The organism is Sphingomonas sp. OTU376 (assembly GCF_038440415.1).
Classification (GTDB): Bacteria; Pseudomonadota; Alphaproteobacteria; order Sphingomonadales; family Sphingomonadaceae; genus Sphingomonas; species Sphingomonas kyeonggiensis_A.
In genome coordinates this window covers 1-52907 of sequence record NZ_JASATQ010000024.1, presented here as the reverse complement: position 1 = coordinate 52907, position 52907 = coordinate 1, and the positions used below count along the sequence as shown (strand labels likewise).

Sequence of the window (52907 nt, the reverse complement as noted above, 5' to 3'; positions counted from 1 at the left end):
CGTATCGCCGCGGCGCAGGATCAGTGTCGAACCGCGCTTGCGCAGGCTGAGGTCGAGCGCCTTGAGGCTATGGTGCAACCACCAGCGCTGGGCGCCCCCCATCGACCAGGCGTCGGACCCGTCCTCGTCGAGGACATAGACGGGCAGGACCGATCCAGCTGCCAATGCCGCGGCGAGGGCGGGCTGGTCCGTCAGGCGAAGATCCTGGCGCAGCCAGAGCAGCGAAATCGACACCGTACGAGCGCCTCCGTTGGTCAGGCATCCAGCTAGCCCGCGCCGCCGGGCGCGGACATCCTCCCTTAAGGACAGGTCGCCTGGCTGTTGCCTATGCCGCAGTGCGAAAGAGTGCCACCGGCAGGCTTAGCCGCCGCCGCGGCGCGCCCGGGCCGCCAGAATAGGTCTAACCGGAAAAGCCTGGCTTCCCTGTACCTCCGCATGTCTTTTAGCCCGAAAGCCGATCCCCATGCTCGGTACGCCTGCTCTGGATGGCTATCGCCGCCCGCTCCGACGACGACCGGAACCAACACTCGTCCCACATCGTTGAAAGTGGACGGCATCCAATATGGGGATCCGGTCACCACCGTCCCCATATCCGGACAGGACGTGTAGTTTGCCCTCGCGTCCTGTCCGGCTTTCTCACTGCCCTGCGCCTTTTCAGCCCTTTCGTCTGCGAGGCGAGGCAGCTGCTCCTTCCCCCCTTTTTGCATACACGCCCTATCTGCGTGGACGATCACATTTGAAGGAGGTGGCTGGACACAGTGTTGGGGCCGTTTGCGGCAAGCAACCAAAAGGGCCCGGCTGGATGGCCGGGCCCAGGCGCTCAATAGTCCATCGCCGGCATCGCTGCGGGCTTGTCTTCCTTGGGCAGCTCAGCCACGAGCGCCTCGGTGGTGATCAGGAGCGACGCCACCGACGCCGCATCCTGAAGCGCGGTACGTACCACCTTGGCCGGGTCGATGACGCCCGCCTTGACCAAGTCCTCATAGGTGCCGGTCGCAGCATTGAAGCCCTGGTTGTAGTCGTCACTCTCGAGCAGCTTGCCGACGATCCAGGCACCGTCCTCGCCGGCATTGTCGGCGATCTGGCGCGCAGGCGCGCGCAGCGCCCGGCGCACGATGTCGATGCCGGACTGCTGGTCGTCGTTCGCCGCCTTGAGGCCGTCGAGTGCCTTCAACGCACGCAGCAGCGCGACGCCGCCACCCGGCAAAATGCCTTCCTCGACTGCCGCACGGGTCGCATGCAGCGCGTCGTCGACCCGGTCCTTCTTCTCCTTAACCTCGACCTCGGTCGCACCTCCGACGCGGATCACGGCAACGCCCCCGGCGAGCTTGGCGAGCCGCTCCTGGAGTTTCTCGCGGTCATATTCGCTGGTGGTGACGTCGATCTGCTGGCGGATCTGCGTGACGCGTGCGTCGATATCGCCCTTGGTGCCCACCCCGTCGATGATCGTGGTGTTGTCCTTGTCGATCGTGACCTTCTTCGCGCGGCCGAGCATCCCGACCGTGACATTTTCCAGCTTTATGCCAAGGTCCTCGCTCACGAGGTTGCCGCCCGTCAGGACGGCGATGTCCTCGAGCATCGCCTTGCGGCGATCACCGAAGCCCGGCGCCTTGACCGCGGCAACCTTGAGACCGCCGCGCAGCTTGTTGACGACGAGCGTCGCGAGCGCCTCGCCCTCCACGTCCTCGGCGATGATCAGCAGCGGACGGCCCGCCTGCACCACCTGCTCGAGCACCGGCACCAGTGCCTGCAGGTTGGAGAGCTTCTTCTCGTGGATCAGGATATAGGGGTCGTCGAGCTCGACCTTCAGCTTCTCGGCATTGGTGACGAAATAAGGCGAGAGATAGCCGCGGTCGAACTGCATGCCCTCGACGGTTTCGAGCTCAGTCTGCAGGCTCTTGGCCTCCTCGACCGTGATCACGCCTTCGTTGCCGACCTTCTCCATCGCCTCGGCAAGGATACGGCCGACTTCGGCATCGCCATTGGCGGATATGGTCGCGACCTGGGCGATCTCGCTATTGGCGCTGACCTTTCTCGCATGCGCCTCGAGATCCTTGACCACGGCGCCCACCGCCAGGTCGATGCCGCGCTTGACGTCCATCGGGTTCATGCCGGCAGCGACGGCCTTGGAGCCCTCCCGGACGACCGCCTGGGCCAGCACGGTTGCGGTGGTGGTGCCGTCGCCGGCCTTGTCGTTCTGCTTGCTGGCGACCTCGCGCAGCATCTGCGCGCCCATATTCTCGAACTTGTCGGCGAGCTCGATCTCCTTGGCGACGGTGACGCCGTCCTTGGTGATACGCGGCGCGCCGAAGCTCTTTTCGATCACGACGTTGCGGCCCTTGGGCCCCAGCGTGACCTTCACTGCATTCGCAAGCGTATCCACGCCGCGCAGCATGCGATCACGCGCGTCCGACGCAAATTTCACTTCCTTGGCAGCCATATCGGCTAACTCCTTTCTCGTGTCCTTCCTGACGGTTTGAGGGAAGCGGGCGCTTACGCCGCCTGCTTGAGTTCGGCCATGGTCTCGATCACGCCGAGGATGTCGCTCTCCTTCATGATGAGAAGGTCCTCGCCGTCGATCCTGACCTCGGTACCCGACCATTTGCCGAACAGGATGCGGTCACCGGCGCTCACCGCCAGTTCGACCAGCGTTCCGTTCTCATTGCGCACGCCCGGGCCGACGGCGACGACCTCGCCTTCCTGCGGCTTTTCCTTGGCGGTGTCGGGGATGATGATGCCGCCCGAGGTTTTCTCCTCGGCTTCGATGCGGCGGACGACCACACGGTCGTGCAAGGGGCGGAAATGCATGCATAACCTCCGGTTGCAAAAGCATGATGTCAATGTGCCCGGCACTTCCTGGCAGCGACGGGCGGCGGCGAATTAGGTGCCTCGATTTTTCGGTTCAAGACCCTTTGGGCAAATTTTTTTACCGCTTGGGAACGCGGTATAAAATCCCCCGATCCGTGATGCTTGGCACGGCCCCGGCCCTTGACGAGAGGCAGCCCAAACACCAAAATTTTGGGCTGGCCGAACGGCCAAGAGAAGGAGCGACCGCAGGAAAGGAGGACGACTATGTCGCAACCCGTCTCCCGATTTCTTCACCCCTTCGAGATAGCGCATCACCCCAGCCCGGAGCCTGAAGTGAAACGCGCGATCCTGGCGCGTTGGGCCTCGGACCGCCCCGCGGTCCCTTTCGGGCCGGAGCCGCGCAAAACGCCATGCGCGGAAAGAAGGGTCCGTTTCGATAAGGCCGCATCGCCTCCGACGATCCTCGATACCCCGAACCGTCAGGCGGGCACCGCACCGCGATGACCGACAGCGCCTTCATTGCACAGCTGGACGGCTATGGGCTCACCACCGCCGAGATCCATTACCATCGTCCCGACGCGCCCTCGCTGCTCCAGCTGTTCGTCTGGCAGCAGTACGATCTGGCACCAGGCTTTCCGGCGCTGTTCGACTTTCTCGATCATTGGCGCCGCGAGATCCGGGCGGCAGTTCATTCCGTCCGGATAATGCACGACCGGCTCCTCCGCCCGGCGGAGTGGTGCGCGGTGGATGGGGTGTTCAAAATTCGATGAGGTCGAATCTGATCCGGCGCTGGCAAGAGCGCGGGGGCCGCACAGCGCGCCTGACGCTGCCGTTCGACGACATCATGGAGTTCGCGCTCGCGCTGCTGTCGGTTTCCCCCGACGAGCTTCGTGGGCTGGGGTGGACCTTCGCTGACCGCAAGCGCCTGCTCGACCACTTCCTCGCCAGCGGGAAAGCAGCCCAGGCAGCGGATCCGAAGGCACTGGGAAGACTGGCGATCGAAATAGCCTTGCCGCAGCGCGACGTCGACCGGCTGCAGCGGTTCGCGCGAAAGGAACTGCCCAAGGCTGCCAGCAACGCAGCAATGCTCGATCGCGTAATGAAGTCACTCGAGGCCGCCTCCCATAGGCCCGGAGGCGATCATGTCATGCGCTAGGCGCGCAAGAAAGGAACTTGCTCCAGGCCGTCGAACCCAAACGGGGCAGCGAGGCGCGCCAGCAGGATACCCGAACCCGGATGACGATGATCTGGGGATCCAGCCGATACGCCGGCCAGCACTTCCTCTCGCCGGCTTGCCAGCCGCTTGAGAGTCGCGCGAATGGCCGCGACTAGAAATTCGCCGTTAGATTGAGAGAGCCATAGAGCGTGGTACCACCCTGAGGAGCGTTGGGTGCGACCTCCAGGAAGTGTCCCTTCGAGAGCATCACCGCGTTCGCCTCGAAGCGCAGCGCGGCAGGGCGCACCCACCAGCGCAACCTTGCATCCAGTTGATGCCCGGCGAAGTTCCCGGACCGACCCGTCGCATCGCGAATACCGGTGGTGGAGAAGCTGTCCCGCCGCTCGGCCAGCCAGAGCGCGTGATAGCTGACAAAGCCATCCAGCCGCTTCGATGGCGTTACTTCCAGGCGCGCTCCCGCCGCCGAGATATTGGCCCGTCCTACGGCATTGTAGAGTCCCGCGGGTGCCAGATCTGCGCGACGCATGCCGAACAGCGTATCGAAACGCCCGTATCGGTTACCTGGGCGGTCGCCGCTGGCGCGGTCATATTCGACCGAGAGGCGAGGCCTCCATCCCTTGGTGAATGTGTATCCGGTGTCACCATGGAAGAACCAGGCCGATACCGGAACCGTAGCCGCGGTTACTGCGGCCGAGGCGCTGATCGTACCGGACTGGTAATAGGCTTCAACCTCGAGATCGAGCTTTCCCGGAGAGGAGTCGCGCAGAAGGCGCCCGCCATAGGTATTCAGGGAGCGGTCGCGTGTTGGCCGGCTTGGCCGGTCGCGCTCTCCGAGATGATAGAAGCTGCCCTCCAGCATGAAGGGACCGAGCGCGCGGGACTTCGCTACCGTTCCGCCCCACAACACCAGATCGAAGCCTTCTCTGTCCAGCTCGATCGCGTTCCGCCGCAGTGATGCGGGATCGTCGGGGCGCCGTTGCTGCGGCAGAACATAGATCAGGCTTGCCGTAACGCGTCCCTTGGCAGCGATCTCCGCATGCAGACCGGTATAGCCATTGGTGGTGTTCCTATAGTCGTCGGCCGCGACTAGGCGGCGAGAGCCGATGTTCAAGGTGAAGCGCCCACCGCGTAGCGTCGCCCGGGCGCCATCGACCAGAGAGAATTCACGCGAGGCATAGGCCTGCACCAGCTCGAGCGCATTCGATTCGCCAGTTGTCACTGGAGTACCGGCATCCTCGCCATAGATCCGGCTGTCCCAGACCTCGGCTGCCAGGACGGTAGCGCCGCTCTTATATTTCGCGAGCAGGGTCGTACGCAGATTGACCAGGTCGTCGTCAAGATTGAAGCCGGTACGGGGCTGGTTCGCAATCGCTTCGTAGCGCACACGAACGGTGCCGGAAATGTCGAGATCCTGCGCGCACGCGACATTTGGGCAAAAGGCCAGGGCAAACAGATATCGGGAAAGATGCATGGCATGCGTCCGCTTTTTGATAGGTGGACGCGATACTTTGGCTGACGCCTCATGGGGGGACCGCAGCCCCCATAGACCTTAAATCCCTTCGTCCCTGGAGCAAGTCAAGCTCGGCCGTGCCCGGTACCCGCGACCATGGCTCTTCGATATATGCCCGGATGGCGCACGCGCTCGCCAGGACGTCGCACTCCATTGCTTGAAGACTGGAGCAACCCGACAGGACGCTGGTGACCCCAGTGGATGCCGATGCGGAGCGGTGGATGGCAGAGACCGGTCGGACGCAAGCACTGGACGAGCGGCCTGCGGGGTGCACGCGGGCCGCTATCCGGATCATCGAGAGCCAGGGCGATCGGGGTTCAGCGTGCGGCGGCGATGCCCGCGGCGAACGCCCGGTAGGAATGGAGCGGACGCCCGAGCATGGCGACGAGGCGTTCGCCATCGCCGGCCTCGGGGATCATGCCGTCGCTGACATAGCGCTCGGCCATCAGCCGCATCTCATAGGCCATCCATTTCGGCATGAAGGTGCCGAGGTTCTGCTCGAAGCCGCTCGGGTCGTCGCCGCCATAGACGATCGGGCGGCCGAGGACTTCGGACCAGATCGTCGCCACGCCCTCGCCGGTCAGCGTTTCGGGGCCGACCAGGTTGATCGTCTCGATCGGCTGCCTGCCCGGCGCCCGGTCGCGGCGGATCAGCTCGATCGCGGCGACCTCGGCGATGTCGCGGGCATCCACCATGGCGACGCCCTTGCCGCCGATCGGCATCGGATAGACGCCGTGGTCGAGAACGACGTCCGTGATCATATGCTCGTTGTCGATGAAGTAGGCGGGCCGCAGGATCGTGGCATCGAAGCCCATCTGCTCGATCATCCGCTCGGCGCCCGATTTCACGGCGAAGTGGGGCACGTTCACGAAGCGGTCGGCGTGGAGCACCGAGAGGTAGACGAGCCGCTCGATCCCGGATTCGCGCGCGATGTTCAGCGCGATCAGCGCCTGAGTGAATTCGTCGCCCGACACCGCATTGAGCAGGAAGAAGGTGCGTACGCCCTGGAAGGCGGCGCGCAGCGCGTCGATGTCGAGCAGATCGCCCCGCGCGACCTCGACACCGGCCGGAAAGCTGGCCTTGGCCGGGTCGCGGGTGAGCACGCGGACCTTAGCGCCGCGCTGGACGAGCTGGTCGACGACGTGGCGGCCGACGCGGCCGGTGGCGCCGATAACGAGAATGGTCATTGGGGTTCTCCTTGGATGTCGTGAGCGACGCCCCTGAATTTAGAGTTCCAATTAATGACCAATAGCTCTTATATATGGACGCATCGTCTCACTGGCGGAACAGATGGACCTGCTCGCGCTCGCCGATTTCAACCTGGTCGCCCGGCACGGCGGCTTCGGCCGCGCCGCACGTGCCACCGGACGACCCAAGGCGACCTTGTCGCGCCGTGTCTCGGAGCTGGAGGCGGCGCTCGGCGTCCGCCTGTTCGAGCGTGGCGCGCGGGACCTCAAGCTCAGCGAGGAAGGCAGGGCGCTGCATGCACGGTCGGCAGCGCTGCTCACCGAACTCGAAGAGACCGCCACGGCGATTGCCTCGGGCGCCGAGCGTCCGCGCGGCACGCTGCGGATCAGCGCGCCCCTGCTTTTTTCCCAGATGGCGATGGGCAGGATCGCGGCGGGCTTCGTGCGCGACTATCCCGAGGTGCGTCTCGAAGTGACTACCGACGACCGCGCGGTCGATATGATCGAGGAGGGCTTCGACCTGGTCATACGGGTCAATCCACGGCCGGACGAGAGCCTGGTCGGCCGGGCCTTTATTCGCGACCGGCTGGTGGTGGTGGCGCCGCCTTCGTTCGAACGGCCCGCGGACGGCGGGGCCGTGCCGGCGGTGGTGCGCGGCGCGGCGGATCCTCAATCCGTGTGGAAGCTGAAGGCAGCGGGCGAAGCGCAGGCCCTGTCGGTCGAGCCGGTGCTGTCGCTCGCCTCGATGGTCATGGTCCGGGACGCAGTCCGGCTCGGCGCCGGCGCCGGGCGGCTGCCCCTGTCGCTGGTCGGCCGCGACCTGGCGGCCGGACGGCTGATATGCTGGGGCGATTCCGACGCACCGGAGACCGAGTTGTGGGCACTTTATCCGTCGCGGCGGCTGCTCAGCGCCCGGGTCTCGGCATTCCTCGCCCATCTGGCCAGGCTGTTTCCGACCGGCTCGCCCGAGGAACTGGCTGCGCTGATCGACGGCGGGAGCGGCACCGGCTGAGCCTGAGCGCCGCCGCTTCAGCCAGGCGCGAAATCCGCCGTCCCCCGCGGCCGCCGCACTCGAAACAGCCGTGGCTCGCCTGCGAATATGGGCCGGTCGCGCGTTCCTTCATGCTTCGCCTGGCTCCATCGTCAGTTCGGAAACCAAGCCAGGCAGTTCGAGTACCGTGAAGACGACCCGCAGGTTTGAGAATGGTCTTCCAGCCCCTGGTCCCGATGCTCCGCACCCGCCGCGGGGATCGTCCGGAAGCCATGGTGTCGGCGGGCTGCCAAATCGCACCTTAGAACCGCAAGAGCAATGCGGCGCGGGCGCCGTGGTCGGTCGCGCGCGCGCCAGAGTTGCCAGTGTAGGAGATGCCGAGCGTGACATGCTCGCCCAGGTCGAGCTCGAGTCCGGCATCCACCACCGCGCTGTCCCGGTCGAGTGCGTTGCCCGCAGTGGTGAAACTGGGCCCGGTGGCAAAGCCGAGATCGACCTTCGGCAGCGCGTCGCCAAAGGCATGACGGAGCGCCACAGAGACCTTGAAGCGCAGCACCGTACCGCCGAGGTCGAGTCCAGTGTTCGCTCGCAGGCCGAAGGTGCCATAGGTCATGCGCTCGTCCTGCGTGCCGCCGCGAAGCGCCGCGCTGCCGCCATGCTCGGCAATGTCCGAGCCCCGGAGCCGGACATGGGCGAGCCCGGCAAAAGGCTGGAGGGTAACGCCGCTCAGGTCCCGCTTCACCGCGACTTCGCCGAACAACTGGAGGGTATCGGCGCGGTAGCGGCCGCCGAGCCCCTGGGTGAGACCGCCGAACGCGATGCGGCGCTGCGAGCGGACATCGTTCCAGGCATAGGCCGCGCCCAGCTGGACCGAGGCAATGCCGTAGCTGCCGGCGAGATAGCCGCCCGCATGATAGCTGTTCGCCTTGTGCGTGGCACTGCCAGTTCGCAGATCCGTGCTGCTGTAGCCTGTGGCGAGGCCGGCGCGCCAATGGCTTCCGAGCGCGCTATCGAAGCCGGCGAGCAGCCCCTTGAGATCGCGATCATAGGCTTGCGCCAGCGCCCCGCCCTGCATCGAGCCCCAGTTACCGAGCGCGGTGCCCCAGACCGAGAGCCCCTCCTCGCCCGCCAGGCTGCCGCGGGCGAGCATCGCGTCGCGGACGAAACGACTGTCCTCGATCAGCCGGCCCCGCATGCTGGCATAGTCCGAGCCCGAGAGCTGATCGAAGGCGGCACGCGCCTCGGTGGCGGTGAGCGAGACGACGGCGTCGTGCACGCCATTGCCGTTGCCCAGCGCCTCGACCGCCGGCGCCACGCCCTGCTGGTTGCCGGTCTGCGCCACCGCGGCGAAGTCGATCGTGTTGCGCTTGAGGTTCAGCGTTACCGCCGTTGCGCCATAGGTCAGGCTCGGCGTGAGGAAGGCGAGGTTCGACGTGACGTTCGAGAAGGTCCCGCTGATACCTCCCACCGCGGTCAGGATGGTGTAGCTGGTGTCGAGCGCATAATTGCCGTCCGCCGCCAGCACGCTGACTACCGCGCCGCTCTGGATCGAGGCGCTGCCTCCTACGACGATCCGGTCGCTCTGCCCCGCCGCATTGGCTTCGACCTCATAGGTGCTGCCCGCAAGGAAGCTGAGATTGCCGGTGACGTTGAGCGTGCCGATCGAATTGCCCGGCGCGACCGTGCCGGCGATCCGTCCCGAGCCGATCGTGCCACTGCCCTGGAGACGACCGCCGGCTAGCAGGTCGAGCGCGCCGCCCAGCGTACCGTTGACCGAGACCAGGCTGGCGACAGTCGTGGTCCCCTGGAAGCCCGGGGAATTGCCGGTGAGGGATACCGCGCCGCCGCCGCGGAAGACCATGCTGCCGGTGCCGGTAAGCGTACCGGCATAGCTTCCCGCCGCCGACTGGTCGAAGACGAAGCTCGTGCCGGCCGCCAGGTCGACATCGCCGGTGAACAGGGCGGTGGCGGTGACGAGGCTGCCGCCGGTGACGCGCCAGCCGCCGGCATTGACGCCGGTGAGGGTCAGCGTCCCCTGCCCTGCCTTTGTCGTCACGCCGGTGCCGGTGACGCTGCCGCCATAACTGCCGGCATTGGCCAGGTCGAACACCAGGCTGGCATTGTTGGTGACATTTCCCTGGATCGAGCGGGTGTCGCCGACCAGCGTGCCCGCCTCGACCACGGTTCCGCCGGTATAGCGGTTGGCGCCGGTCAGGACGAGCGTGCCCAGGTCGGTCTTGACCAGGGCGGCGCTGCCGGTGAGGGCCGAGCCGATCGTGGCCGTGAAGCCGGCGCCCGCCGCGCTGCCATCGCCGACCCGGACCATCGCGCGGTCGCCGGACAGCGCGATGGTGCCGCCGGTGACCGTATAGCCATTGGCGGCGAACTGCAGTCCGGTGGCCGAGACCTGGCCCTCGACCGTCACAGTGCCGGCCGCGCCGCCGAACACCGCAAAGCTCGGCACCGGCTGCATCGGGCCATTGAGCGTGCCGCCGGTATCGGTCCAGTTGCGGCCACCGGCGTCCCAGGTGCCGGAGCCGCCATTGATCGCGCCATTGTCGTGGAGCGCGCTATTGCCGCCGTCCCAGAAGGCCAGCGTCGCACCGGCGCTGTTGAGCAGATTGACCTGGCCCGCCAGCGCGGTCTGGATCGTCAGCGCGTCGGCCGACGCACCGGCGACCGTGCCGAGTGCCAGGCCATTGTCGGTGAGCGTGCCGCCATAGTCGAACAGCCGGTAGATCCCCGCGCCGAACCCCGGAGCGGCCGTGACATTGAGCGTGCCGTCGAGCGTGAGGTTGCCCGCCACATCGAACAGCGCGCTATCCGATGCATGGGACAACGCCACGTCAACGATCGCACCCGAGCCGAGCGTCAGCGCACCGAGCGATAGCGTTCCACCCTGGCTGCCGGCGAGATGCGCGCCATCGGCAATGGCCACCGCCCCGCCGATCGTGCCGGTGCCCGCCAGCGTGCCGCTCGCGACCGCCACGGTCGAGCTGGCCGAACCGAGCGTGCCGGTCACGGTGAGGCCGCCGCTGGCGACGGTCACGGCACCCTCGAACGCCGCGCTGTCGCCGCTAAGAGTGAGCAGCGCGCCCGTCTTGGTCAGCGTGCCGGCGCCGGAGAGGCTTCCGGCGAAGGTGCCGGCTGCCGCCTGGTCGAAGGTGAGGCCGGCCCCCGCCGCCAGCGCCACGTCGCCGGCGAGCGAGGCGCTGCTCGCCACCAGCCTGCCGCCCAAGACCGTCCAGTCGGTCGTGCTGGTGCCCGTGACGGTCAGAATGCCCTGCCCGGCCTTGGTCGTCATGCCGGTGCCGGTGAGCGCACCGGCATAGCTGCCGTCCTGACCCATATCGAACACCAGCGCAGCATTGTTGGCGATGGCGCCCAGAAGCGACCGCGTGTCGCCGACCAGCGTGCCGGCCGATACCAGGGTTCCACCGGAATAGCTGTTGGCGCCCGCCAGCACGAGCGTACCGAGATCGTCTTTCACCAGCATCGAATTGCCAGTGAGCGCAGCCGCGATCGTGGCGGTAATGCCCGCCCCCGCCGCGCTTCCGTCGCCGACGCGGATCGTCGCGCTCGGTCCCGACAAGGCGATCGCGCCGCCGGCCAGCATATAGCCGCCGGAGGCGAACTGCATGCCGAGGACCGAGACCTGGCCAGCACCATTATCGACCGTCACCGTGCCGCCAATGCCCTGAAACACGGCAAAGCTCGGTTGAGGCATCATCGCGCCGTTCACGCTGCCATTGGCGTCGGTCCAGTTGCGTCCGCCCAGGCTCCAGGTCCCGGCACCGCCCTCCACGATGCCGTTGTCATGCTGCGCGGCGATGCCGCCGTCCCAGAAGGCGAGCGCGACGCCGGCATTATTGACCAGGTTGACCCGGCCGGCGGCGCCGGTCTGGATAGAGAGCCCGTCGGCAGACGAACCGGCTACCACCCCGAGCGCCAGGCCATTGTCGGTGAGCGTGCCGCCATAGTCGAACAGCCGGTAGACGCCGGCCCCGAAGCCCGGCGCGGCGGTGACGTTGAGCGTGCCGTCGAGCGTCAGGTTGCCCGCCACGTCGAACAGCGCGCTCGTCGATGCCTGGGCCAGCGTCACGTCGACGATCGACCCCGCGCCCAGCGTCAGCGCACCGAGCGACAGGGTGCTGCCCTGCGTGCCGACCAGATGCGCACCATCCGCCAGCGCGACCGCGCCGCCGATGCGTCCGGTTCCCGACAGGCTGCCGCTATCGATGCGGAGGGTCGAGCCCGTACCGCCGAAGCTTCCGGTTACGGCCAACCCGCCCGAGACGGTCATCGTGCCGGTAAAGTCCCTGCTGTTCCCGCCCAGCGTCAGCAAACCGCCCGCCTGAGTGATCGCACCCGCACCGGACAGGCTACCGGCATAGGTCGCTGCGTCAGCGCGATTGAATGCCAGAATGCCGCCATCGACCGCGATGTCGCCCACCAGCGCGCCGGTCGTTCCGCCATCGCCGATTCGGAGCGTGCCGCCCTCGATCCGAGCCGAACCGGAGGCCTGGCCGAGCAGGGTCGATACACCCGAGTGCTGCACCACTTCCCCAGCGCCCAGATTGGCGAGGATCGTCGCGCCGTCGAACGTGTAGCTGCCCGCGGTCAGCGTGCCGCTACCGGCGAGCGTGCCGGCGATCCAGGCCGTGCCGACCGTCTCGTCGAACGCGTCCAGGTCCAGCGTCCCGCCCGACCGGATCAGCAGCGCCGCGGTGTCGGCGAGCCGCTCATGGGCCCCCAGCCGCAGCGTGCCGCCATTGACGCGCACGTCGAGCGCCCCCGCCGGACCGGTCAGCAGGGTCGTGCCGCTGCGCTGGTCGAGCAGGCCACGGCCCAGCGCATGATCGATGATGCCGCCGTCGAGGACATATTCATTGGCGCGCAGCGTGCCGCCGCCGATCAGATTGCCCTGGATCACGAAGCGCGCAACGACCTCGTCATAGCCATTGAGGTCGAGCGTCGCCCCGTCGCGCACCTCGAGCAGCGAGTCGTCGGCGAGCACATTCACTCCGCCGATACGCAGCGTGCCCGCGCTGACCAGGGTGAGGCCGGTATAGAGATTGGCCCCAGACAGCGTCAGCGTGCCCGTGCCGGTCTTGGTGAGGCCGCCGGTGCCCGAGATCACCCCGGCGAAGGCGCTGTCGCCGCTCTCGCCCCCCAGCACCAGCGCATGGCTGCCCAGCAGCACCGAGCCGCTGCCGCCCAGCGCGATCGCCATGTCGCCGCCTGCGCCGCGCAGGTCCAGCGTGCCGCCGAGCAGCACGGGCGCACCGTTAACCGCCGCCGATCCGGTCAGCGCCAGCGTGGCGCCGCCCAGCACCGAGATCGTGTCGCTACCCGAGAGCGTGCCGCCGAAGCTGCTCGTCCCGGTAAGCGTCAGCGCATGCGCGCCGAGCTGCACCGAACCCGTGCCGCCCAGGCTGGCGAGCGTCAGCGCAGCGCCCGCGCCGGTAGCATCGAAGACGCCATTGGCGACGACCGTATCGCTGGCGATGGTGCCGCCGTTCAGGCGCAGGGTCGCGCCGGCATCGACGGTGGTGGCGCCGGTATAGAAGGTCGCGCCGGTGAGCGTGACCACGCCCGCCTGTGCGCGCAGCCCGCCCAGCCCGTCGATCGTGCCGTCGAAGGTTCCGCCGCCGCTCAGCAGGTCATGCTCGCCAAGCCATACCGAGCCGGCACCGGTCAGTCCGGCGAAGCCAATATCGCCGTCCATCATGCCGAGGTCGAGCGAGCCCCGCACGACGAGCTGCGTGCCGTCCGAAGATGCCCCGCCCCCCAGATGGAGCGTGGCGCCCGAGGCGATGGCGAGCGTGCCGCCCGAGATCGTGCCCGAATACTCGCCGTCGCCGCGAAGCGTCAGTTGGCCGTTGCCGAGCGCCAGCGTGCCGCTGCCGTACAGGCCCGCGACCGACACGGGCGCGGTCGCGGCGCTGATGTCGAAGGTGCCGCTCATGTCGAGCGTGGCGTTCTCCATCGATCCGCTGCCAATCAGCGCGATCGTCGCGCCCTGCGCGATGCCCGCGCTGCCGCCGAAATAGTTGGTGCCGGACAGGTTCAGCCTGCCCGCGAGCAGCGTGATCCCCGAACTCTCGCTTTCGATCGCGCCGCCGAAGTCGCCGCCGCCAGTGAGGATGAGCTCGTTGTTGCCCAGCGAGACCGTGCCGTTGCCGTTCAGCCCGCCAAAGCTGCTCGAGAAATTATATTGCGAGATGTCGAGCGTGCCCTCGACCCGCACCGAACTCGCGAGTTGGGCGGCGGCGGTGTAGAGCGCCGCATCCGCATCGATCACCGTCTCGCCGGTATAGTCGTGTGCGCCGGTGAGCCCGAGCCAGCCCGAGACGAGGTGCAGCCCGCCGGTGCCGGTGATCGTGCCTTCGTAGATGTCCCCGCCATTGTTGATCGTCAGCGTGGTCGCGCCGAGCGCGATCGTGCTGGGGCCGCCGCTCAGGCCGCCGATCGCGAATTGTCCGCCGGTGACGCCGGACAAATCGAGGGTCGAATCCCACATCGACACCCAGGCATTTTCGCCGAGCGTCCCCGCCCCGGCCATCTTGACCGTGCCGTTCTCGATATCGACTTCGCGCAGGTCGTTGGCACCGCTCAGCGTCAGCGTACCCGTGCCGAGTGCGAATACCCGGCCGACCCACGCCGGCTCAAGCGTGCCCCGGATGGTGCCGGCGAACTCGGTCTCGCGGTCATTGTCGATCAAAAGGACACCGCTATAGCCCAGCCCGATCGTGCTGCCCGCCACGCCCGACAGATTGTGCAGCGTCGCGGCGGCGGCGAAACCATCGAGCACCGACAGGTCGATGGCCGTATCCGCGCCGGTCAGCGACACCGACCGGGCCTGGGCGATCGCACCGGGATCGCTGAGCTTGAGCGTGCCGTTGGCCAGGGTCACATCGCCGATGAAGCTTCCTTCGCGCCATAGGCTGGTGGTGCCGCTGCCCGTCTTGACGAAGCTGCCGGCCGCGCCGTCGATCTGCTCGATGACGACATCGCCGGCACGATCCACGGTGAAGATGCCGCCGTCGATCGTGACCGGACCGAGCATGCCGGAAACCAGGCCACTGCCGCCCAACGTGAGATTTGCGCCGCCGCGCAGGGTCGTCGCGCCGGTATAGGAGACATCGCCGGTAAGCAGCAGGCTGGCGCCGCTGACGCTGAGCGAACCGTCTCCGCCGATCGGCCCGGACAGCGTGGCGCTGCCGCTCGCCACGTCCATGGTGAGCTGGCCGTCATAGCCCTGGCCGCTATCGCGAACGAGATCGATGGCATTGGCGATAACCCGTCCGTTGCCGAGCGCGATCGTGCCGGTACCGACGACATGGACCGTGCCGGTGCCGAAGGCATCGTCTGTCCCGGCAACGATCGTGCCGCTCTCGAGGACAGTGCCCTGGGTATAGCTGTTATGGCCCGCCAGCGTCAGCGTGCCGCCGCCGCGCTTGATCAGCACGCCGCCATAGCCGGTGCCGCGCTCGGCCACTGTCCCGGTCAGCGTCAGGTCGTGATCGCCGCCGATGGCAAGATTGCCGTAGGTGGAGTCGTTCCGCTCGATGAAGATGTTGTTGGCGAGCGTGACGCTCCTGTTCGATTCGAGCTGCGCCTCAAGGATCGCCGCGACGAGGTCGCCGGTGCCGAGCGCCGCGTCATTGCCGACGATCAGTCTCGAGCCATTGTTGATCTCGGTGCCGCCGCCATAGCTGTTGGCCGCGTCGAGCACGAGTGTGCCCCAGATCGAGCGAACCCAGACGTCGTCGCCGCTGATCTCGCCCGCCATGGTCAGGGTGCCGCTACCCTGTTTGGCGAAGAAGCCGGCCCCGCCGACCGTGCCGGCATAGCGGGTGTCGGCGTCCTGCTCGATCACGATGCCATAGCTTGCGTTGGTGAGCTGTATCGCGCCGGCAGTGCCGGTGAGTGGGCCAAGGATCGTGCCGAATTGATTGACGACCAACGTACCGCCGTTGAAGTCGATCGGCGTATATCCGCGCAGCGTGCCGGTGACCCCTAGAACGGTGGTGCCGGCGTCGAAATGCATGCCGCCGGTGAAGCTGTTCTGTACGTCCAGGTAGAGCGTGCCGTCGCCGGTCTTGGTCAGGCTGCCGCTTCCCGAGACGGCCTTGCTGATGTGCGCGGCGCCACTCGCGACATCGACGGCCAGGTTGCCGTTCAGGACCAGCGCGTTCTGTGCCACATTGATGCCGTCCGCGAGCACCAGCCGCGTGCCGTCCGAGGCGGTCACCGATCCGGTACCGAGCGCCTGGTTGGCCAGGACCGCGATGCCGCCCTGCTGGAGCAGCATGTTGGACGCCACGTAGTTGGTCCGCGAGAAGGCGAGCGTGCCGCCCCCCTGCTTGACGATCGGTCGGTTGCCGTTGATCTGGCCGGCAAGGCTCAGCGTCTCGCCGTCATCGACCGAGATGACCGTTTGGGTGCCGAGCGCGCCGCCGAGATAGAGGTCGTTCGACAGGGTCAGGCTGCCGACGGCCTCGATCCGGCCGAGGCTGCTGCTGGTGAACAGGTCGGCCCGGCCGAGCGCATTGTCTCCGGAAAGGCGCAGCGTCGCGGCGCGGAGATAGACTTCGCCGGTGAAATCGTTGTTGCCGCTCAGGGTCAGCGTGCCGCCATCCAGGTTGATCGTGCCCAGGCCTCCGGTCAGCACGCCCGAGAGCGTCAGCGCGCCGGCGCCGCGCTTGTTGAGCGTGCTGGCATAGTCGGCGCCACTGAAGTCTATCGAGCCGGCATAGACGCTGTCGCCGGCCTGGTTGAGGTCCAGCACTCCGGCCTGCAGCAGGAGGGTACCGCCGGTGCCAGAGAGCGCCGACGCGGCCTGCGTATAGCCACGCAGCTGCAGCGTACCGCCAGTGAGCGTCAGGGCACCGGCACCGAGTGCCTGGCTGCCGCCCAGGATCAGGTTGCCGTTCTCCAAGGTGGTGCCGCCGGCATAGCCGTTGTTCGCCGCGAGCGTCAGCGCCCCGGTGCCGCGCTTCACGAGCGCCCCGCTGCCGGATATCGCCGAGAGATGCCCCCCATAGCCGCTCCAGTCGAAGACGAGCGTGCCGTTGTTGACAATTCCGGTGGTGCCGTCGGGCCCCAGCGTGCCGGGGGTCAGCGAGACGAGCGTCGTGCCGGCGTCGATCGTGGTCGTGCCGGTCCAGCTGTTGGCGGCATTGGTCAGCGTCAGCGTGCCGCCACCGCCGATCACCAGCGGCTGGCTGCCAGTCTCGCTGATCCGGCCGTTGAGATAGGCGCTGATTCCCGCATCGACGAGGATCCGCGAGGGATCGTTCACCGGGTCGATTGCCTCGAGCACGATGTCGTTGCCATAGCTGCCATTGGCGCTGAGCTGGATCGTCGGATCGACCAGATGGATCGTGCCGGTGCCGAACGCGCCTGCCGCCCCCGCGCGGATCGATCCGCCATTGACGTGGATGTCGGCGGTCAGGTTGCGGCCGTCGAGGAAGTCCATGGTGCCGCTGCCCACCTCGATGCGCGTCAGGCTCGCCATCGCCCCCCCGATCGCGGCGATGCCCGAGCGCTGGTCGAGGATTTCGAATCCCGTGACGTCGATCTGCGCGGTGATGCCGTCGCCGACATCGATCGTCAGCGTGTCCTTGCCCGTGCCGCCATCGACCTGGCCGGTGAGATCTCCGCCCCGGTAGAGGAAGGTGTCGTCGCCCGCGCCCAGATTGGCGCCGGCAAGCGAACCGGTCGCCTCGAGCGTGACGAAATCCGCGGAGGTGCCGCTGGCGTCGAAGCGGCCGTCGAGCCGGCCGGCAATGATCAGCGTGTTGGCGCCGCTTCCGGCCATCACGATGTCGCCGATCGTTCTCGACCCCAGCTGGAGGTCGATGGCGTGCGTGGCGGCGCCCTGGAGCGAGATCGCGCGGCTGCCGCCCTGGATCGTCGCGCCGGCCCGGTTGGTGATGGTAAGCGGGCCGCCGGACGTGCCCAGCTGGATCGCCGCGCCGTTGCCGAGGCTCTCGTCGGCACCGTTGCGGATCATGCCGCTGTTGTCGATCGATCCGCCAAGGGTCACGATAGTGCCCATGCCCGTATTGCCCAGATTGCCCCGGACAGTGACGCCCTCGCCTATGCTGATGTCGTAGGCTCCGATACCGCGCGATATGATAACGGCTGATCTGGTCGCGGTGAGGTCGCCTCCCAGGGCGATGCTGTTCCCCGCGGCAGCGCCGGAACCGCTCGAGATACCCGTCACGGCCGTGATGCTTGCGGTCGTGCTGATTGAAACCTTGCCGCTCGAAGTCGCGGCGGTACCTGCGCTGATGCCTATCCCGAGATTGAAGCTGGCGCTGCCGATGGCCGCGCCGATGTCCAGGTTGACGCCGCCAGAGCCCGAATCAGAATCAGCCGAGATTCCGACATTGCCACTGCCGCGGGCGATCCCGATGGCATCGATCGTGCCACCCGCGCTGGTGGTCACGATCACGGCGCCGGTATCCGAAGCGCCGGTTCCTTCATAATCGAGGTTCAGGCCGAAGCCGCCCATGTTGGTGTTGGTGATCAGGATCGCGCCCTGCAGGTCCACGGCGACGTTGGCGGATGGCCCCCGGACGCTGGCCATGATCCCCCTTTCGAGCGCGCGTATGGTGCCACCCCGCGTCGCCACCGAAACCGACCCATTGCCAACGGCGCTCGCTCGGATCCCGTAATTTCCCTGGATATCGATCTGGCCCAGCCGCAGGTCGACGCCGCGGCCGGCCGCATCGATCCCGTTAGGCGCCGTAATGCTGAGACTTCCGGTATTGACCAGAGTGGCCGCGCCGACGGTGGAGCGCAGGCGGATCCCTTCGTCCGAGCCGGTGAAACTGTGGCTTCCGCCCTCGAGCATCAGCGTCGCGCCGCCTTTGTCCGCGCCATCAAGGAAGATCGCGGCGCCATCGCCACCGATGGTCTGGGTGCTTGAGATGCGGGTGCTACCGCGCAGCGTCGCCACGGCGTCGCCCGTCGCCGCGAACTGATAATAGCCATCCTGCGGGCGGACATTGCCGCCCGGGTTGGAACCGCTGGTATTGCGGATTACGACATTGGTCAGCACCACCTCGCCGGTCGTTCCCAGCAGCCGGACGCCTCCTTTGGCGGCGGTGCTATCGATCACCGCGCCGGGGTTCTCACCCTGGATGTCGCCGCCATCGCGCGGTAGCGCGGCCAACTGCGCATGCGCCGGCAGGGCCAGCGCGGCGGCAACCAGTGCGCTCGAGCAGAGCAGGCCGTGGCGTACCCGCGCCGGCGTAAGCGGGCGGCGAGCGATGCGGCGAAGCGTAGGCATGCGGACTCCTTCGGGCGCGCGGACAGGCGCTCCGTTGTGGGTTTGCGAAAAGACAATCCGTCGGTGGGGTGGTCAGGCCGCGCGCAGCGGATGGCAGCCGCGCGCAGGCGCGGCGCCGGCCTTGCTGTCGTGTCGCGTGATCCCCCGTTTCGACCAGCCGTTCAGACGATCAGGGAAGTGGATCGGCGCGGGTCCCCAAGTCAATCGAGGCGCGCGGAGTTGAGACGCTGGACCAAAGGACTGAGACGCGGCGCAAAAACCCGCGCCGATTAGGATGTTATTCCGCGAGCCGGTTCATCCAGTCGCCCCACATCATCATCCGCTCGGGAGGGGACAAGGCCAGCTTCTCCGGGTCACCCGCAAGCCGGTCGACCTTCTGGAGACCGCGCATCGCGCGCGCCTCGCTGGCGGTATAGCCATATTCCCGGCGGAAGGCCCGGCTGAAGCTCGCCTCGTCGGGGAAGCCGTAGGTCAGCGCGATCTCGCTGATCCGACGATGCTCCTCGGCGCTCGACAGCAGATCGTGGATGCGCTGCAGGCGGCGCTGCTGGATGAAACGGGCGACGCCGCCAAGCGGGCGGAATAGCCGGTAGAGGCTGGCGCGCGACATCGCCAGGCCCTCGCTCATCGTCTCAGGGCCCAGCTCGGGCGATGCCAGATGTGCATCGACGAAGCGCCGTGCGCGGCCCAGCTGTGTGGCATCGAGCACGCTGCGCGTCTGGCTCTCCGTGCCCTCGCGGGGCTCCAGACAGGACCGCATCATCGCGATCATGCTGTCGGCCATGGCCGGGCCGTCCGCATTGTCCAAGCCGCTCGCCTGGCTCGCCAGCACCTTCATATAGTCCGCAAAGATCCGTCCCCGCGCGCCGGTAACGATCCGGCCGTGCAGCGAGGCGATCCCGTGCATCGCGCCATCGGCCATGTCGCGCGGCACGAAGATGCACAGGCAATGCATGGGAGCGAGCGGCAGCTCGATCGGCTGGCCCAGGTCGATGACGAAGAGCAGCCCTTCCGGATTCTCGCGCGTGAAATCGAGCCGGATCAGATAATGATCTATTCCGTCGGTGCGGATCTTGGCCGCCGTGCGCGAATAGGCAAGCGCATCGACATCGGTACCGCCGAACGCGATACGGCCCATCAGATAGGTAAAGGCGGTACCGCGGAATCCGGATGCATCCCCACACACCGGAATCTCGAACATCGGCGCCATCGCGCGATGCCACGCCTCGAAGCGTTCGCCTTCAGGGAAGTCGTCCGTCGAAAAGCGTATGAGGGGAATACGGGAAGCGCGCTGAGCCATTATCGCGATGTGCCTGCCGATTCATGCGACGTCCACCAGCTTCCGATGCCAGGCCTCAGTCGTAAACAAATGATTTTGCATTATTTGCATGCGCAATGGCGCCTCCGAACGCCGCCAGGATTACAGCGAGGCCATTGCGATCCGCTGCAACACCAGGCCTCCGCCCGACGACCTCCGGCACAGCGTGCGACCCTGAAGAAAGCGGGGCCAGCGCCGGCGTGCCACAGGGCAGGACTGCGGACCGGGGGTCAGCCCCTCCGAAACTGCACCAGCTGGTTCATCAGGTCTGGATCGGCCAAATAGCCTGCCTCCCGCCAGGCGCGCGCCTGGACATAGCGCGAGCTGCCGCGCTGATTTGACCACCAGGACCGGTAGTCGGAAGCGGATTCCGGCAGACCGCCGACCATCCCGGCGATGGTCGTGAAGGACAGCGTGATAAGCGGGCTGCCATCGGCCTTCAGGTGATCGCGTAACGGGTCGTACTTGGCCATGGGAGGCTGATAGCGGGGCATGCCGCCGGGGGAAGCCTTTATAGCACGTGCAGCATGAATTTGCGCGTGCGGGTGCGGGCCTCGCAGGGAAGGCCTTCGGGTGTGCCGGTCCTTTCTGGTGGTGATCGCCCGCTAAGGTCCCCGCGCGGCAGCGCGGCACCGCGTGTCTCGGCCTATCTTGGCGTGCCGTGGCCATTCAACGGCGCGCCGGGCTCCGCGGCGATCAGCGCCAGCAATTTTCGTTCATAGTGCCGGGCGAACTCGGTGTGGACGCGGTAGCTGGCAGGATCACTCGCCTGCTCGGCCTTTTCCCGTTCCTCCTCCGCCCTGCGACTGAGATAGTCGATATCCGCTTCCCTCGTCATCTCGTGCTCCATGTGCCCCGAGCTCGACTCGTGAATAGCGCATGGTGGCGGGGCCGACGCCAACCTGAATTAGTTCCCGGGCAGGCGTCGCACCATTACCATAGCGCCGGGCACAATCTCCCGGGATGCCCTCCCTGCGCTCGTGGCGTCGCGAGCAGCTCAGTCTCTGACTGTCACCACGTCCCCAAACCGGACGGTGGCCACGTTCCGCCCTGCTTCATCAAGCACCTGTACGCTGTGACTCAATACCAGGTGACGGTGTGCGGTAATGGACGCCGCAGCCATGGCAACTGCCTCCGCCCGAGCCCTCGCGATTGCCGCCGTGTCGTTCAGGCAGTCGGTGCCGTCTTCGTCGATCGTGTCGACGTCATTGAAGAGGTGAAAGAAATATCGTGCCATTCCAAGGCCCTGCTTAAAACATCATCTCTGGGAAAACGGAAATCTCGCGTGATGGTTTCGCGTGTCGATTTGCATCGGTGCGAAGCTCGGATGGGCTGCCGATGGTGGTGCGGGCGGGAAACTTGTGCGGAGGACCGGTGTTGGTGTCGGGCTAGCCAATCTTCGCAAGAGGCTCCCGATGATCGAAAACCATCTTGCGCGGTTGCGCCACCGGCACCGGATCGACGCGGACGAAGAAGCGGCGATTCGCGGGATGATGGGAGAGCGCCGCCGCATCGCCGCGGGCACGACTATCGTCCGCGCTGGCGAACCCCTGACCCGCAGCACGATGCTGCTGAGCGGGTTGCTCTGCCGCTACCGGGACCTGCGCGGAGGCGAGCGTCAGATCTCGGAGTTGCAGGTCCCCGGCGACTTCGCCGACCTCCACAGCTATACGCTGAGGCGGCTGGATCATGGCATACTTGCGCTTACGGCATGCGAGATCGTCGAGGTCCCGCATGAAAAAATCCGTGCGGTCGTCCGGGCGTTTCCCCGGCTGGCCGATATCTACTGGTTCTCGACGAACCTGGACGCGGCGATCCACCGCGAATGGATGGTGTCGCTCGGACGCCGAAAGGCTGCGGCCCGCGTCGCAGCGCTATTTTGTGAACTGCAGGTCCGCCTGGCGATCGTCGGCCTGGCGGACGATACCGGCTACGCGCTCTGGATCAGCCAATATGACCTCGCGGAATGCATGGGCCTGACCTCTGTTCATATCAACCGCACGCTGCGCGAGCTCCGTGAAGCAGGCCTCGTCACCTTTCGCGACCGACGCGTCCAGATCCACGATCTGGACGGCCTCAGGCGGGTTGCAGAATTCGATCCCGCCTATCTGTATCTGGGGCAACAGCCCCTCTGAACCGCCGGCATCTGGATCAGCAGCCGGGAGGCGTCGTCGCGCGCCGTCGCCCCCGGCGCGCGGGCGGCGGGTCTCCCCGGGCGGCATTCCCCAGTTCGCGCAACTGTCGCCGCAGGGTGGGCGAATCGAGATGGGCCAGCACCTCGGTGAACCCCTCGGCCCTCAACTGCCGCTCGAGCGCGTCCAGGCGCGGGTAACCCCCGGTCCTGGCCAGTTCGAGGGCGCGTTCGATTATCGTCTTTCCATGCATCGCGAAGGTCTTTGTCCGCCGGCGCCGTCGCGCGCCTCAACTTAGATTAGCGCGGCCGGAGCGCAGCCCCGGGAAAGGCCCGGCGTCGCTCTTCGCCTTGCACGCTCCTTCAGTTCGAGTCGGCCAACGCAGTACCCAGGGTGGTGGAACGACGTCCAAATGCCGGCGTTCCCGGGAAAAGCGGTGTTCATGGAGAGTGTTACGTGCTTGCCCCTGCAGATCGACAAACCAAATTTGATTCGCAATTCCTGACCAACAGCTTCCAACGAGGATTGGCGCACTGGAATCGCGAGCGGCTTGAGCCTGGATTTCCGGCCGACGACTGGCAGAAGACCTTCGAGCGCGATGTGAAGATGCAGCGGCTTGAAGGCGCCTTTCTCGAGGAACTGCGCGCGGAGGTGGCCGAGGAGGCGGCCGAGGCCCCGACCGATGTGGAAGGCTTTCTCGCCTGGTTCGAAGGACTGCAGGCCAGAGGGCCGGGTCAAGGCGACCCGCTTTTTCCCTGGCTCGCCGAGAAGGCCGACCGCGACCAGCTCCGCTGGTTCTTCGAACAGGAAGCCGCCGGCGAGGCAGGCTTCGACGATCTCGTCGCCATGACCCAGGTAAAGTTGCCCGTCCGGCCCAAGCTCGAACTGGCACGCAATTACTGGGACGAGATGGGCCACGGCACCGCCAAGGGCATGCACGGCCCGATGCTCGATGCGCTGGTCGAGACGCTGCAAGTCCAGCCTGTGATCGAGAACACCATCTGGGAGAGCCTGTGCCTCGCCAATGCGATGACCGCCATGGCGGGCAATCGGCGCTATGCGTGGCATTCGGTAGGTGCGCTCGGGGTGATCGAGCAGACCGCGCCGGGGCGTTCGGCGCTCGTCGCACAAGGGCTCCGGCGGGTCGGGCTAACACCCAAGGAAGCGCGATACTTCACGTTGCACGCGGTTCTCGACATCAAGCATAGCGAGGACTGGAACCGGGAGGCGATCCGGCCCGCCGTGACCGAGGATGCTCGCCGCGCGACCGCGATGGCCGAAGGCGCGCTGATCCGCCTGCGATGCGGCGCGCGCTGTTTCGAGGCCTATCGAGCGCGACTCTCGGTTTAGCTCACCCGGCCAGCCGTGCCGCGACCGAGCATCGCTCGACATCCCGCGAAGGCATTTCATCGCAATGACTTAAACAAGATCAGCGCGGTGGAACGCTTCCAAATCACTCGGTTGAGCCTGCAGGAGCAACAGCGAGCATTTCGCCCTGGATATCCATGCCGAGAACATGGGGGGCGCGCGTGGCGCGGTCCGTCGCGAGGAACTGGAGGAGCTGCTCGATGCCGAGTGAGCCAGGCCCCCTCGTCATCATCGGCGGTCATGAGGACAAGGAAGGCGACAAGCGTATCCTACGCGGTCGCCGAGAGATTGCGAGGAGGCAAGCTCGTCATCGCAACCGTCGCCAGCCACCAACCCGAAGGCTATTTCGACGCCTATCAAAAGGCTTTCGGCGAGCTGGGAGTGGACGAGCTCGTGGAGCTCTATGTCCATGAGCGGGGCGAAACCCTGGAGCCGGGAGCCGCCGACATCCTCGCCAACGCCGCCGGCATCTTCTTCAGCGGCGGCGACCAGCTGCGCATATCGAGCCAGATCGGCGACACGCCGGTCGAGAAGATGGTGCGGGAACTGCACCTTCGCGGCGGCCTGGTGGCGGGCACCTCGGCGGGCGCGTCGGTCATGAGCGAAACCATGCTGGTCAAAGGCGCCAGCCAGGAGTCGCACAGGATCGGCGACCTCCACATGGTGCCGGGGCTGGGCCTGGTGCGCGACGTCATCATCGACCAGCATTTTTGCCGAACGCGGGCGTATCGGGCGCCTGCTGGGTGCAGTCGCCCAGAACCCGCGGGTGCTCGGAATCGGCATCGACGAGGACACCGCAATCCTCCTGGAAGGCAGCGCATTCGACGTGCTCGGCGCCGGGGCCGTCTACATCGTCGATGGCGCGGAAGTGACCCGATCGAACATTTCGGAGGCAAGCCCGGAAAAGACGCTTTCGATGCACGATGTACGCCAGCACCTCCTGAGCGAAGGAGACCGCTTCGACCTGGAGGCGCGTGCACCGAGCCCCCAATCGCATGCGCCGAGCTAGAGCGCGGGACGCCGGCCAGCCAGGGGTACATGAGCAGGCCGGCTGCGGATCGTCCGCGCTGGCGTATATGGAAGGAGCTGAGAGCATGACAGACCCGACGAATGACTGCGGCGTCGGTCTCGGAAGCGGTACGGCACCGGATCGGCAGCGGCGCCCGCCCGGCGATGAGAACCAGGCGCCCGGGTCGGATGCAGCGGCCGCCGCCGCCGCTCCGCGCGAATGCCCCGAGGAAGACCGCGTCCAGGTCGAGCTCGGCTCGGAGGAGTTGGCGGGCCAATGGGCGGACAGGTTCAATGTGACGCGCGCACAGCTGGAGGAAGCGGTGAGCGCGGTCGGCAGCGACGAACATGCCGTGGCGACCTATCTGCGTGGCCAGGGCGGCGGGGACTAGGGTTTTCCGTCGCCGCGCAGGCCAGGTCAGCCGCGACGCTTGCCTCTGCGACGGCTGCCCTTCGTCATCGGGTCGGGCTTCGGCGGAGGGCGCCAGCCGGCGGGCGGCGTCATTTTCTGTTGGCTGGTGCCAAGCCCCATGGCACCAGGTTGCTGCCGGGTCAGGCCCGAGGTGTCGATATCCTCGACCTCCGCCGCCGTCGCACCGCCCCGCAAGAGGTTGATCCGATCGCGCAGTCTGCGCGCCTGCTCGAAATCGAGCGCTTCCGCCGCGGCCTCCATCAATCGGCGAAGCTCGGAAATCTGCTCGGACATCGCTTTCACAACGCGGGATGTTCCTCCCCGGTTCAGTGGTCTGCCGCGAAACGCCATTCGCTTTGCCGGGCGCGAACCTGGCTCAGCCGCGCCGACCCGGTCGTGACACGTCCGGCCTATCGCAGAGGCGAGCCATATTACCGTCCGACCCAGCCCGGCGCACCGGACCTGGGGATCGGCTGTTCCGTGCCAGCGAACGTGATTCATCGCGCGAAACCCTGGCACCACGCTTTTTGATCCTGGCCGAGCCACCCGCTCAACGAGCGGCAGCTTTTGGAATTGCTGGTCGACGATCTGAACGGCCAAGATTGGGGCGCCAGCAGCCAGGCAGCTTGCTACGACTGATGCGGCGGCGGCTGCGGGTTTTCACGACAAGAGTTCGGCAAGACGAATGTGGCAGTCCGCAAGCTCGAGATGGCGTTCCCTCAGGGCAGCCTCTGTAGCGCGGTAAGCTAGCTGGCGCTCACGATCCGCCCGCTGGAAGTGATATTCTCGATCCTCGAACACCCGCGCCTTGCGTAGCGCCTCATAGGCTTGCGCCTCTGGTCGGGATGGAATGCTCACGGCAAGGGCATACCACAACAGTGTTTACATTACGTCGCCGCCGACGAGCCAAAGCGAAGAAAATCAACGGAATTGAATTTGGCGCTTTCGCGTCTACTCATAGGAATAACGGACTACCGCACGAAGGGACGACACTCGCACAACAATAGTGTGATTATTTTCCCGGGTTACTAAGCGAGCAAGCGTAGGATCGCCAGCGGGGTGGTCGATCTGACTAATCTCCAGCCAGTCCATGCCATCGACGCGAACTCGAACAATGAGTTGTTCGTTCAAGTGTTCTGCTGCGGATGCAAACACTTCCAGACTCAACAGCCGCCTCCGAGGCCCAATGACAACAGCATCGCCGCCGCCAATACCGGAGCGACAAGGAGGAAGGATGTCGCCCCGGTGCCGATTCCCAGCGGCTGCTCAGCCTAGTTACCCAAAAGGCATGAAAACCAGTACTTTGTCGCATGATTTATAGGTTTTCCGCCCGAGAATGAGCCAATGTGGCTCGGACGACATCCCCACGCCCCTGCGCACTCATCCCCATTCGGTTTTTAACTTTGCTTCGAGCCGTCGAAGCTCCTCATCGAGCACGGCCACCTCGGCATCGTTCTTATCGGCGATTGCGAAGCGGATGCGGGTAGTAAGCTCCGCGATAGCATATTTGGCATAGGCTAGAGCGTTCGGTTCGCGTTCGATCACCGCGACTGCTTTGCTGGCGAGAGACCTGAGAAGCTCAAGCTCTTCCGCACCGACTGTTCGGGGTTTTTGGTCTAGAAGGCACAGCGTGCCAAGTGCGAAGCCGTCGCTGGTGACCAAGGGCGCGGCGAAATATGCGCGCACGTTCATTTCGATCACTGCTGGAGCAAACTTGAATCGGGGCTCGCTCCAGGCATCCGGCACACAAAGAGGAGCGTAATTTCGAACTCCGATCGCGGCGTCACAAAAGCTGTCGGGCCTGGTGAACTCCCTCGGGTCGAAACCGTAGGCTACCGCTAACCAAAGCGTTGTGCGGTCCACGATCGACACGGCGGAGAAGGGAAAACCGGTCTCTGTCGCGACCTGTTCAACGATCTGAGAGAGCTCGGCATCGCCGCTCATGCCAAACACGCCGCTCGTCAGCACCCGGGCCTGCCGGCGAAGCTCAGCCCGTTTCTGCTGCGTGCATTCGTGAACTGCCTCGCTCAATCCCAGCCTCCTCAAGACCCAGGTAAAAGTTCTGCACTAATGCTATAAATTTCGCGCGGATGAACATTGTTCCGCGCGTACGCTTCAATGGCGATCCACCTACATTCGATCACTAACCGGGATATGCCAGATCGGTTTATCACGTGATTGTAAAATCACGTATATGTCAGGTTACAACTTTTGCATCCTCACACCGCACATTGAGCACATCTTTTAGTAACCGACGGTGAGGGATCGGCCAAATGGCTTGGCGTCCGATGTGGATTGTAGTCCTTGGTGTTACCTTATCCTCGTGTTCCAGCGACTGTGCAATTCGCACAGGCGATGGCATCTGCGCCGAGAACACACTGGAAGCCTCAAATAACTATTCCGACGCTGACTGGTGAGCATCTTGTGGGTGGGAAGCGGTGAGTCCGCTTTGGTTGTGCCGATTGCGAAAGCGGAGGTTGTCTCATCGATTCTCCGGCCGGTGAGGCGCTCAAGCCGTCACGCGATAGTCATGTGCGATCGCCCTTTTGAACTGATCTACCCTTTCCAAGATGACGGCGCGGTAATCCTCCAGGGAAACATTCCGATCCTCAACGCGGGTCAATCCTCGCGATACGGGAACAAGCAGATCTCCGAGACGATTGCCGCGAAGAGAACGGATGCTCGCGGGATCGCCCCCCTGCGCCCCAAGTCCGGGCGCCAGAATGATCGAGCGGGGCAAAAGCTTCCGCAGGCGCCGCCCTTCCTGAGGTATGGTTGCTCCGATCACAGCTCCAAAAGGGCTCAGAGAACCCGTTTCCAATGACGGGAGGGCGCCGATCAGATCGGCGACCCGGTCGGAAATTAGCCTGTTCCCCGCCAATTTGTCCTGGAGCCAGCCCGCGCCCGGATTGGAAGTGCGACATAACACGAACAGACCTTTCCCGAACCGATTTCCGCATTCTACAAAGGGATCAAGCGTATCGGGTCCCATCAAAGGGCTAACTGTCAGGCAGTCCGCTTCGAAATCGTCGCTTCCGCCCTCGGAACCGGGCATTAGGTAGGCGCGAGCATATGCTGCGGCAGTTGCGCCAATGTCTCCACGTTTTGCATCCAATATGACGCCCATGCCCGCCGCCTTTGCCCTCTTCATGCCGGCGGAGAGCGCCGCCAATCCGGCGAGGCCGTGCGCTTCGAAATAGGCAGCCTGAAACTTTACGAAGCCAACACTTCCTTCGACTGTATCCAGGATAAAATCGACGTAGCGCGAAATCCCCTTGTCTGCGTCCGCAGCCCGAAGCAGCATGTGAGGGATATCGGGAAGAAAGGGATCGATGCCGACAACGAGGTCGCCAAACCGTTGAACGTTCTCTTCAACGATTTCCACCCATCTCCGGTTTTCCATAACAACTCCCTATCAGGTCAGATTGGTAGCGGGCAGGTTTTCATCGAGATCACGATAACAAGCGGGTCTTCGCCCGACATCCCCACACCCGTAAGCATCCTGTGATGATCTGCCTTAGAAGCTGGGCTTGATCCGAGGCGAGCGCTTGGTCTGCTAAAGCCCTCTGAGGCTGGTCTTTCGTCGAATCGACCCGCCGTGCCGGAAGTGGTTTTTCATTCAATCGCCCCCCACAGGGTAGGTTATCGGGACGTTTGCTGTCGTTCGCCAGAGCATGGAGGGACGGCCGCTTTCGGGATCGAAGCCCGATCGCCTGAGTGGCGGCAACTGGGGCGCTTCCTGCCTGGCCGCTCTTGGATCGGCCCTCTCACCTCCGAACGGTCGACTATGGGTGTTTGCGGCCAGGCGGCTTCTGGCGCCGCGAATCTCAACCGAAACGGCGAAATTTGGGTGGTTTCTGGCGCGACAGCTCTTCGGAACGCAGATCGTCGGGCGCTGAATTTTGCCTGAGATTTAGGCCGGGCAGATGCGATCCGCCCGGCCAGTTATCGCGCTTCTACTCGCTTGAGCATGCCGATACCTTGGCGTGGCCGTTGCCCCCGAACCGGGTCGCATGTGGCGACAACTCGGTTCCGTCCCATTCGGTCAGTCTCGCATAGAGCTCTGGTCGGCGTCCGCGCATCCATCGCCGCCCGCTACTCGTATCAATGAGGCTCAGGTCAAGTTGGGCCACGACCATGTCGTCGTCCAGGGAAGCCGACTCCCCGACAATGTCTCCATAGGGATCGAGGACCATCACGTGTCCCGTGCGAACCTCGTCCTGATCGCGGCCTACGCCATTGCTGAAAACGATGAAGAGCCCGTTGTCATGCGCACGCGCAGGCAGCCATCGCATAAGCCAAGCTCGGCCGCTTGTGCCCGCGAATGCCTGCTTGCATCGTTCGGGTTCAAGATGGCGCTCCTCCCAATATTCGACGGGGATGGGTTTCATGCCTCGCGGGCTGAGTGAGTTGGTTCCCCCTGTTTGGTGCGGTGCCAGCAGCACTTCGGCTCCAAGCAATGCACAAGCGCGTGCGTTCTCGACGAGATTGTTGTCCCAACAAATTAGAATGCCCAGCTTCACGCCCCAGGGGGTGTCGAAAACCGTGTAGCGCTCGCCGGACGCGATCAGCGGATGCTCGAAGGCATGGAGCTTGCGGTGCGTATGGCCGCTGCCGTCCGGGAAGCACAGCCGATAGGCATTGTAGAGGCGTCCGTCTTCACCGAGCTCTAGCCAGCCGACGCCAATTGCCAGACCGAGATGTTGCGCGAGTGAAGCCACACGCCGGACACTCGGACCGTCCACCGGCTCCGCGATCGCATGCAGCCCTGCCTCGTCGAGGAAAGGCACGTGCCAGTAGCCGGTAATGCACATTTCCGGCATGCAGACGAGTTGGGCGCCCGAGGTCACCGCCTTCCGGGCAAAATGTTCGATGCGAGAAAGATTATGGTCCTTGTTTCCCGCCTGGTGCTGGAACTGGACAGTCGCAACGCAAAGATTTCTGGTCATCGGGTCCTCCTGAGACATCGATGCCAGCTTGCCGCTGCAAAACTCCAATGAAACATATGGCCACTCATGATAGCTGATTGGAATGGATGTCGAGAGACTGCGTGCATTTCTGGCGGTTGCGGATCAGGGTCATTTTGGCCATGCCGCCGAGCGTCTGCACATTACCCAGCCTGGGCTGACGAAACGGATCCGGGCGCTCGAGGAGCAAATCGGCGGTCAACTTTTCGATCGTGACAGGCAGCCCGTGCGCCTGACTCCGCTCGGGACCCTTCTACTTCCTCAGGTTCGGCGGCTAGTTCGGGATGCGGATGCCTTGCTGCACGATGCGCGTGGTGCCGTCGATGGTCAGCTCGGCCATTTGAATATTGGCTTCGGGCTGTCGACGATCGCGGTCGCGCCCTGGCTTGTCGCTCGCTTTCGTGCCGCGCATCCTGGCGTGTCCGTATCAATGGATGACTACTCTTCGCATGAGCAGGTCAACCGACTTAGACGGGACGAACTCGATCTTGGTTTCATTCGTATGCCCGCGCCACCGGACCTAATGTCGTGTCCGCTGGCATCCGACCGTCTTGCGATAGCAGTTCCGCAGAATCTGGACATTCCTTCGGGAGCGAGATTGCGAAGTTGGCTCGCAGCACAGGACTTCATTGCGTTACGGGAGGCACGGGGACCTGGGCTCGCCGCTCAAGTTCGAGCCTGGTGTCGCTCTGCCGCTTTTGATCCGAAGGTGGTGCAGGAAGCCGATGACATACAGACAGTCCTCGCACTGGTTTCAGCAGGGCTGGGCTGCGCCATCGTGCCGGTCAGTTCCGAAGCATTGCTTCCCGGTCGATTGAGGCTTCTGGCTGTGGAAGGGAAGGAAGCGGCATGGAGCATCGGCGCTGCGTGGAAGGCACAGCGCGAGGTTGGCGCACTGGGCCATCTGGTCCGGATTGTCAGAGCAGAGGCGCCCATGCCGGAAGATTTCGGCGGATATTGACCACGCAATTATTAGATCTGCTGTCGGGCACGCCGCTGGCCAGCTCCCGCCTGATCCGCCGGGAAGCTACGCGCCCCATGTCGGTCGTTACAACTAATGCGCCTCAAGCTTGAAAGCCGTTGTTCGTTCATCCGGCTGCGCGCGGCTGGCATTGGGACGAAGCGGTCATTTCCAGTCTCGCTTTCATCGGCAGCTTTCAGCGGCCGCAGACGCCCGGGCATTGCAGATACGAGAGGCCATCTGGGATATCGCCATCTCGCAAGACGAGGCGCCAGCCGGATCCCGTACTATCGAAACAACGCTTGACAGTGCCCAAGGCAACTTGTACCGATCGGTACAACATGGTGATTGGAAGATGAAGCCGGTCGAACCGACGCGTTCTTGTCACCGCGTTTCCAGCCTTCTCCCTTGCGCCTCCGGCGCTTGCGAAGACTTTTCCGATGAAGAAAGGAAATCCGATGTCTCGTCCCCCTCTGCCCCCGTTCACCCATGAAACCGCCATCGAAAAGGTCCGCTTGGCCGAAGACGGCTGGAATACGCGCGATGCAGCGAAGGTCGCGCTCGCATACTCGCTCGACACCCGCTGGCGTAATCGGGTGGAGTTTGCCAATAATCGCGAGGAAGCCCAGGCATTCCTGACCCGCAAGTGGAACAAGGAACACGAATATCGGCTCATCAAGGAGCTCTGGGCCTTCACCGGCAACCGTATCGCGGTGCGCTACGCCTATGAGTATCGTGACGATAATGGCCAGTGGTTCCGCGCCTATGGCAACGAGAACTGGTTGTTCGCCGAGGATGGCCTGATGTCGAACCGCTATGCCTGCATCAACGAGATGCCGATCGCGGAATCGGAGCGCAAGTTCCATTGGCCGCTCGGCCGCCGCCCCGATGATCATCCGTCGCTCAGCGACCTCGGCCTATGACCGGCGGGCGCGTCCTCACCACCCGCGAGAATGCGGTGCCCGCATTGGCAGAAGCGTTCCGCGAACATGGGTTCGAGGGCGCGAGCCTGGCGGTGCTGTCGAAGGCGACCGGCCTCGGCAAGGGTAGCCTCTATAACTTCTTCCCCGGCGGCAAGGAGGAGATGATGGAGGCGGTCCTTGCCGATATCGATCGCTGGTTCGCCGAAACCATCTTCGTACCGCTGGAACAGGCCGAGGACCCGGCCGCGGCGGTTACGGCAATGTTCGACGAGGTGACGGCCTATTTCCGCTCCGGGCGGAGGGTCTGCCTTGTCGGCGCGCTCGGGCTCAACGTCGGCGGCGGCGCGTTCGCGGCGACGATCAATGGCTATTTCAGCCGCTGGATCGCGGCACTGGCGCATTGTCTCGAGGCCGCGAACATCCCTTCCGCGTCGGCGGCGCAGCTGGCCGAGGAGGCAGTGTCCGGCATCCAAGGTGCAATCGTCCTGGCGCGGGCGCTGGGCGAGGATAGCACTTTCAAGCGCATCGTCGACCGCCAGCGTGCCAGCTTGCTGGGCGCGATACGTGGCGGCGCAACCCCCTGAATGTCGGAAGGCATGGCACCTCCGGCATCAACCTGAGTGTACCGTATGGCGCAGACCTATCTCCATCTGATGTTCGGCCCCGGCGCTCGTGCGCTGCAGGCGGCGGCCGGATCACGCACCGCCTACGCGCGCATGGAAAGCCAAGCCGGCGCGTTCGACGCGCTGACAGCAAGAGAACTAGATTTCATCGCGGCACGCGACAGCTTCTATATCGCGAGCGTTAGCGAAGGTGGCTGGCCCTACGTTCAGCATCGCGGCGGCCCTGCGGGGTTTCTGCGTCACATTGCCGATAACAGGCTCGGTTTCGTCGACTATCAAGGGAATCGCCAGTATCTTTCGACGGCGAACCTGGCTGCGGACGATCGCGTCTCTCTGTTTCTGATGGACTATCCTGCACGGCGCCGGCTCAAATTGATCGGTCGTGCGCGGACAAGCGACGATCCGGCGGAAATCGCCGAACTTACGCGTGCAGGACATGACGCGGTGCCAGAGCGGGTTCTCCTGATCGATGTTGTCGGCTTCGACTGGAATTGTCCCCAGCATATCACCCCTCGCTTCACCGAGGCGGAGATTGCAGCGGCCCATCAACCTCTTATCGACGAACTCGCGCGACTGCGCGCCCGCGTTTCGGAACTGGAAGGAGCACGCTCATGACCGGCAGGCTGACCTGTGGCGTCCATCATGTGGGGCTGACCGTTCCCGGTCTCGACGAGGCACAGGCATTCTTTTGCGATGTTCTCGGTTTCGACGTCGTCGACGGTGCGCCCGATTACCCGGCAATCTTCATCTCCGATGGGACGCGCTGATCACCTTGTGGCGCGCGGGCGAGCCGGCGACGGCGCGGGCCTTCGATCGCCGCGCCAACATCGGCCTCCATCATCTTTCGCTCGCGGTTGCCGACGAGGATGCGCTTGCGGCGGCGTGGCGAGAGGTCAGCGCCCATCCCGGCGTCACCGTCGATGTGGAGCCTCAGCCCACCCCACCTGGATCCACCACTCGCCACTTCCTCGTCTTCATCCCGGGCGGAATCAGGTTGGAGTTCGCGACCGCGCGCAAGTGACAAAGGAAGAGCCAGTTTGGTGCGTCTCGATGGCGGCTTTCGGCAAAAACTGCCGTTCAGTGTTCGGGTGCCGAATGGCAAGGGCTGGTCGGCGGGTGCTTCCAGGCATAGGGTTGTACGTGCCTAGGTCAGAGGCAGGCGGCAGATGGTGATGCTCAAGAGGCTCTTGGGTTTATCGTTTTACGGACGATGGGCCTGACGCTTACAGGGTTCCATGACGGGGATCGCGGACAACTAGCGATAACGGCATTTGAACCCGGTCGCTGGGATGGGTTGCAGCGAGAGATGCGACCGCTGCGATTATAAGCTGCCTTTCCGCTTTCCACCCAATCTCGAACTTTCCCTTGCTGGCTAGGTCAAGCCAGAAACTGCCCGACGCTTCCGCCCTAGTGTCAGCCGTTGAGCGTGTAAGTGCGATGCCCGGAGCCTTCAATGATGGGCTGCAACGATGCGATGTCTTATCCGGCCCGGCGTGCAATGAAGTTCGCCCAATTCATATTCGGACGCGGAACGGCTTAGTTTTTTGGCTCGCTCGCTTCTCCAAGCGTGCCGGCGATCATGGCAGCCAGCGCTTCCTCGGCTCGTTCGCGCATGGCGTGATCCTTGGAAGCCAACTCCTGGCGGATCCACTCAGGCGCACGGGCGATCACGGAGGCGATCGCAGATTGCAGGGTATCGCTCATTCCAACCACTCGGCCGTCGTCGTCAATAGCCTGCCTACTTCTGCAGGGCCGTCCCGTTCAACCTCGGGCATCCTCGGCATTCGTCATTTTCGCCTGCTATCGGCGTTTCGCGCAAGCCAAGTCGCACCAGCGCATCGTGGATAATCGCCGTCGAGAAAGGTTTCTCGACCTGAAGGGCTCGATCATCGTCAAGCGAGGAAGCGCCATTTGAATCGACGGTCAGCACCGCCGGAATATCTGCATAGATACTGCGGATATCGGTCAGCAACGTGAACCGGTCGGCCGCAGCAAGCAAGGCTGTCCATTGCTCAGTGCCGAGCTCAACTGATTGCCCTGATTGCCGCGTTCGGCGAAAACCATGGCTTGGGCTGTAGGTTCCCTGCAACCGCTCCCCTCCGCCCGCGGTCGGAAGGTTCCCTCTTGAAGCCTTCCGGCCACGTACAGCTCAAGGCATAACTAGCGCCGGAATATGCGTTCTAGCCAGGAAGGCTTGGTGCGTGCCGCACGGCGCGCTTCATCGCGCTCACGGACCGACCGCAGCGTCTGAGCAATCCGCACTTCCCACGCCTGTTCTGCACGGCGACCCTCGCGCTTACGCGACATGACCGTTCATCGACGCCGGCACCGGCTGATCGGCGATCAATGCCTGGAGCCTCCGTTCATACTCCCGGGCAAAGTCGGTGTGGATCCGGTAGCCAGCCGGGTTGTCCGCGTGCTCGGCCTTTTCACGCTCTTCCTCAATCCTGCGGCTCAGATACTCGATGTCGCTCTCGACCGTCATTGCGTGCTCCATGTGCCCCACGAGCCCGGACAGAAAATATCGAATGAACCGAAGATCGACAGTAACCCATGTTATAAAGGGGAGCCGTTCATGCGGTTCGTAGCTCGATCTGGCGTCCCTTGCAGGGTTTTGCGAACGCTTCCTGGCCGATCGTCAGATCCGCCATGGCACTCCAGATAGGCGCGGCGCAGCTCGGCTTCGTCCATACCACTGTGCTGTTCATCGAACCTATTCTATCATGCCGGCATTGGCCCGAGCACGCTCTTCCGGCATGATCTTTCAATAGCTACCCGCGAGCGCGGCATGTGCAGCTCGAAAGCTGAGATGCCGGCTCTTCGGGCAGGTAGAGCGCGCAGCTATTCTCTGCTCGTCGCCGGAGATATCGCGCCATATGGTCCGGGCTACACGGCCCAGTTCCTGGACACTGGGCTCCCGCGCCTGGCCGATGCAGTCGACGATCTCCCTGGGGATGGTCGCAGGCGGTGTTGACATGCTCAGCTTGTCCGTCCGCCCGTCGAATCCAGGCTCTTGAGAGCATCCGGCACATCGCGCACGGGGACCGGCCCGGGCAGTTCGGGAGGCTCGCGCAGAGCTGGCTTCGACCGCACCGCGAAGGCATCGGATGCCCAGGATGCGAGGATCGCGCGCTTCACCTCTGGCTCGAACTGGGGATGCCCCACCCGTGCACGCGGGTCTTGCAGCCGCTGAAAATGATGAACCGACATCCGCTCTCCTTTCGAAGGTCGTTCCGGGGTTGATCTGGGTGAGAGTGCCCGCCTCGCTCGAGCGAGGCGGGCGGTAATTAGGCCGCGTCGCTTGCGGCGTTGTCGGCGGGTACCTCGAGAAGATCGTTGGCCGGCTGGCCGGCCTTGCCACTGATCTCGATGCGTCGCGGCTTCATCGCCTCGGGGACTTCGCGCTTGAGCTGGATGCGCAGCAAGCCATCCTCGAAGCTCGCGCTTTCGACGACCACGAAGTCCGCGAGCTGGAACTGGCGGTCGAACGTACCCGCCGGGATGCCCCGATGGAGATATTGGGTGGCGCCATCATCCTCGGCCTTTCGACCGGTGACGCTCAGCAGGTTGTTCTGCGCAACGATCTCGACCTCATCGGGCCGGAAACCGGCGACCGCAAGCGTGATGCTGTAACGATCGTCGCCGTGGCGCTCGATGTTGAACGGTGGGCTGCTGCTGCTGTTGTCGCTGCGCGTGCTTGCTTCGAGCAGATCGAACAGCCGGTCGAATCCGATGGTCGAACGGCGATAGGGCGCAAAATCGAAATCGGTCCTCATATCCAAATCCTCCAATGAGCAATCTGAGCACGAGGCGCACCGGATCGAGAGCCGGTGCCCCCAGGTCCTGCCGGACCGAGAAATCGCATCCGGCGGCGATGATTTGGAATCTCCAGACGGCGTTTCAAGAGGGTTGTGCGAGAATTTTTTGTCGTGCTTTTCCAGCCGGTTATACGGTCCATGCGATGGCCCTGATAGGAGCAACCCGGTCCTCTGGATAAGCCGTTGTCGCGGGTCTCAAGGCCGGATAGCCGTGGACTTCACGAGAAGGACCGAGCTTCTTCCCTTGCGGATCGCTCGCCGAGATGAAATCTCTCTGGAACCACGGCTTGAACTTGCGAAGGGATGGAGCGCTGGCCGCCGGAGAAACGCATCGACGAGTTTCGCGCCCTCTACCGTCTGCGGCCGGCCGCCGGCCGACTCCGGCAACTGACTGCTCTCAGCGAGCCACGCCGATACCGGCGCCAGGAGACTTCACATGAACCCAGCTCCGGGGCCGTGTGTCCCGGCCCCAAATCGCGACCCTTCGCGCTGACGGATTTAACAAGCTGGACGCCGGAGTCTCCGGAAGCCACCGTACGCTTATGAGAGGCCGACGCAGCGCCGCTGTCGCGCATCCCGCCGGCAGCGGCGTCGATCAGGCCGCGATGGGAAGCGCGGCTGTCTCGCCCGGATCAGAGTCATCCCGGTGGCGGGCCTGGATGGTATCCAGATAGGCGAACAGGCTGACTACGGCGGCTTCCGCGTTGCCGAAATCGTGGCGCCTCGTCTTGAGGATACCGCCCTCCATGAGGGCCTCGAGCGCGATGCGCGCACGCGACACGCGGCTTTTGACAGTGCCCACGGCGACGCCGGTAATCTCGGCCACCTCTTCGTAGGACATTCCGGCAGCCGCCACCAGGACGAGAGCCTCGCGCTGGTCTGCAGGGATTTGCTGGAGCCCTCGCATAAGGTCCCGGAGCTCGACGGACTTGTCCTGGCTCGCGGGCGCGGTAAGGACCCGGTCCGCTACGATCTCGTTCCACTCACCCGTGAAGCGTTTGCGCCGCGCCGCACTGAAGTAGATGTTCCGCAGGATCGTGAAGGTCCATGCCTTGAAGTTCGTCCCCGCCTGGAAGCGGCTGCGTGCGGCCCATGCCTTGAGCATGGTATCCTGAACGAGATCGTCCGCTACATCCCGACTGCCGCTCAGACTCCGCCCGAAGGCACGGAGCTGGGGGATCGCCGCAGCCAGCTTGTCCTTGAAGTCATCATCGGAAAGTGTCGCGAGGCGTGCTTCATTCGACTCAAGCTTTTTCATGCATTCCCCGACTTGCGATAGGTTCGCCGGGAGAACATTCTGGAATGGCGACTGTTCCGTCACGCCAGGGGCGCCGGAGCCCGAAGGCATGTAGCAATGCGCCGGGTACGTCCGCCACGCGCGGCAGGCTGCCGCCCCGCGGCCCGTGTCAGTTCCCGACGCCATGGACCAGTTTGCCGGAGGCTTCCCAGAGGGCCCGCGCGGCCGTCCGGTCCAGCGCAGCCGGCGGGATCCGCGCGGGTGCAGGATATCCGCGCGTCTCGCCCAGTGCATCCGGCCCATAATAGCCGCCCGGTTCGGCGTCGGCAGATGTGGCCGCGAAGAGCGTCGGGAGCGCCCCTTGGGGGGCCGGCTGGAAGAGAAACCATAACAGTGTCCGTGCCAGGCCCATTCCACTCCAGCGACCGGGAGCATTGTGCAGGAGGTCGGTGCGCGCGACGCCGGGATGCGCAATGATGCTCGTCACGCCCCAACCGCCCGCAATGCTGCGGCGCTGCAATTCGAGGCCGAACATCAGGCAGGCGAGCTTGGATTGGCTATAGGCCGGCATCGGCCGGTAGCTTTTCTCGGCGTTGAGATCGTCGAGGTCGATCGCGCCGCTCCGCGCAGCGACACTGGAGAGCGAGACCACCCTGGCGTCCCCTCCCCTGCGCAGTTGGGGGAGCAGCCGCTGCGTCAGTGCGAAATGCCCGAGATAGTTTGTTCCGAACTGAAGCTCGAACCCGTCCTGCGTAACCTCCCGTCTTGGTGGGACCATCACGCCCGCGTTGTTGATCAGGAGATCGAGCTTCTCCTCCCGGTCCGCCAGTCGCGCCGCGAACGCTGTGACGGAAGCCAGGCTCGCGAGATCGAGCAACTCGAACCGCACATGCGCGGAGGGAAGCTCAGCGGAAATTCGAGCAGCCGCGTCCGCCCCCTTAGCCGGGTTACGGCCTGCGATGATCGTCTTCGCGCCTGCGCGCGCCAGGGCCAGCGCCGTCTCGAACCCCAGGCCTCCGGTCCCTGTCACCACCGCAGTGCGGCCATCCTGCGGAGGAATGTCCGCGGTCGTCCATTTACGCATTTCGCATTCGCCTATATATGCACTGAGTGCAGAATAATATTTGCACTCAGTGCATATTTCAAGGGGGCAATTTGCCGATGTCTTCCGCCACCGGTGAGTCAGGGGAAGGCCTGCGGGTCCGCAAGCGACGCGAGACGATGCGGCGCATTACGGACGCGGGAATCCGCCTCTTCCTCGAACGCGGGTATGACGCGACCACGCTGGACGACATCGCTGCCGCTGCTGCGATATCGCGCCGGACTATCTTCCATTATTTCAAGTCCAAGGACGACATACTCCTCTCCCTGCAGAGCGGGATGGGCGCGATGATCGCCGACGCAGTGCGGAAGGCCGCCCCTGACAAGCAACCGATCGAGGCAGTGCGCGACGCCGTCATTCAGGTATGCGCCGCGGTTCCTCCCGACGAAATGCTCGCGATCGATCGATTGATGCGATCGAGCGAGACCGTGCAGGCCCGAAAGCAGGCCAGCTATGTCGAGCATGAAAAAGTGTTGCTCGCGGCACTGCGCGAGCGCTGTCCCGGCCCGGAGCGGGAGCCCGCCCTCAAGCTGGTCGCGATGATTGCGATGGGCGCCATTCGCTTGTCCACCGAGGCGTTCGATCAGGAAGCCGGCGCGCGTACGATGCCGGTCCTGCTGCAAGAGACATTCGCCGCCCTGGAGAGCGAGCTGCGCCCGCGACCCTGAGCCGGGACCTGGTAGAGACGAACTCGATTACGTCAGGCCGCTCGACCGTTCGCGGACCGTGCGCCCGATCTCGGTCGAAAACCGAGATTGCGGGCCGGGGATCCCTCCACATGCGGGTACGACGGGTCCGGCATTGGTTCTGACGACCCGTCCCTTGCCGACGAAGCGGACCAGTTCGTGGATCGTCGTTGTGGCATCGTCGGGGGGTGATCCGGCGAATTGTGCTGCCACCGTCGTGCGAGTCCGGCAATCCTAAGACAGATTAGCTGATTATACCCTTCGGGGTATAAACCGGAAATATACCCCGCAGGGTATAGGCCCGACCCGTCTATCAAAGGGCGGATATACCGAAGCGCCCCTGTTCGGAAAGCCGAACCGAGCCAGGGGCCGAACGGATTTCTACAGCTCGAGCGAAAACTGCCGCCCGTCTTCAATAGCAAGGGAATGACCATCGAGTCGGGCCGCCACAGCTCGCGCGAGTTCCGTCGCGGCCCGCTCGCGCAAGCGAGGGCTGGGAGCAGTGATGCCCACTCGCGCCCAGCCCGGCGCATGCAGAATAGCTTCTGAGATATCGGTAGGGTCGGCGAATCGGTCCATAAGCCCAGAATAGAACAAAATATGAACATTGAAAGCGCTCGTGTGCCGACCGCCGTGTTGGGGCAAGGCTTATCCTCACCGCTTGCGTCGCAAGGACCACGCCAGACTGGCCAGGCTTGAGATGACCGCCGCCAGGCCCCGAAGCATCGCTTCGTTGAGAATGATCATGACAGACTCCTGTTTGGAGTCGACTCATGCTCACTCTATGTTCCTGCATTTCAAGCAATTTCCGCTCACGGCGAGTCGGCAATGCTATCGGCGGCGACGATAAGTCCGTCGGATAGCCACTGGCCCAGCATCGCGCCGGCCCGCGCGACGCCGGCGTCCTCGCCAAGCGCCTCGGCCAGCGCGGCGCACAGTTCCGGGAACGGCATACCCGCCCGGGTCCTGAGCACCGCCTGGCGTTCGAGCTGATCGACCGCGCGGAAGCGCGGCGCCTCCCCGTCACGCCAGGCCAGGATCGCGCCCGCCTCGGGCAGATAGGTGACCGACGGCGGCTCCACGCCCTCCGCCAGCGCCGACCAGATCGCGGGCGCATTGGTGGTCAGATCGGCAAGGTCCAGCGAGGGCGAGAAGCGCAGCACGGCACGCTCCCAGTCGACCGCGCCGAGATCCGCGGCGGAAAGCGCCGTGGCGTCGGGCGCGACAAAGGCTTCGCCCAGCGCAAGGTCGATCCAGGCGAGCTCGGCGACCTCCGGATCGGCGGGATACAGCAGCGCCAGCGTCGCGGGGAAATCGCGCGGATAGGCGTCGAGCGTCCAGCTGCTCGGCTGCACGCGGGCGACATGCGCGACCACCGCCTAGTGGAACGCATCCCCGCCGATCCAGTCGCGCGTCCGGGCGAAGCTCTCCTCCAGGCAGGCGGCGAGTTGCGCGCGGAAATTGTTCTGATGGATGCGCAGGCCCGGGGCGACGTCGTCGCCGCCCAGCCGATCGACGGCGGCCTCCTCCTCGCGCGCCAGCCAGGCGCGCATGTCACGCTGCAGGTCGAACAGGCTCATGCCGCAGCCCGCATGCCATCGGCCGCGATGCGCCGGGCGGTGCCGAGCTCGGCGAGCAGTTCGTGCAGCGGCGGGATCGCATCGTCGCGCTCGATCATCGTCGCGACGGGACCGAGCCGGGGCAGCACATGGGCATAGAGCTTCCATACGGACACGGGCACCGGCTGGTCGTGCGTGTCGATCAGCAACTCGCTGCCCTGGCTGTGCCCGGCGAGATGGATCTGGCGCACCCGCGCATGCGGGATCCCGTCGAGATAGGCGAGAGGGTCGAAGCCGCGATTGCTCGCGCTGACGAACACGTTGTTGACGTCGAGCAGCAGGCCGCAGCCGGTACGTGCGCAGAGCGCGTCGAGGAATTCCCATTCGCTCATGTCGGCGGGCGCGAAATCGATATAGGTCGAGGGGTTCTCGATCAGCATCTCGCGCCCCAGCACATCCTGCGCGCGCAGGATGTTGTCGGCCACCACGTCGAGCGCTTCGTTGGTATAGGGCAGCGGCAGCAGGTCGTGCGAATTGAAGCCTTCGATCCGCGACCAGCTCAGATGATCCGAGACGAAGACCGGCTCCACTTCGTCCACCAGCACGCGCAGCCGCGCGAGATAGGCGCCGTCTAGTCCATCGGCCGAGCCGAGCGACACCGACACGCCGTGCAGCGCCACCGGATAGCGCTCGCGCACCTCGCGCAGGATTCGGCGCGGTCGCCCGCCATCGACCATGAAGTTCTCGGAGATCACCTCTACGAAATCGACCGCAACCCGGGTCTCGAGGAACTCGGCATAATGCGGCTTGCGCAGGCCGAGGCCGAAGCCGGCAAAGGGAGGGATCATCGGGGCAGTCCTGAATAGGGGTGGCCGGCCCGGCGCCTGGGGAGCATCGGGCCGGCCAAGGGGATCACTTCGGCGCGGTCAGGCTGCCGCCGGCGGCCTTGCATGCCTTGGCGGTCACTTCCTTGAAGCCCTGCCCCTTGCAGTTGTTCTGACCCTTGCAGTCATTCTTCGCGGTCTTGCAGTCCGAGGTGCCCTTGCAGGTGTTGATGCCATAGCAATGGACGACCTTGGCGGCGCCGACGCCCGACTTGGCGATCGCGGCAGTCGGTGCGGCGGCGGTGATGGCGATGACGGCGGCGGACGCGGCGAGGCTGACGCCGGTGCGGACGATGGTCATGGGGATACTCCAGAATAGGGTTCAGCCGGATTGGCTCTCCCTATTCGGGCCCGCGGGGTTCCCGGTTACAGCCGTCAGCGAATTTACCAGCGCAGCAGCCGCGGGCCGAGCAGCGCGCCCAGCGACGCGGCGAGCAGGATGCCCAGCGAATACCAGGTCAGCACGAAGATGGCGGAGACTTCGGGACAATGCATGCAATAGACCGTCGCGGCGAAGGCGCCCGCCGCGAGCCCGGCGGCAGCGCCGGCCGCGCGCAGCCGCGTCGGCGCCATCCGGCGGAACGACCAGAGCAATCCGACGAAGATCGGCATCGCCAGCGCCAGCACCAGCCAGGGGCAGATCATCCAGCTATGCCCCAGCCACATCGCCAGCCATTCGCCGGGCGGCGTGCGTGCAAGCTCGGCGACGCCGAGGATGGCGAGCAGGCTCACCGGCACCACCAGCAGCCAGGCCCAGCGCAGCCGGGCGCTGTCCGGCCGGGCGAGCTGCACCACCATCACCACCGCCGCGACCGCCAGCGAGAAGGTATAGCTCCATTTGATCCAGAAGGCGGTGCCGCGCATGGCGAGGCCGAGATCCGGCCGGATGCCGAGGACGAGCGCCACCAGCGCCACCGAGACAAGGCCTCCCAGGGCCATGCCGATACCGAGCCGCCAGCCGACCGCGCGCCGCGACACCGGGGGCACGTCTTGCGAAAGCCGGGAGATGAGGTCGTCGGTGTTCATCGCGCCCCTCCTTGGATGCGCGCCATCAGCGCCTTGAGACCGCGATGCACCGAGACCTTCACATCGGATTCGCCGATACCGCCGGCCTCGGCCGCTTCGGCGACGCTCAGCCCATCGAGCCGGGTCGCGCGGATCATGCGCGCCTGCTTGGGGGGCAGCGCTGCGAGCAAATCCTCGACATCGATCCGCGCCAGCGTCGCCGGCTCGAAATCCTCGGCGAGCAGCACGTCTTCCAGGCCCTCGATGGGATGGAGGCGGCGGACGCGACGGAAATGGTCGACCATCTTGTAGCGGGCGATCGCGAACAGCCACGCCGTGAAGGCGCGCTCGCGATCGTAAGTGGCGCGACGGCTATGCACCGCGATCAGCGTTTCCTGCACAAGATCCTCGATATCGTCTTCGCCGCCACTGGCGCGGCGGCGGTAGAAGCCACGCAGCACGGGCACGAGCAGGCGCAGCAATGCCGCATGCGCCGCGGCGTCACCGCCCAGCCCATCCACCATCAATCCGCGCAGCACGTCCTCGTCCGCTCGCATTCCTCCTCCTTGCAGAAGAATTCGGCGTAGCCGGCGGGAAGGTTACACCGCGGCGCGAAATTTTTCGTGGTGAATGTGTAACGCGCCGCCCGCCGCCGCCGAACTGGCAAGGTGACCAGGTTCTCCGCCTCCTCCCCGGTCACCGCGCTGCCCGGCTCCCCCTGACCGGGGCCGCGCGCCGGAGGCATGGTTCATGAAGGACAGACATCATGCGTTCGACCAACGCCACCGTCGCCGCCACGCTCGCCATCGCCGTCGCCGGCGCCGCGCTCGCCCCCGCCGCCTCGGCCCAGACCAAGCCCGCCATGGAGAAATGCTATGGCGTCTCGCTCGCCGGCAAGAACGACTGCAAGGCCGGCGCCGGTACCAGCTGCGCCGGCACCTCGAAGGTGAACTATCAGGGCAATGCGTGGAAGCTCGTCAAGGCGGGCACCTGCACCACGATTCGGACGCCCAAGGGCAATGGCTCGCTGACCCCCAAGGCCTGATGCCACGCGGCCGGGGCGCCGCGCCGCGCGCCCGGCCGCTCTTTCCGGAGACTTTGCATGACCTCGCCGACCGCGCTCTACGCGCGCCTTACCCGCCACACTTCCTCGCTGGTGCCGGATGCCCTGCTGCTGCTCGTCGCCCGGCTGGGCATCGCCGGCGTGTTCTTCATGTCGGGCCGGACCAAGGTCGACGGCATCCTCCATATCAAAGATGGCACCTATGAGCTGTTCCGCACCGAATATGCCCTGCCGCTCGTCCCGCCCGAAATCGCGGCAGTGGCGGCAACCTGGTCGGAACATGTTTTCTCGATCCTGCTCGTGCTGGGACTGGCGACGCGCTTCTCGGCGCTCGCACTATTCATGATGACGCTGGTGATCGAGGTCTTCGTCTATCCCGATGCCTGGCCGACCCATCTGAGCTGGGCGGCGATCCTGTTGCCCTTGATGGCCCGCGGCGGCGGAGCGTGGTCGGTTGATGCAGTTCTGGGCAAGCATATGGCCACGAAATGAGTCGCGTGACGCCTCTTACGATATCTGCAGGCCCGGTCGCTCCGGAAACGCCAGCAGCCGTCGCTGCAGCGACCAGTCCATCGGCAGATTTGCGTCGATGAGTTTCTTGCGCGTGATGCCGGGTGGCTGGCGCCCATCGAGTATCGCCATGACGATATCTGGGGCGAGATAGTTCAGCCGGAGCAGGCGTGCGAAATATCCCGGTGGCCGGAGAAAGCGCGTGGCGATGTCGGTCAGGGAGCTGCGTCTGTCCGTATCCACGGCACGCTGCGCGGTTGGCGGCGGATGCCAACACGCCGCTTGGCAAGTGCAAGGCGGAGGCCGCGGGGCTTTCGGCCAAGAAGCAGAAGAAGGCGTTGGAGAACTGCTACGTCAAGCACATGGAATAAATCTGTCGGCGGCGGGGTCGCGCACTCCGCCGCACCCATTGCGGGTTCCCCACCACCTCGCAGCTCCATCCGACCGCATCTTTTGTGCGCAGACGCTCCCGGCATCAGCACGCCCAGGGAGTTCGTCGAGAGGTGCCGCTCAAAGTAGCCCATGGCCGCGGAAGCTGAACACGTCGCCGCCGGTCACGATCAGATGGTCGAGCACGCGCATACCAAGCGTCCGTGCCGCCGCGGCGACCCGCTGCGTCAGTTCCTTGTCCGCCCGGCTCGGCTCGGCGATCTCCGAGGGGTGGTTGTGCACCAGGATCAGCCCGGCGGCCCCAAGCTCGAGCCCTCGCCGGACAATCTCTCGGACATAGACCGGGCACTCGTCGATCGTGCCCTGGGCGGGCACTTCCTCACGCAGTAGGCGATTGCCGGTATCGAGATAGAGGATACGCATCTGCTCGGTGATCTCGCCTCCTTGTGCGAAACGCAGATAGGCCTCGAGATCGGCATAGTGCCTGATGATCGGCCGGTCTTCGATACCCTGCCGCAGCGCCCGGCCCATCACCTGCCGGATCGTCACGAGCCGGTCCGTCAGCTCCGCATCGCCCTGCACGGCGCGGAGGATCTCGGCCCGGGGGGCCAGCAGCGTCGCGCGCAGCGATCCGAAATATCGCAGCAGTCGGTCGGCATCGGCCGCAGCACGGCTTTCCCGGCCTGGCCGAAGCAACGCCTTCAGAAGCTGAAGGCAGCGCGACGACGGCTTGCCCGATAGTGCCCGATTATGCCGAGGCCGAGCAGAAACAGCGCCGGATAGCTCGAGGCGCCCACCATCAGCGCATAGGCCATCCGCGACAGATCGGGCGTCACCAGTCGGGCCAGATGGCCGGTCGTCGATATCGCCTGCAACGCCACTACCCATATCAGCCACCGCCGGTCGGCCTGGACCATGACCCAGACCAGTGCGCCTAGCAGGCTAAGGTCCACGATCAGCACGCCGATTTCGATTGTCCGGTAACCGCCTGTCACGCTCGACTTGAGCAGGATCGATCCGGCGGCCGCCGCGAGGAAGAGAAAAGCTACGATCCGCTCGGGCCAGCCACCCCAGCGCAGTGCCGCCAGGCACAGCGAGGGCAGGATCAGCCAGAAGGCATAGACGTAGAGATAGGCCGCGACCACCATCCGCCCACGGAATCACCATGGGCGGCGGTGGTCAATCCGTCAGGCGGCGACGACGTGCAGCTTCGTCGCGTTCGGCTCGCAATCCGGGCCGAAGGTGAGCGGGATGCCGAGATCCTCGGACAGGCCGGCGAGCAGCTTGTGTGCGTCGGCGAAGCTGTTCGCTGCGGCGACCGCCTGGCCGGTCGCCGTTGCGATCAGCGCCAGTGCCTCGGCGCCGGTCTGGGGCGGCAGCTGCGCCTTGATCCGCTGCTCGATGATCGTCGCGATGCAGCGCGCGCCTTGCGCGGCGCTGTCCTGCGCCGCCTGCTCGGCGGGAAAGAAGGCTTGGGCCACCGCCTGGGCGGCTTCGATCCGGGTCTTGGGCATGCGTGTCTCCTCGCCCGGAGGGCGAGGCCCCGCGGGTCAATGTCTGGGTTGCATAAGATCGGCGAGCGCCTGGAAGCCTTCGGCCAGGGGCCGGGCCGCCGCGGCGACGATCACGATCGCGGCCGCGATCACCGCGGCCAGGGCAATACGGTGGACGGGGCTCAGGTCATTGCGGCGCGCTCCGCTGGCGAGCGGTTGAAGCACGGGGGCCTCGGGCGGTGCGTCCATCCTGGCCGCCACGTCGCGAACGATATTCGCCCCCCGCTCAACCACGTCGAGTTGATAGGATGGGCCCTGGCTAGCGGGTATCGGTCTCGCCGCAGCTTCCCCTTGGTTGGGTATAACCACCGGGTGGGTACGGCCCTCGAACTCTGCAAAGGCACGTGCGGCGGAGAAGCGGGAGTTGGTGCCGAGCTTGCGAAGCGCCGCTTTGATATGCGCCTCCACCGTCTCGTCGCTTATCCCGAGCAACTGCCCGATTTCCTTGGCACCCCGGTCGCGCGCAACCAGCCGCAGGCACTCGGCCTGGCGCGGCGAGAGACTTTGGAAGAGCTCGGATTTCATCACGTCGGGGGATACGCAATCGACATCGGGGTTGCATCCGAATTGGCGGTGCCGTGCCCAATCATGAACCGATTCCGAGGGAAATTCCGGAAATGCCGCCGATATCGCCGAGACGGTTCGATTTGCTGCCTGGCGGAAGCGATAGCGCGGGTCCGAGGTTTTCGCCGGCTGGCGGCAGGTCCGCGGGCGTGGCAGAGATGCTGCATGTCGCTGAGCGAACTCGAACTCTGGTCCGCCGCCAATATGGTCCTGACGACCCATGGCGAGCGCGCGCCCGTGTTCGTCGCCGAGCGGATCGGCGCGCTGGCGCTGGCCGGCGATGTCGAGGGCGTTGCAGTCTGGCAGGCGATCGCGCGCCGGCTTTCCGAGCTGGGTGCGGATGCCGGCCCTATGGCCGTGACGCACTGAGGACGCCATGCTGATTTCGCTTCTGGGTATCGTCACGACCGGTGTCGCCTTCACCTGCACGCCCGTCGCGGTGTGGGACGGCGATGGTCCGATCTGGTGCGCCGAAGGCCCGAAGATCCGGCTGCACGGCATCGCCGCGCGCGAGGTAAAGCGGGTGCGTGGCGGAATCGTCGATGGCGGGTGCAAGCCCGACCATCCCTGCCCGCCCGTCTCCGGGGTTGTCGCCAGGGACCGGCTCGTTGCTTTGCTCGGCGGTGCCAGAGGAAGTTTGCCGACCGGGCATATCCGGGTGACGGCGCCTGCGATGCGCTGCATTTCCTATGGCTCGGGCAAGGGCACGCGCACCGCTGCAGCCTGTTCGCTCCCGGGTGTCGGCGATCTGTCCTGCGCTTTGGTCCGCGCGAACGTCGTGCTGCGTTGGCGATCCTATGGCGGTGACCGGGTCTGCCGCTGATGCCGCTGGGTGCCGCACTTAGCCTCGAGGGGCTTCTGCTCGAGGATGGCCGGCATCTGTATCTGCGCATGGACGATGGCGGCGGCTGGCGCATCGAGGCTGGCGGGTCGGCCCGCAAGCTCGTCGGTCAACGGGTTCGGATCGAGGGTACGCGCGACGGGTTCGACCTGGTGGCGGCGAAACGCGTCGTGCTTGTCTCCGGAACGGAGTGAACCCGGTCCGTTTCGGAGTAGAGCGCCAGAACGCGCACCGGAATGAGCCCCCCGTCACCAAAGAGAAGAATCGCTGGGGCAAGGCCCTAGGGATCGCGCGAAAAATTATTTCCGCATGCGCCCCCGGGGTTCGCGATGCGCTGCGTCAATCCCCCCAACGCCGGAGCAACCGGCGATGGGAGGGAAGAATGACGATCTCGAAAAAGGCGCTGTGCGCCGCGCTGTTTGCCGCCACCGCCACGCCCGCCGGCATGGTGATCCTGCCGGCCGGTGCGCAGGAGGTAGCCGTGACGTTCGAGCTGCCGCCGGAGGATCTTGCGACAACGTTGCGGGCGCTGGCGCGCCAGGGCGGCCGCGAAATCCTGTTCGCCGACAGCGACGTACGCGGCCGGCGGTCGCCTGCGGTCCGTGGCACCTTCACCGTCGCGTAGGCGGTACGGGTAGCCATCGCCGGCAGCGGCCTGTTCGTCGAGGAGCAAGCCGGGGCGCTGGTCGTGCGGGCGCGTCCCCAAGCAGGCGCGCAGGACGATACCAACCCGGCGATCACGGTGACCGGCACGCGCATCCGCGGCGCCACCGGCCCTTCGCCGGTACTCGTGATGACGCGCCGCGCCCTCGAGGAACAGGGCCTTCCGGACATGGCGAGCATTTCGCGGATCATCCCCCAGAATTTCACCGGCGGGCAAAACCCTGGGGTCGCGGGGGGCGGTGACCAGGGCGGCTATAACAATCTCAACAACGCGACCACGCTAAACCTTCGCGGGCTGGGCTCGGACGCGACGCTGACGCTCATCAACGGTCGTGGCCTATGGGCAAAGCCGGGCTCTGGTCGTCTGGCAGCGGATCGTCCTGCCGAACGGCAGCTCGATCCGGATCGACAATGTGCCCGCGACCGACATGGCCGGCTATGCCGGCCTTGCAGACAAGGTCGATGCCCACACCTGGCAGCTGCTCAAGGGCGTGGCGCTGTCGACGCTGCTCGGCGTCGGGACCGAGCTGAGCCTGGGCGACCGCGAAAGCGATCTCGTCCGCGCGATCCGCGAATCCGCACAGCAGGGCACGTCGCGCGCCGGCGACCAGATCGTCACCAAGAACCTCAACGTCCAGCCGACCATCAAGGTGCGGCCCGGCTGGCCACTCCGCGTCGTGGTGCACAAGGACATCGTCCTCGCGCCATGGCCCGGCCAGGAGCAATAAGATGCCCGAACTCAAACTTGCGCAACTTCCCGATCGCACGCCGGTCAAGCTCGGCATCTCGGTGATGCCGGACCTCCATCAGGCGCTCGTCGCATATGCGGCGCTTTACGCCCAGGCCTATGGCCGGGAGGAGCCGATCGCGGATCTCATCCCGGCGATACTCGCGGCGTTCCTCGAAAGCGATCGCGCGTTCAGCAAGGGGAGGTCGAAATGAGCCGGCATGCTCTGGAGCCCGATGAAGCAACGCTGGAGCCGATCAGCGTACGGATTTCCACCGCCGTCAGGATCACCGGCATCTGTCGCTCTACGATCTACGAGCTCATCGGCGATGGGACGATCGAGACGGTGAAGATCGGGCGATCGACCTTCATCCTCTATCCCAGCCTGAAGCGGCTGTTCGAGCGGAGCTAACCTCTATGCGCTGGCGGGCCATGTACGGGCCTGACGGCAGCCGGAGGCACGGGCGCTTGAACGACCGGTAGTGGGCCGTTTGCTGCCTGACCGCTCCTGGAAGCCAGTCCGCAATAGCTGCCATTAGGGAGAGGGCCAGCCGAACGACCATTAGCGTCGGACTTCAGAAGCTTCTCACAATCCTTCTCAGATCAGGAAGCTAACACTTGCGGAGACAGAAAGTCATTAGACCCGAACGGCTGAACTATTTGCGATTCCCGCCACCTTCATTTTCCCAATCGTCAAGCGCCTTGCGCAGTTGATCGTCGCGCGTTTCAGGGCGGATCTTGCGCCAGGTTTGCCCCAGAGGAACCACCACGGCGTCCAACAATCCGCGATAGGCCTTTGCCATACCTTCATGGGCGATCCGGGAAGTGGGCTCTGTCGCAGCCTTCGCCGCAGCCAAAGATTCCTTCAGCCGCCTTGTGTAATATTCCATAGTCATCGTGCACGCTCCCGTGAAAACGGAGCACGATGATCTCAAGTCAAGGTTGCCCGGCGAGTCGCCCTTTATGTGCGCAACATATCACAATTATCATATCTAATAATATAAAAATGATGCCTGGGGCTGGGCTAAATGTCTCGGCGCGACGCCCAAGGAGCACGCTTAACCGCCCCGCTGAGGACGCGCGACCCATAGGCTTGCGCCATAGTGGCTGCATCTTTGGCGTTCATGAAGACGACGTGCGTTCCTCGCGACAGCAAGGGTTCGATTGCACTGATGGCGGCGGCATGTTTGGCCGACATCGCCGTTACATCTGCAACGGTGGCATCAATGTTCAGCGCGCGGGACATGGGAGATTCCTTTCAAGCTGCTTGGCCGTATTCGCCTTGCCCCACGGCGAAGCAGAGTTGGCTTGTAAACAAGCCGGCTCGCGTCGGCTCCGCGGAACAGGAAGTCGCGGGAACGACGAATGGAACTGACCTGTCTTCATGGTGGGTGCGAGCGGATGCACAGGCCTGATGCCCCCACGCGCCCCGGCGTGATTACGCCAAATCAGCGACATCCCAGACTGGCACCTTTTCCGCTCAGGATCGTAGCGGAGCCGGCGCCGGTGCGAAGAGCCACTACGGCGGCGGCGCATTCCTGCTCACTCTTATAGCCGGCACTGGTCGCTAGCAGCGCGCCGGATCCAGAGCGGAATTGCCACCGCCAGTCGCCGCCGGACAACAGGATGGAAGTGAGGCGCACCTCATCGGCACGATAGATTTCGAAATAGCATTGTCCGTCCGCCTCCGGGCGGCCGCTATCGTTTGCGGCCGAGACGCTGAGAAGTGCTTCCGAAACATCTGCAGGCAGGTCAGTGACCGCGGCATGGGGCCGCTTCAGTTCGCAGAATATGGAATTGATCGACACATGATTTCTCCCGTGGGCAAGCGGGAGCAATTGAATTTCTCTCGGGCGTCGCGCGCTTGCGAAGCGGATGAGTCGACGATCTGCGCTTTGTACATGCATTCGCCTTGCCTGGCCATGATGCGTGCCGGAATACTTGCCGGCAGCATGAGGAGCGGTCGCGGGCTAGGGCGTTTCCGTCAGAATGTTAGCCCCGGTATCGGCATCCATTGGTAATCCGGCCGCAGCCCCCATATCAGGATTATCGCGCCACCTGCCACGAGCCCGGCCGCGACCGAGAGATGCTTCGCGCTCCCGCTCAGTGACGGAGACAAGCCATGAGCATCGACCCGCCGATTATGGACGCGAATATGCGAACACCAACGCCTTCGACCGATCCGACGGCCCTCCAACTGGAAGCCGACGAACTGGAAGCAAGCCTTCGCGACATGTCTGCCTCCTTTTCGCGCGATTATGTCGCCGGCCGGATGGGCGTCTGGCACAACACCTATCAACATCGCGCGCGCGTCCTGCGGCAGTTGACCGCGCAACTCGCGGCGATGCGTGCCGAAGCTCTGTTGTCCGCATCGTGATCTCGGAGCGCTAATCGACCGCGCGGATCAAGGTTGTGGCTCGCCGCGGTGGCGCCCCGCCTGGATCCGCGCCTCTTTCCGCGATCGCCGGCGATAGGAACGGGCGTGCCCATGATAGATGCGGTACGCGATGAAACCTGCGACCAGCAGGGTCATGACCAGCATCAGGCTGTAGGCGGCGATCAGTCTGAGTTCCATCATGCACCTCCTGGGTTGCTCGCAGTGTTTTGCAGGGGGGCGGCGGAAACCATGACCTCTACCGTCATGCCGAGAAAAGCCGCGGCGGGGCCTAGGTAATGCCCCTCCACCGGACTCAGGCGGGCGATGTCGCGCCCCACCGCGACCGGCACGAGATTGGCCTCTCCCATGCGCCTGTTGGTCGGATCGAAGGCGATCCATCCCGCGCAGGGAAGATAGACTTCCGCCCAGGCATGGGTTGCGTCGTGCTGGCGCTCCGGTCCGCCGGAGCCGTCTGCCCGCGGATCGAAGGCATAGCCGGACACGGCGCGGGCGGCGAAGCCGAGGTGGCGCACGGCTTCGATGAAGAGCATCGCGATATCCCGGCAGGAGCCCGATCCCAGATCGAGAGTGATGCCGGGAAGCTGCGTCCCCTCCGACTCGCGCGCGACATAGGCGATGCCATTCTGGCTAGCGGCGCTCACATCCTGGAGCAGGGCCAATGTGTCGGTGGGTTCGGAACGAACCAATGCGCGGGCCCAGGTCGCCAGGCGGCCGCCAGGATCGGGATGGACCGGCGCCAGTAGTCCGCCCAGGTCGCTCCGTTCCCGCTCGGAATAGCGGAAAGGATAGCTGTGGGCATGCGGTGCGATGTTGAAGACCGGCCAGGCATCTGCGGTCTGCTCGACCACCAGCAGGCTGCGGATCTCGAGCCGCGTGGCGAAGTGCGAGAAGGTTGCGGTGGCGATCAGGTTGCCGAACACATCCTGCGTCCACGCCAACTCGGCCGCGGGTGTGCAGCGAAGCTCGGCGAAGACAGGGCTGAGGACCGGGGAGGCTCGCGGGCTCAACATCATGCGATGCGGCAGCAGCACGACCGGGTCGCGATAGGTGTAGCTCGTGGTGTGGGAGATATGCAGGCGCATTCGCGCTCACCTCTGCTAGCGTAACCGGGGGGGGGGGGGGGGGGGGGGGGGGGGGGGGGGGGGGGGGGGGGGGGGGGCGCGCGGGGGGGGGGGGGGGGGGGGGGGGGGGGGGGGGGGGGGGGGGGGGGGGGGGGG

Annotated in this window: 62 protein-coding genes and 2 pseudogenes (1 of these 64 running past the window's edge); 26 read left to right on the top strand and 38 right to left on the bottom strand. The window is 65.1% G+C overall.

From position 1 onward, the window contains the following. The 3 genes from AAHM44_RS12320 to groES all read right to left on the bottom strand — a co-directional run. A protein-coding gene (locus AAHM44_RS12320; protein ID WP_342250157.1) for a cryptochrome/photolyase family protein crosses the window boundary here: on the bottom strand, positions 1–234 show its start. 1143 nt of this gene lie to the left of the window's left edge; only the first 234 of its 1377 coding nucleotides appear in the window; its start codon is at positions 232–234; its stop codon lies beyond the left edge, outside the window. A gap of 586 nt (positions 235–820) precedes the next feature. Then, positions 821–2440 carry a chaperonin GroEL gene (groL, locus tag AAHM44_RS12315; RefSeq protein ID WP_342250156.1) on the bottom strand — a complete coding sequence of 540 codons (1620 nt, stop codon included), beginning with the start codon at positions 2438–2440 and terminating at the stop codon, positions 821–823. 53 nt (positions 2441–2493) lie between these two features. Next, positions 2494–2808 carry a co-chaperone GroES gene (gene groES, locus AAHM44_RS12310; RefSeq protein WP_342250155.1) on the bottom strand — a complete coding sequence of 105 codons (315 nt, stop codon included), beginning with the start codon at positions 2806–2808 and terminating at the stop codon, positions 2494–2496. Between the two features lie 264 nt (positions 2809–3072). Here groES and AAHM44_RS12305 point away from each other — a divergent pair, with 264 nt between their 5' ends. Genes AAHM44_RS12305 through AAHM44_RS12295 form a run of 3 tightly spaced genes read left to right on the top strand, consistent with a single transcriptional unit; the run spans position 3073 to position 3964 of the window. Then, positions 3073–3312: a hypothetical protein gene (locus tag AAHM44_RS12305; RefSeq protein ID WP_342250154.1), complete on the top strand. Its 240-nt coding sequence runs from the start codon at positions 3073–3075 to the stop codon at positions 3310–3312. Further along, the gene (locus AAHM44_RS12300) at positions 3309–3578 is read left to right on the top strand and encodes an usg protein (RefSeq protein ID WP_342250153.1); all 270 of its coding nucleotides are present in this window, start codon (positions 3309–3311) and stop codon (positions 3576–3578) included. The genes AAHM44_RS12305 and AAHM44_RS12300 overlap by 4 nt, the downstream gene beginning before the upstream one ends. After that, on the top strand, positions 3575–3964 hold the full coding sequence (locus tag AAHM44_RS12295) for a hypothetical protein (RefSeq protein ID WP_342250152.1): 390 nt from the start codon (positions 3575–3577) through the stop codon (positions 3962–3964). Before AAHM44_RS12300 ends, AAHM44_RS12295 begins: the two co-directional genes overlap by 4 nt. Positions 3965–4136: 172 nt before the next feature. Here the strand turns inward: AAHM44_RS12295 and AAHM44_RS12290 are convergent, their stop codons facing one another. Together AAHM44_RS12290 and AAHM44_RS12285 are read right to left on the bottom strand one after the other, a co-directional pair. Then, a complete protein-coding gene (locus AAHM44_RS12290) occupies positions 4137–5456 on the bottom strand; it encodes an alginate export family protein (protein WP_342250151.1) in 1320 nt (439 codons plus the stop codon). A 356-nt stretch (positions 5457–5812) separates the two neighbouring features. Next, positions 5813–6682, bottom strand: a complete 870-nt coding sequence (locus tag AAHM44_RS12285; RefSeq protein WP_342250150.1) for an SDR family oxidoreductase — start codon at positions 6680–6682, stop codon at positions 5813–5815. 103 nt (positions 6683–6785) lie between these two features. Here AAHM44_RS12285 and AAHM44_RS12280 point away from each other — a divergent pair, with 103 nt between their 5' ends. Beyond that, positions 6786–7694: a LysR family transcriptional regulator gene (locus AAHM44_RS12280; RefSeq protein ID WP_342250149.1), complete on the top strand. Its 909-nt coding sequence runs from the start codon at positions 6786–6788 to the stop codon at positions 7692–7694. A 280-nt stretch (positions 7695–7974) separates the two neighbouring features. On the opposite strand, the gene AAHM44_RS12275 is transcribed toward AAHM44_RS12280, so the two are convergent. From AAHM44_RS12275 to AAHM44_RS12255, 5 genes are all read right to left on the bottom strand, one after another. After that, a complete protein-coding gene (locus AAHM44_RS12275) occupies positions 7975–18978 on the bottom strand; it encodes an autotransporter-associated beta strand repeat-containing protein (RefSeq protein ID WP_342250148.1) in 11004 nt (3667 codons plus the stop codon). Between the two features lie 277 nt (positions 18979–19255). Next, positions 19256–20188 (bottom strand): helix-turn-helix domain-containing protein, encoded by a 933-nt coding sequence (locus AAHM44_RS12270; protein ID WP_342250147.1) that lies wholly within the window; start codon positions 20186–20188, stop codon positions 19256–19258. Positions 20189–20526: 338 nt separating this feature from the next. Continuing rightward, entirely contained in the window at positions 20527–20769 is a 243-nt protein-coding gene (locus AAHM44_RS12265; RefSeq protein ID WP_342250146.1) for a DUF7662 domain-containing protein, read from the bottom strand. Between the two features lie 173 nt (positions 20770–20942). Beyond that, entirely contained in the window at positions 20943–21134 is a 192-nt protein-coding gene (locus tag AAHM44_RS12260; RefSeq protein ID WP_342250145.1) for a hypothetical protein, read from the bottom strand. Between the two features lie 159 nt (positions 21135–21293). Beyond that, complete coding sequence (locus AAHM44_RS12255) at positions 21294–21533, bottom strand: DUF6894 family protein (protein WP_342250144.1); 240 nt, start codon at positions 21531–21533, stop codon at positions 21294–21296. Positions 21534–21711: 178 nt separating this feature from the next. Between AAHM44_RS12255 and AAHM44_RS12250 the strand changes: the two genes are divergently transcribed. The 5 genes and pseudogenes from AAHM44_RS12250 (at position 21712) to AAHM44_RS12230 (ending at position 25196) form a co-directional block, all read left to right on the top strand. Next, positions 21712–22431 carry a Crp/Fnr family transcriptional regulator gene (locus AAHM44_RS12250; protein ID WP_342250143.1) on the top strand — a complete coding sequence of 240 codons (720 nt, stop codon included), beginning with the start codon at positions 21712–21714 and terminating at the stop codon, positions 22429–22431. Positions 22432–22953: 522 nt separating this feature from the next. Then, positions 22954–23778: an iron-containing redox enzyme family protein gene (locus AAHM44_RS12245; protein ID WP_446745985.1), complete on the top strand. Its 825-nt coding sequence runs from the start codon at positions 22954–22956 to the stop codon at positions 23776–23778. 258 nt (positions 23779–24036) lie between these two features. Continuing rightward, positions 24037–24453 (top strand): annotated as a pseudogene (locus AAHM44_RS12240) (cyanophycinase); the annotation flags it as partial. Between the two features lie 109 nt (positions 24454–24562). Next, on the top strand, positions 24563–24805 hold the full coding sequence (locus AAHM44_RS12235) for a hypothetical protein (protein ID WP_342250170.1): 243 nt from the start codon (positions 24563–24565) through the stop codon (positions 24803–24805). A gap of 85 nt (positions 24806–24890) precedes the next feature. After that, positions 24891–25196 (top strand): DUF3606 domain-containing protein, encoded by a 306-nt coding sequence (locus AAHM44_RS12230; RefSeq protein ID WP_342250142.1) that lies wholly within the window; start codon positions 24891–24893, stop codon positions 25194–25196. 26 nt (positions 25197–25222) lie between these two features. Here AAHM44_RS12230 and AAHM44_RS12225 read toward each other — a convergent pair whose 3' ends face one another. From AAHM44_RS12225 to AAHM44_RS12210, 4 genes are all read right to left on the bottom strand, one after another. Beyond that, the gene (locus tag AAHM44_RS12225) at positions 25223–25510 is read right to left on the bottom strand and encodes a UvrB/UvrC motif-containing protein (protein WP_342250141.1); all 288 of its coding nucleotides are present in this window, start codon (positions 25508–25510) and stop codon (positions 25223–25225) included. A gap of 1086 nt (positions 25511–26596) precedes the next feature. Then, positions 26597–27247: a GAF domain-containing protein gene (locus tag AAHM44_RS12220; protein ID WP_342250140.1), complete on the bottom strand. Its 651-nt coding sequence runs from the start codon at positions 27245–27247 to the stop codon at positions 26597–26599. 478 nt (positions 27248–27725) lie between these two features. After that, positions 27726–28619, bottom strand: coding sequence for an orotidine-5'-phosphate decarboxylase (pyrF, locus tag AAHM44_RS12215; RefSeq protein WP_342250139.1), 894 nt, complete (start codon positions 28617–28619; stop codon positions 27726–27728). A gap of 553 nt (positions 28620–29172) precedes the next feature. Then, positions 29173–30165 carry a nitrilase family protein gene (locus tag AAHM44_RS12210; RefSeq protein ID WP_342250138.1) on the bottom strand — a complete coding sequence of 331 codons (993 nt, stop codon included), beginning with the start codon at positions 30163–30165 and terminating at the stop codon, positions 29173–29175. Between the two features lie 82 nt (positions 30166–30247). Here AAHM44_RS12210 and AAHM44_RS12205 point away from each other — a divergent pair, with 82 nt between their 5' ends. The 6 genes from AAHM44_RS12205 (at position 30248) to AAHM44_RS12180 (ending at position 33711) form a co-directional block, all read left to right on the top strand. Continuing rightward, positions 30248–31144, top strand: a complete 897-nt coding sequence (locus tag AAHM44_RS12205; RefSeq protein WP_342250137.1) for a LysR family transcriptional regulator — start codon at positions 30248–30250, stop codon at positions 31142–31144. Positions 31145–31602: 458 nt separating this feature from the next. Continuing rightward, the gene (locus AAHM44_RS12200; RefSeq protein ID WP_342250136.1) at positions 31603–32067 is read left to right on the top strand and encodes a nuclear transport factor 2 family protein; all 465 of its coding nucleotides are present in this window, start codon (positions 31603–31605) and stop codon (positions 32065–32067) included. Next, on the top strand, positions 32064–32651 hold the full coding sequence (locus AAHM44_RS12195; RefSeq protein ID WP_342250135.1) for a TetR/AcrR family transcriptional regulator: 588 nt from the start codon (positions 32064–32066) through the stop codon (positions 32649–32651). The genes AAHM44_RS12200 and AAHM44_RS12195 overlap by 4 nt, the downstream gene beginning before the upstream one ends. A 45-nt stretch (positions 32652–32696) precedes the next feature. Then, complete coding sequence (locus tag AAHM44_RS12190; protein ID WP_342250134.1) at positions 32697–33305, top strand: pyridoxamine 5'-phosphate oxidase family protein; 609 nt, start codon at positions 32697–32699, stop codon at positions 33303–33305. After that, complete coding sequence (locus AAHM44_RS12185) at positions 33302–33457, top strand: VOC family protein (protein WP_342250133.1); 156 nt, start codon at positions 33302–33304, stop codon at positions 33455–33457. Before AAHM44_RS12190 ends, AAHM44_RS12185 begins: the two co-directional genes overlap by 4 nt. Positions 33458–33462: 5 nt before the next feature. Then, complete coding sequence (locus AAHM44_RS12180) at positions 33463–33711, top strand: VOC family protein (RefSeq protein WP_342250132.1); 249 nt, start codon at positions 33463–33465, stop codon at positions 33709–33711. A 515-nt stretch (positions 33712–34226) separates the two neighbouring features. Here AAHM44_RS12180 and AAHM44_RS12175 read toward each other — a convergent pair. The 7 genes from AAHM44_RS12175 to AAHM44_RS12145 all read right to left on the bottom strand — a co-directional run bounded on the left by AAHM44_RS12175 (position 34227) and on the right by AAHM44_RS12145 (position 38829). Continuing rightward, positions 34227–34394, bottom strand: a complete 168-nt coding sequence (locus tag AAHM44_RS12175; RefSeq protein ID WP_342250131.1) for a DUF6771 family protein — start codon at positions 34392–34394, stop codon at positions 34227–34229. 34 nt (positions 34395–34428) lie between these two features. Next, on the bottom strand, positions 34429–34779 hold the full coding sequence (locus tag AAHM44_RS12170; protein ID WP_342250130.1) for a hypothetical protein: 351 nt from the start codon (positions 34777–34779) through the stop codon (positions 34429–34431). A gap of 207 nt (positions 34780–34986) precedes the next feature. Further along, positions 34987–35175, bottom strand: coding sequence for a hypothetical protein (locus tag AAHM44_RS12165; RefSeq protein ID WP_342250129.1), 189 nt, complete (start codon positions 35173–35175; stop codon positions 34987–34989). A 494-nt stretch (positions 35176–35669) separates the two neighbouring features. Then, positions 35670–35900, bottom strand: coding sequence for a hypothetical protein (locus AAHM44_RS12160; protein ID WP_342250128.1), 231 nt, complete (start codon positions 35898–35900; stop codon positions 35670–35672). A 77-nt stretch (positions 35901–35977) separates the two neighbouring features. After that, positions 35978–36466 (bottom strand): Hsp20 family protein, encoded by a 489-nt coding sequence (locus AAHM44_RS12155; RefSeq protein WP_342250127.1) that lies wholly within the window; start codon positions 36464–36466, stop codon positions 35978–35980. A gap of 637 nt (positions 36467–37103) precedes the next feature. Continuing rightward, positions 37104–37766: a sigma-70 family RNA polymerase sigma factor gene (locus AAHM44_RS12150; RefSeq protein ID WP_342250126.1), complete on the bottom strand. Its 663-nt coding sequence runs from the start codon at positions 37764–37766 to the stop codon at positions 37104–37106. Between the two features lie 148 nt (positions 37767–37914). Then, positions 37915–38829 carry an SDR family oxidoreductase gene (locus AAHM44_RS12145; RefSeq protein WP_342250125.1) on the bottom strand — a complete coding sequence of 305 codons (915 nt, stop codon included), beginning with the start codon at positions 38827–38829 and terminating at the stop codon, positions 37915–37917. A 77-nt stretch (positions 38830–38906) separates the two neighbouring features. Between AAHM44_RS12145 and AAHM44_RS12140 the strand changes: the two genes are divergently transcribed. Further along, positions 38907–39515, top strand: coding sequence for a TetR/AcrR family transcriptional regulator (locus AAHM44_RS12140; RefSeq protein ID WP_342250124.1), 609 nt, complete (start codon positions 38907–38909; stop codon positions 39513–39515). 399 nt (positions 39516–39914) lie between these two features. Here AAHM44_RS12140 and AAHM44_RS12135 read toward each other — a convergent pair whose 3' ends face one another. The 7 genes from AAHM44_RS12135 to AAHM44_RS12105 all read right to left on the bottom strand — a co-directional run bounded on the left by AAHM44_RS12135 (position 39915) and on the right by AAHM44_RS12105 (position 43538). Beyond that, positions 39915–40112, bottom strand: coding sequence for a DUF6771 family protein (locus AAHM44_RS12135; protein WP_342250123.1), 198 nt, complete (start codon positions 40110–40112; stop codon positions 39915–39917). 233 nt (positions 40113–40345) lie between these two features. Continuing rightward, positions 40346–40909 carry a DUF2063 domain-containing protein gene (locus AAHM44_RS12130; RefSeq protein ID WP_342250122.1) on the bottom strand — a complete coding sequence of 188 codons (564 nt, stop codon included), beginning with the start codon at positions 40907–40909 and terminating at the stop codon, positions 40346–40348. 3 nt (positions 40910–40912) lie between these two features. Then, positions 40913–41113 (bottom strand): HvfC/BufC family peptide modification chaperone, encoded by a 201-nt coding sequence (locus tag AAHM44_RS12125; protein WP_342250121.1) that lies wholly within the window; start codon positions 41111–41113, stop codon positions 40913–40915. Further along, a complete protein-coding gene (gene bufB, locus AAHM44_RS12120) occupies positions 41110–41940 on the bottom strand; it encodes an MNIO family bufferin maturase (protein ID WP_342250120.1) in 831 nt (276 codons plus the stop codon). The genes AAHM44_RS12125 and bufB overlap by 4 nt, the downstream gene beginning before the upstream one ends. A gap of 64 nt (positions 41941–42004) precedes the next feature. Further along, positions 42005–42277 carry a BufA2 family periplasmic bufferin-type metallophore gene (gene bufA2 / locus AAHM44_RS12115; protein WP_342250119.1) on the bottom strand — a complete coding sequence of 91 codons (273 nt, stop codon included), beginning with the start codon at positions 42275–42277 and terminating at the stop codon, positions 42005–42007. A gap of 83 nt (positions 42278–42360) precedes the next feature. After that, positions 42361–43002, bottom strand: a complete 642-nt coding sequence (locus AAHM44_RS12110) for a DUF1109 domain-containing protein (RefSeq protein ID WP_342250118.1) — start codon at positions 43000–43002, stop codon at positions 42361–42363. Next, positions 42999–43538 carry a sigma-70 family RNA polymerase sigma factor gene (locus tag AAHM44_RS12105; RefSeq protein ID WP_342250117.1) on the bottom strand — a complete coding sequence of 180 codons (540 nt, stop codon included), beginning with the start codon at positions 43536–43538 and terminating at the stop codon, positions 42999–43001. Before AAHM44_RS12105 ends, AAHM44_RS12110 begins: the two co-directional genes overlap by 4 nt. Before the next feature lie 209 nt (positions 43539–43747). Here AAHM44_RS12105 and AAHM44_RS12100 point away from each other — a divergent pair, with 209 nt between their 5' ends. Next, positions 43748–44026 carry a BufA1 family periplasmic bufferin-type metallophore gene (locus AAHM44_RS12100; protein WP_342250116.1) on the top strand — a complete coding sequence of 93 codons (279 nt, stop codon included), beginning with the start codon at positions 43748–43750 and terminating at the stop codon, positions 44024–44026. A gap of 57 nt (positions 44027–44083) precedes the next feature. After that, complete coding sequence (locus tag AAHM44_RS12095; protein WP_342250115.1) at positions 44084–44536, top strand: DoxX family protein; 453 nt, start codon at positions 44084–44086, stop codon at positions 44534–44536. A 15-nt stretch (positions 44537–44551) separates the two neighbouring features. Here AAHM44_RS12095 and AAHM44_RS12090 read toward each other — a convergent pair whose 3' ends face one another. From AAHM44_RS12090 to AAHM44_RS12070, 5 genes are all read right to left on the bottom strand, one after another. After that, positions 44552–44797, bottom strand: a complete 246-nt coding sequence (locus AAHM44_RS12090; protein ID WP_342250114.1) for a hypothetical protein — start codon at positions 44795–44797, stop codon at positions 44552–44554. Positions 44798–45064: 267 nt separating this feature from the next. Then, positions 45065–45640 carry a JAB domain-containing protein gene (locus AAHM44_RS12085; RefSeq protein WP_342250113.1) on the bottom strand — a complete coding sequence of 192 codons (576 nt, stop codon included), beginning with the start codon at positions 45638–45640 and terminating at the stop codon, positions 45065–45067. 5 nt (positions 45641–45645) lie between these two features. Beyond that, positions 45646–46092: a hypothetical protein gene (locus tag AAHM44_RS12080; protein ID WP_342250112.1), complete on the bottom strand. Its 447-nt coding sequence runs from the start codon at positions 46090–46092 to the stop codon at positions 45646–45648. 39 nt (positions 46093–46131) lie between these two features. Then, positions 46132–46458 (bottom strand): hypothetical protein, encoded by a 327-nt coding sequence (locus AAHM44_RS12075; protein WP_342250111.1) that lies wholly within the window; start codon positions 46456–46458, stop codon positions 46132–46134. 36 nt (positions 46459–46494) lie between these two features. Continuing rightward, positions 46495–47022, bottom strand: coding sequence for a helix-turn-helix domain-containing protein (locus AAHM44_RS12070; RefSeq protein ID WP_342250110.1), 528 nt, complete (start codon positions 47020–47022; stop codon positions 46495–46497). A 204-nt stretch (positions 47023–47226) separates the two neighbouring features. On the opposite strand from AAHM44_RS12070, the gene AAHM44_RS12065 reads away from it, so the two are divergent. From AAHM44_RS12065 to AAHM44_RS12035, 7 genes and pseudogenes are all read left to right on the top strand, one after another. Next, on the top strand, positions 47227–47430 hold the full coding sequence (locus tag AAHM44_RS12065) for a DUF6961 family protein (protein ID WP_342250109.1): 204 nt from the start codon (positions 47227–47229) through the stop codon (positions 47428–47430). A gap of 7 nt (positions 47431–47437) precedes the next feature. Next, the gene (locus AAHM44_RS12060; protein ID WP_342250108.1) at positions 47438–47884 is read left to right on the top strand and encodes a hypothetical protein; all 447 of its coding nucleotides are present in this window, start codon (positions 47438–47440) and stop codon (positions 47882–47884) included. Then, positions 47884–48096, top strand: a complete 213-nt coding sequence (locus AAHM44_RS12055; RefSeq protein WP_342250107.1) for a DUF5818 domain-containing protein — start codon at positions 47884–47886, stop codon at positions 48094–48096. Before AAHM44_RS12060 ends, AAHM44_RS12055 begins: the two co-directional genes overlap by 1 nt. A 188-nt stretch (positions 48097–48284) precedes the next feature. Beyond that, entirely contained in the window at positions 48285–48527 is a 243-nt protein-coding gene (locus AAHM44_RS12050; protein WP_342250106.1) for a hypothetical protein, read from the top strand. Positions 48528–48891: 364 nt separating this feature from the next. Then, positions 48892–49293: pseudogene (locus AAHM44_RS12045) on the top strand (TrbI/VirB10 family protein); the annotation flags it as partial. A gap of 1 nt (position 49294) precedes the next feature. Further along, complete coding sequence (locus tag AAHM44_RS12040) at positions 49295–49507, top strand: DUF2274 domain-containing protein (protein ID WP_342250105.1); 213 nt, start codon at positions 49295–49297, stop codon at positions 49505–49507. Beyond that, on the top strand, positions 49504–49704 hold the full coding sequence (locus tag AAHM44_RS12035; RefSeq protein ID WP_269574019.1) for a helix-turn-helix domain-containing protein: 201 nt from the start codon (positions 49504–49506) through the stop codon (positions 49702–49704). The genes AAHM44_RS12040 and AAHM44_RS12035 overlap by 4 nt, the downstream gene beginning before the upstream one ends. 244 nt (positions 49705–49948) lie before the next feature. On the opposite strand, the gene AAHM44_RS12030 is transcribed toward AAHM44_RS12035, so the two are convergent. The 3 genes from AAHM44_RS12030 to AAHM44_RS12020 form a co-directional block, all read right to left on the bottom strand. Next, positions 49949–50188, bottom strand: coding sequence for a hypothetical protein (locus tag AAHM44_RS12030; protein ID WP_269574018.1), 240 nt, complete (start codon positions 50186–50188; stop codon positions 49949–49951). 128 nt (positions 50189–50316) lie between these two features. Beyond that, positions 50317–50538, bottom strand: a complete 222-nt coding sequence (locus tag AAHM44_RS12025; RefSeq protein WP_342250104.1) for a hypothetical protein — start codon at positions 50536–50538, stop codon at positions 50317–50319. A 202-nt stretch (positions 50539–50740) separates the two neighbouring features. Continuing rightward, positions 50741–51100, bottom strand: coding sequence for a YegP family protein (locus AAHM44_RS12020; RefSeq protein WP_342250103.1), 360 nt, complete (start codon positions 51098–51100; stop codon positions 50741–50743). A 314-nt stretch (positions 51101–51414) separates the two neighbouring features. Here AAHM44_RS12020 and AAHM44_RS12015 point away from each other — a divergent pair, with 314 nt between their 5' ends. After that, a complete protein-coding gene (locus AAHM44_RS12015; protein ID WP_342250102.1) occupies positions 51415–51669 on the top strand; it encodes a hypothetical protein in 255 nt (84 codons plus the stop codon). 27 nt (positions 51670–51696) lie between these two features. On the opposite strand, the gene AAHM44_RS12010 is transcribed toward AAHM44_RS12015, so the two are convergent. Continuing rightward, complete coding sequence (locus AAHM44_RS12010) at positions 51697–51867, bottom strand: hypothetical protein (protein ID WP_342250101.1); 171 nt, start codon at positions 51865–51867, stop codon at positions 51697–51699. Further along, a complete protein-coding gene (locus tag AAHM44_RS12005; protein WP_342250100.1) occupies positions 51867–52772 on the bottom strand; it encodes a transglutaminase family protein in 906 nt (301 codons plus the stop codon). Before AAHM44_RS12005 ends, AAHM44_RS12010 begins: the two co-directional genes overlap by 1 nt. Positions 52773–52907 lie beyond the last annotated feature (135 nt).

What these genes read in the sequence shown, in the direction of transcription:
- groL (WP_342250156.1), bottom strand. Translation starts at nt 2,440, where the DNA reads ATGGCTGCCAAGGAAGTGAAATTTGCGTCGGACGCGCGTGATCGCATG.
- groES (WP_342250155.1), bottom strand. Translation starts at nt 2,808, where the DNA reads ATGCATTTCCGCCCCTTGCACGACCGTGTGGTCGTCCGCCGCATCGAA.
- AAHM44_RS12305 (WP_342250154.1), top strand. Translation starts at nt 3,073, where the DNA reads ATGTCGCAACCCGTCTCCCGATTTCTTCACCCCTTCGAGATAGCGCAT.
- AAHM44_RS12300 (WP_342250153.1), top strand. Translation starts at nt 3,309, where the DNA reads ATGACCGACAGCGCCTTCATTGCACAGCTGGACGGCTATGGGCTCACC.
- AAHM44_RS12295 (WP_342250152.1), top strand. Translation starts at nt 3,575, where the DNA reads ATGAGGTCGAATCTGATCCGGCGCTGGCAAGAGCGCGGGGGCCGCACA.
- AAHM44_RS12290 (WP_342250151.1), bottom strand. Translation starts at nt 5,456, where the DNA reads ATGCATCTTTCCCGATATCTGTTTGCCCTGGCCTTTTGCCCAAATGTC.
- AAHM44_RS12285 (WP_342250150.1), bottom strand. Translation starts at nt 6,682, where the DNA reads ATGACCATTCTCGTTATCGGCGCCACCGGCCGCGTCGGCCGCCACGTC.
- AAHM44_RS12280 (WP_342250149.1), top strand. Translation starts at nt 6,786, where the DNA reads ATGGACCTGCTCGCGCTCGCCGATTTCAACCTGGTCGCCCGGCACGGC.
- AAHM44_RS12275 (WP_342250148.1), bottom strand. Translation starts at nt 18,978, where the DNA reads ATGCCTACGCTTCGCCGCATCGCTCGCCGCCCGCTTACGCCGGCGCGG.
- AAHM44_RS12270 (WP_342250147.1), bottom strand. Translation starts at nt 20,188, where the DNA reads ATGGCGCCGATGTTCGAGATTCCGGTGTGTGGGGATGCATCCGGATTC.
- AAHM44_RS12265 (WP_342250146.1), bottom strand. Translation starts at nt 20,769, where the DNA reads ATGGCCAAGTACGACCCGTTACGCGATCACCTGAAGGCCGATGGCAGC.
- AAHM44_RS12260 (WP_342250145.1), bottom strand. Translation starts at nt 21,134, where the DNA reads ATGACGAGGGAAGCGGATATCGACTATCTCAGTCGCAGGGCGGAGGAG.
- AAHM44_RS12255 (WP_342250144.1), bottom strand. Translation starts at nt 21,533, where the DNA reads ATGGCACGATATTTCTTTCACCTCTTCAATGACGTCGACACGATCGAC.
- AAHM44_RS12250 (WP_342250143.1), top strand. Translation starts at nt 21,712, where the DNA reads ATGATCGAAAACCATCTTGCGCGGTTGCGCCACCGGCACCGGATCGAC.
- AAHM44_RS12230 (WP_342250142.1), top strand. Translation starts at nt 24,891, where the DNA reads ATGACAGACCCGACGAATGACTGCGGCGTCGGTCTCGGAAGCGGTACG.
- AAHM44_RS12225 (WP_342250141.1), bottom strand. Translation starts at nt 25,510, where the DNA reads ATGTCCGAGCAGATTTCCGAGCTTCGCCGATTGATGGAGGCCGCGGCG.
- pyrF (WP_342250139.1), bottom strand. Translation starts at nt 28,619, where the DNA reads ATGGAAAACCGGAGATGGGTGGAAATCGTTGAAGAGAACGTTCAACGG.
- AAHM44_RS12210 (WP_342250138.1), bottom strand. Translation starts at nt 30,165, where the DNA reads ATGACCAGAAATCTTTGCGTTGCGACTGTCCAGTTCCAGCACCAGGCG.
- AAHM44_RS12205 (WP_342250137.1), top strand. Translation starts at nt 30,248, where the DNA reads ATGGATGTCGAGAGACTGCGTGCATTTCTGGCGGTTGCGGATCAGGGT.
- AAHM44_RS12200 (WP_342250136.1), top strand. Translation starts at nt 31,603, where the DNA reads ATGTCTCGTCCCCCTCTGCCCCCGTTCACCCATGAAACCGCCATCGAA.
- AAHM44_RS12195 (WP_342250135.1), top strand. Translation starts at nt 32,064, where the DNA reads ATGACCGGCGGGCGCGTCCTCACCACCCGCGAGAATGCGGTGCCCGCA.
- AAHM44_RS12190 (WP_342250134.1), top strand. Translation starts at nt 32,697, where the DNA reads ATGGCGCAGACCTATCTCCATCTGATGTTCGGCCCCGGCGCTCGTGCG.
- AAHM44_RS12185 (WP_342250133.1), top strand. Translation starts at nt 33,302, where the DNA reads ATGACCGGCAGGCTGACCTGTGGCGTCCATCATGTGGGGCTGACCGTT.
- AAHM44_RS12175 (WP_342250131.1), bottom strand. Translation starts at nt 34,394, where the DNA reads ATGAGCGATACCCTGCAATCTGCGATCGCCTCCGTGATCGCCCGTGCG.
- AAHM44_RS12165 (WP_342250129.1), bottom strand. Translation starts at nt 35,175, where the DNA reads ATGACGGTCGAGAGCGACATCGAGTATCTGAGCCGCAGGATTGAGGAA.
- AAHM44_RS12160 (WP_342250128.1), bottom strand. Translation starts at nt 35,900, where the DNA reads ATGTCGGTTCATCATTTTCAGCGGCTGCAAGACCCGCGTGCACGGGTG.
- AAHM44_RS12155 (WP_342250127.1), bottom strand. Translation starts at nt 36,466, where the DNA reads ATGAGGACCGATTTCGATTTTGCGCCCTATCGCCGTTCGACCATCGGA.
- AAHM44_RS12150 (WP_342250126.1), bottom strand. Translation starts at nt 37,766, where the DNA reads ATGAAAAAGCTTGAGTCGAATGAAGCACGCCTCGCGACACTTTCCGAT.
- AAHM44_RS12145 (WP_342250125.1), bottom strand. Translation starts at nt 38,829, where the DNA reads ATGCGTAAATGGACGACCGCGGACATTCCTCCGCAGGATGGCCGCACT.
- AAHM44_RS12140 (WP_342250124.1), top strand. Translation starts at nt 38,907, where the DNA reads ATGTCTTCCGCCACCGGTGAGTCAGGGGAAGGCCTGCGGGTCCGCAAG.
- AAHM44_RS12135 (WP_342250123.1), bottom strand. Translation starts at nt 40,112, where the DNA reads ATGGACCGATTCGCCGACCCTACCGATATCTCAGAAGCTATTCTGCAT.
- AAHM44_RS12125 (WP_342250121.1), bottom strand. Translation starts at nt 41,113, where the DNA reads ATGAGCCTGTTCGACCTGCAGCGTGACATGCGCGCCTGGCTGGCGCGC.
- bufB (WP_342250120.1), bottom strand. Translation starts at nt 41,940, where the DNA reads ATGATCCCTCCCTTTGCCGGCTTCGGCCTCGGCCTGCGCAAGCCGCAT.
- bufA2 (WP_342250119.1), bottom strand. Translation starts at nt 42,277, where the DNA reads ATGACCATCGTCCGCACCGGCGTCAGCCTCGCCGCGTCCGCCGCCGTC.
- AAHM44_RS12110 (WP_342250118.1), bottom strand. Translation starts at nt 43,002, where the DNA reads ATGAACACCGACGACCTCATCTCCCGGCTTTCGCAAGACGTGCCCCCG.
- AAHM44_RS12105 (WP_342250117.1), bottom strand. Translation starts at nt 43,538, where the DNA reads ATGCGAGCGGACGAGGACGTGCTGCGCGGATTGATGGTGGATGGGCTG.
- AAHM44_RS12100 (WP_342250116.1), top strand. Translation starts at nt 43,748, where the DNA reads ATGCGTTCGACCAACGCCACCGTCGCCGCCACGCTCGCCATCGCCGTC.
- AAHM44_RS12095 (WP_342250115.1), top strand. Translation starts at nt 44,084, where the DNA reads ATGACCTCGCCGACCGCGCTCTACGCGCGCCTTACCCGCCACACTTCC.
- AAHM44_RS12080 (WP_342250112.1), bottom strand. Translation starts at nt 46,092, where the DNA reads ATGGTGGTCGCGGCCTATCTCTACGTCTATGCCTTCTGGCTGATCCTG.
- AAHM44_RS12075 (WP_342250111.1), bottom strand. Translation starts at nt 46,458, where the DNA reads ATGCCCAAGACCCGGATCGAAGCCGCCCAGGCGGTGGCCCAAGCCTTC.
- AAHM44_RS12070 (WP_342250110.1), bottom strand. Translation starts at nt 47,022, where the DNA reads ATGAAATCCGAGCTCTTCCAAAGTCTCTCGCCGCGCCAGGCCGAGTGC.
- AAHM44_RS12065 (WP_342250109.1), top strand. Translation starts at nt 47,227, where the DNA reads ATGTCGCTGAGCGAACTCGAACTCTGGTCCGCCGCCAATATGGTCCTG.
- AAHM44_RS12060 (WP_342250108.1), top strand. Translation starts at nt 47,438, where the DNA reads ATGCTGATTTCGCTTCTGGGTATCGTCACGACCGGTGTCGCCTTCACC.
- AAHM44_RS12055 (WP_342250107.1), top strand. Translation starts at nt 47,884, where the DNA reads ATGCCGCTGGGTGCCGCACTTAGCCTCGAGGGGCTTCTGCTCGAGGAT.
- AAHM44_RS12050 (WP_342250106.1), top strand. Translation starts at nt 48,285, where the DNA reads ATGACGATCTCGAAAAAGGCGCTGTGCGCCGCGCTGTTTGCCGCCACC.
- AAHM44_RS12040 (WP_342250105.1), top strand. Translation starts at nt 49,295, where the DNA reads ATGCCCGAACTCAAACTTGCGCAACTTCCCGATCGCACGCCGGTCAAG.
- AAHM44_RS12035 (WP_269574019.1), top strand. Translation starts at nt 49,504, where the DNA reads ATGAGCCGGCATGCTCTGGAGCCCGATGAAGCAACGCTGGAGCCGATC.
- AAHM44_RS12030 (WP_269574018.1), bottom strand. Translation starts at nt 50,188, where the DNA reads ATGACTATGGAATATTACACAAGGCGGCTGAAGGAATCTTTGGCTGCG.
- AAHM44_RS12025 (WP_342250104.1), bottom strand. Translation starts at nt 50,538, where the DNA reads ATGTCCCGCGCGCTGAACATTGATGCCACCGTTGCAGATGTAACGGCG.
- AAHM44_RS12015 (WP_342250102.1), top strand. Translation starts at nt 51,415, where the DNA reads ATGAGCATCGACCCGCCGATTATGGACGCGAATATGCGAACACCAACG.
- AAHM44_RS12010 (WP_342250101.1), bottom strand. Translation starts at nt 51,867, where the DNA reads ATGGAACTCAGACTGATCGCCGCCTACAGCCTGATGCTGGTCATGACC.
- AAHM44_RS12005 (WP_342250100.1), bottom strand. Translation starts at nt 52,772, where the DNA reads ATGCGCCTGCATATCTCCCACACCACGAGCTACACCTATCGCGACCCG.